General features: G+C 67.9%; 48 protein-coding genes and 1 pseudogene (1 of these 49 running past the window's edge). 36 read left to right on the plus strand and 13 right to left on the minus strand.

Going from position 1 to position 57,671, the window contains the following annotated elements:
• Nucleotides 1-1,239 carry the 5' portion of an NsdA family TPR-like regulatory protein gene (locus AC5WAM_RS37295; protein ID WP_495520278.1) on the minus strand. 93 nt of this gene lie to the left of the window's left edge, so the window shows 1,239 of its 1,332 coding nt (coding positions 1-1,239); the start codon lies at nucleotides 1,237-1,239; its stop codon lies off the left edge, out of view.
• Between the two features lie 742 nt (nucleotides 1,240-1,981).
• Between AC5WAM_RS37295 and AC5WAM_RS37300 the strand changes: the two genes are divergently transcribed.
• The 12 genes from AC5WAM_RS37300 (at nucleotide 1,982) to AC5WAM_RS37355 (ending at nucleotide 15,531) form a co-directional block, all read left to right on the plus strand.
• Complete coding sequence (locus tag AC5WAM_RS37300) at nucleotides 1,982-3,397, plus strand: NsdA family TPR-like regulatory protein (RefSeq protein ID WP_495520279.1); 1,416 nt, start codon at nucleotides 1,982-1,984, stop codon at nucleotides 3,395-3,397.
• Nucleotides 3,398-3,980: 583 nt separating this feature from the next.
• A complete protein-coding gene (locus AC5WAM_RS37305; RefSeq protein WP_495520280.1) occupies nucleotides 3,981-4,982 on the plus strand; it encodes a beta-ketoacyl-ACP synthase III in 1,002 nt (333 codons plus the stop codon).
• A gap of 111 nt (nucleotides 4,983-5,093) precedes the next feature.
• On the plus strand, nucleotides 5,094-5,354 hold the full coding sequence (locus AC5WAM_RS37310) for an acyl carrier protein (protein WP_495520281.1): 261 nt from the start codon (nucleotides 5,094-5,096) through the stop codon (nucleotides 5,352-5,354).
• Nucleotides 5,351-6,628: a beta-ketoacyl-[acyl-carrier-protein] synthase family protein gene (locus tag AC5WAM_RS37315; protein ID WP_495520282.1), complete on the plus strand. Its 1,278-nt coding sequence runs from the start codon at nucleotides 5,351-5,353 to the stop codon at nucleotides 6,626-6,628. Before AC5WAM_RS37310 ends, AC5WAM_RS37315 begins: the two co-directional genes overlap by 4 nt.
• On the plus strand, nucleotides 6,625-7,491 hold the full coding sequence (gene fabI, locus AC5WAM_RS37320; RefSeq protein WP_495520283.1) for an enoyl-ACP reductase FabI: 867 nt from the start codon (nucleotides 6,625-6,627) through the stop codon (nucleotides 7,489-7,491). Before AC5WAM_RS37315 ends, fabI begins: the two co-directional genes overlap by 4 nt.
• Nucleotides 7,488-8,603: an AfsA-related hotdog domain-containing protein gene (locus AC5WAM_RS37325; protein WP_495520284.1), complete on the plus strand. Its 1,116-nt coding sequence runs from the start codon at nucleotides 7,488-7,490 to the stop codon at nucleotides 8,601-8,603. The genes fabI and AC5WAM_RS37325 overlap by 4 nt, the downstream gene beginning before the upstream one ends.
• A gap of 150 nt (nucleotides 8,604-8,753) precedes the next feature.
• The gene (locus tag AC5WAM_RS37330; protein WP_495520285.1) at nucleotides 8,754-10,265 is read left to right on the plus strand and encodes a coproporphyrinogen-III oxidase family protein; all 1,512 of its coding nucleotides are present in this window, start codon (nucleotides 8,754-8,756) and stop codon (nucleotides 10,263-10,265) included.
• A 105-nt stretch (nucleotides 10,266-10,370) separates the two neighbouring features.
• Entirely contained in the window at nucleotides 10,371-11,342 is a 972-nt protein-coding gene (locus tag AC5WAM_RS37335) for an alpha/beta hydrolase family protein (protein WP_495520286.1), read from the plus strand.
• Nucleotides 11,342-12,709 carry a protoporphyrinogen/coproporphyrinogen oxidase gene (locus tag AC5WAM_RS37340; RefSeq protein ID WP_495520287.1) on the plus strand — a complete coding sequence of 456 codons (1,368 nt, stop codon included), beginning with the start codon at nucleotides 11,342-11,344 and terminating at the stop codon, nucleotides 12,707-12,709. The genes AC5WAM_RS37335 and AC5WAM_RS37340 overlap by 1 nt, the downstream gene beginning before the upstream one ends.
• Before the next feature lie 193 nt (nucleotides 12,710-12,902).
• Entirely contained in the window at nucleotides 12,903-13,172 is a 270-nt protein-coding gene (gene fdxA, locus AC5WAM_RS37345; RefSeq protein ID WP_495523731.1) for a ferredoxin, read from the plus strand.
• Between the two features lie 443 nt (nucleotides 13,173-13,615).
• Complete coding sequence (locus tag AC5WAM_RS37350; RefSeq protein WP_495520288.1) at nucleotides 13,616-14,719, plus strand: fatty acid desaturase family protein; 1,104 nt, start codon at nucleotides 13,616-13,618, stop codon at nucleotides 14,717-14,719.
• Between the two features lie 101 nt (nucleotides 14,720-14,820).
• Nucleotides 14,821-15,531, plus strand: a complete 711-nt coding sequence (locus tag AC5WAM_RS37355) for a transposase family protein (RefSeq protein WP_495520289.1) — start codon at nucleotides 14,821-14,823, stop codon at nucleotides 15,529-15,531.
• A 154-nt stretch (nucleotides 15,532-15,685) separates the two neighbouring features.
• On the opposite strand, the pseudogene AC5WAM_RS37360 reads toward AC5WAM_RS37355, so the two are convergent.
• From AC5WAM_RS37360 to AC5WAM_RS37385, 6 genes and pseudogenes are all read right to left on the minus strand, one after another.
• Nucleotides 15,686-16,531, minus strand: a pseudogene (locus AC5WAM_RS37360) (IS5 family transposase).
• 69 nt (nucleotides 16,532-16,600) lie between these two features.
• Nucleotides 16,601-17,254: a lytic polysaccharide monooxygenase gene (locus AC5WAM_RS37365; protein WP_495520290.1), complete on the minus strand. Its 654-nt coding sequence runs from the start codon at nucleotides 17,252-17,254 to the stop codon at nucleotides 16,601-16,603.
• 419 nt (nucleotides 17,255-17,673) lie between these two features.
• Nucleotides 17,674-18,303, minus strand: coding sequence for a response regulator transcription factor (locus AC5WAM_RS37370; protein WP_495520291.1), 630 nt, complete (start codon nucleotides 18,301-18,303; stop codon nucleotides 17,674-17,676).
• Between the two features lie 72 nt (nucleotides 18,304-18,375).
• Nucleotides 18,376-19,578 carry a sensor histidine kinase gene (locus AC5WAM_RS37375; protein ID WP_495520292.1) on the minus strand — a complete coding sequence of 401 codons (1,203 nt, stop codon included), beginning with the start codon at nucleotides 19,576-19,578 and terminating at the stop codon, nucleotides 18,376-18,378.
• 583 nt (nucleotides 19,579-20,161) lie between these two features.
• Nucleotides 20,162-20,827 (minus strand): C40 family peptidase, encoded by a 666-nt coding sequence (locus AC5WAM_RS37380; RefSeq protein WP_495520293.1) that lies wholly within the window; start codon nucleotides 20,825-20,827, stop codon nucleotides 20,162-20,164.
• A gap of 165 nt (nucleotides 20,828-20,992) precedes the next feature.
• A complete protein-coding gene (locus tag AC5WAM_RS37385) occupies nucleotides 20,993-22,156 on the minus strand; it encodes an SPFH domain-containing protein (RefSeq protein ID WP_495520294.1) in 1,164 nt (387 codons plus the stop codon).
• A 590-nt stretch (nucleotides 22,157-22,746) separates the two neighbouring features.
• Here AC5WAM_RS37385 and AC5WAM_RS37390 point away from each other — a divergent pair.
• Nucleotides 22,747-23,229: a hypothetical protein gene (locus AC5WAM_RS37390; RefSeq protein WP_495520295.1), complete on the plus strand. Its 483-nt coding sequence runs from the start codon at nucleotides 22,747-22,749 to the stop codon at nucleotides 23,227-23,229.
• Here AC5WAM_RS37390 and AC5WAM_RS37395 read toward each other — a convergent pair.
• Nucleotides 23,195-23,977, minus strand: coding sequence for an IS5 family transposase (locus tag AC5WAM_RS37395; RefSeq protein ID WP_495520296.1), 783 nt, complete (start codon nucleotides 23,975-23,977; stop codon nucleotides 23,195-23,197). The two genes, AC5WAM_RS37390 and AC5WAM_RS37395, sit on opposite strands and share 35 nt — an antisense overlap.
• Nucleotides 23,978-24,378: 401 nt before the next feature.
• Between AC5WAM_RS37395 and AC5WAM_RS37400 the strand changes: the two genes are divergently transcribed.
• From AC5WAM_RS37400 to istB, 4 genes are all read left to right on the plus strand, one after another.
• On the plus strand, nucleotides 24,379-25,071 hold the full coding sequence (locus tag AC5WAM_RS37400) for a S1 family peptidase (protein WP_495520297.1): 693 nt from the start codon (nucleotides 24,379-24,381) through the stop codon (nucleotides 25,069-25,071).
• Between the two features lie 1,222 nt (nucleotides 25,072-26,293).
• Nucleotides 26,294-26,428 (plus strand): hypothetical protein, encoded by a 135-nt coding sequence (locus AC5WAM_RS37405; RefSeq protein WP_495520298.1) that lies wholly within the window; start codon nucleotides 26,294-26,296, stop codon nucleotides 26,426-26,428.
• A 405-nt stretch (nucleotides 26,429-26,833) separates the two neighbouring features.
• Nucleotides 26,834-28,486, plus strand: a complete 1,653-nt coding sequence (gene istA / locus AC5WAM_RS37410) for an IS21 family transposase (protein ID WP_495520299.1) — start codon at nucleotides 26,834-26,836, stop codon at nucleotides 28,484-28,486.
• The gene (istB, locus tag AC5WAM_RS37415; RefSeq protein WP_495523732.1) at nucleotides 28,480-29,271 is read left to right on the plus strand and encodes an IS21-like element helper ATPase IstB; all 792 of its coding nucleotides are present in this window, start codon (nucleotides 28,480-28,482) and stop codon (nucleotides 29,269-29,271) included. The genes istA and istB overlap by 7 nt, the downstream gene beginning before the upstream one ends.
• Nucleotides 29,272-30,232: 961 nt before the next feature.
• On the opposite strand, the gene AC5WAM_RS37420 is transcribed toward istB, so the two are convergent.
• From AC5WAM_RS37420 to AC5WAM_RS37430, 3 genes are all read right to left on the minus strand, one after another.
• Nucleotides 30,233-31,765, minus strand: coding sequence for an amino acid permease (locus AC5WAM_RS37420; RefSeq protein ID WP_495520300.1), 1,533 nt, complete (start codon nucleotides 31,763-31,765; stop codon nucleotides 30,233-30,235).
• 45 nt (nucleotides 31,766-31,810) lie between these two features.
• On the minus strand, nucleotides 31,811-32,734 hold the full coding sequence (locus AC5WAM_RS37425) for a hypothetical protein (protein ID WP_495520301.1): 924 nt from the start codon (nucleotides 32,732-32,734) through the stop codon (nucleotides 31,811-31,813).
• 339 nt (nucleotides 32,735-33,073) lie between these two features.
• A complete protein-coding gene (locus tag AC5WAM_RS37430; protein ID WP_495520302.1) occupies nucleotides 33,074-33,577 on the minus strand; it encodes a winged helix-turn-helix transcriptional regulator in 504 nt (167 codons plus the stop codon).
• Nucleotides 33,578-34,074: 497 nt separating this feature from the next.
• Between AC5WAM_RS37430 and AC5WAM_RS37435 the strand changes: the two genes are divergently transcribed.
• The 13 genes from AC5WAM_RS37435 (at nucleotide 34,075) to AC5WAM_RS37495 (ending at nucleotide 48,149) form a co-directional block, all read left to right on the plus strand.
• Complete coding sequence (locus AC5WAM_RS37435) at nucleotides 34,075-34,971, plus strand: winged helix-turn-helix transcriptional regulator (protein ID WP_495520303.1); 897 nt, start codon at nucleotides 34,075-34,077, stop codon at nucleotides 34,969-34,971.
• A 28-nt stretch (nucleotides 34,972-34,999) separates the two neighbouring features.
• Nucleotides 35,000-36,214 carry a cytochrome P450 gene (locus AC5WAM_RS37440; protein ID WP_495520304.1) on the plus strand — a complete coding sequence of 405 codons (1,215 nt, stop codon included), beginning with the start codon at nucleotides 35,000-35,002 and terminating at the stop codon, nucleotides 36,212-36,214.
• 1,607 nt (nucleotides 36,215-37,821) lie between these two features.
• Entirely contained in the window at nucleotides 37,822-38,151 is a 330-nt protein-coding gene (locus AC5WAM_RS37445; RefSeq protein ID WP_495520305.1) for a hypothetical protein, read from the plus strand.
• Between the two features lie 193 nt (nucleotides 38,152-38,344).
• Nucleotides 38,345-38,905, plus strand: a complete 561-nt coding sequence (locus tag AC5WAM_RS37450) for an SAF domain-containing protein (RefSeq protein ID WP_495523733.1) — start codon at nucleotides 38,345-38,347, stop codon at nucleotides 38,903-38,905.
• On the plus strand, nucleotides 38,905-39,750 hold the full coding sequence (locus tag AC5WAM_RS37455; protein WP_495520306.1) for a hypothetical protein: 846 nt from the start codon (nucleotides 38,905-38,907) through the stop codon (nucleotides 39,748-39,750). Before AC5WAM_RS37450 ends, AC5WAM_RS37455 begins: the two co-directional genes overlap by 1 nt.
• Before the next feature lie 134 nt (nucleotides 39,751-39,884).
• A complete protein-coding gene (locus AC5WAM_RS37460; protein WP_495520307.1) occupies nucleotides 39,885-41,219 on the plus strand; it encodes a TadA family conjugal transfer-associated ATPase in 1,335 nt (444 codons plus the stop codon).
• A complete protein-coding gene (locus AC5WAM_RS37465) occupies nucleotides 41,216-42,106 on the plus strand; it encodes a type II secretion system F family protein (protein ID WP_495520308.1) in 891 nt (296 codons plus the stop codon). Before AC5WAM_RS37460 ends, AC5WAM_RS37465 begins: the two co-directional genes overlap by 4 nt.
• Nucleotides 42,103-42,999 (plus strand): type II secretion system F family protein, encoded by an 897-nt coding sequence (locus tag AC5WAM_RS37470; RefSeq protein WP_495520309.1) that lies wholly within the window; start codon nucleotides 42,103-42,105, stop codon nucleotides 42,997-42,999. Before AC5WAM_RS37465 ends, AC5WAM_RS37470 begins: the two co-directional genes overlap by 4 nt.
• Nucleotides 43,000-43,217: 218 nt before the next feature.
• Nucleotides 43,218-43,607 carry a TadE family protein gene (locus AC5WAM_RS37475; protein ID WP_495523734.1) on the plus strand — a complete coding sequence of 130 codons (390 nt, stop codon included), beginning with the start codon at nucleotides 43,218-43,220 and terminating at the stop codon, nucleotides 43,605-43,607.
• Nucleotides 43,604-44,050 carry a TadE/TadG family type IV pilus assembly protein gene (locus tag AC5WAM_RS37480; RefSeq protein WP_495520310.1) on the plus strand — a complete coding sequence of 149 codons (447 nt, stop codon included), beginning with the start codon at nucleotides 43,604-43,606 and terminating at the stop codon, nucleotides 44,048-44,050. The genes AC5WAM_RS37475 and AC5WAM_RS37480 overlap by 4 nt, the downstream gene beginning before the upstream one ends.
• On the plus strand, nucleotides 44,047-44,487 hold the full coding sequence (locus AC5WAM_RS37485) for a pilus assembly protein TadG-related protein (protein ID WP_495520311.1): 441 nt from the start codon (nucleotides 44,047-44,049) through the stop codon (nucleotides 44,485-44,487). The genes AC5WAM_RS37480 and AC5WAM_RS37485 overlap by 4 nt, the downstream gene beginning before the upstream one ends.
• 876 nt (nucleotides 44,488-45,363) lie before the next feature.
• Nucleotides 45,364-47,241: an AfsR/SARP family transcriptional regulator gene (locus AC5WAM_RS37490; protein ID WP_495520312.1), complete on the plus strand. Its 1,878-nt coding sequence runs from the start codon at nucleotides 45,364-45,366 to the stop codon at nucleotides 47,239-47,241.
• 128 nt (nucleotides 47,242-47,369) lie between these two features.
• Nucleotides 47,370-48,149, plus strand: coding sequence for a phosphotransferase (locus AC5WAM_RS37495; protein WP_495520313.1), 780 nt, complete (start codon nucleotides 47,370-47,372; stop codon nucleotides 48,147-48,149).
• A 21-nt stretch (nucleotides 48,150-48,170) separates the two neighbouring features.
• On the opposite strand, the gene AC5WAM_RS37500 is transcribed toward AC5WAM_RS37495, so the two are convergent.
• Both AC5WAM_RS37500 and AC5WAM_RS37505 read right to left on the minus strand, forming a co-directional pair.
• Nucleotides 48,171-48,728 (minus strand): GNAT family N-acetyltransferase, encoded by a 558-nt coding sequence (locus AC5WAM_RS37500; RefSeq protein ID WP_495520314.1) that lies wholly within the window; start codon nucleotides 48,726-48,728, stop codon nucleotides 48,171-48,173.
• 21 nt (nucleotides 48,729-48,749) lie between these two features.
• Nucleotides 48,750-50,099, minus strand: a complete 1,350-nt coding sequence (locus tag AC5WAM_RS37505) for an NsdA family TPR-like regulatory protein (RefSeq protein ID WP_495520315.1) — start codon at nucleotides 50,097-50,099, stop codon at nucleotides 48,750-48,752.
• A 359-nt stretch (nucleotides 50,100-50,458) separates the two neighbouring features.
• Here AC5WAM_RS37505 and AC5WAM_RS37510 point away from each other — a divergent pair, with 359 nt between their 5' ends.
• The 6 genes from AC5WAM_RS37510 (at nucleotide 50,459) to AC5WAM_RS37535 (ending at nucleotide 57,658) form a co-directional block, all read left to right on the plus strand.
• Entirely contained in the window at nucleotides 50,459-50,950 is a 492-nt protein-coding gene (locus tag AC5WAM_RS37510; RefSeq protein ID WP_495520316.1) for an ATP-binding protein, read from the plus strand.
• 170 nt (nucleotides 50,951-51,120) lie between these two features.
• The gene (locus tag AC5WAM_RS37515) at nucleotides 51,121-52,041 is read left to right on the plus strand and encodes a TauD/TfdA family dioxygenase (protein WP_495520317.1); all 921 of its coding nucleotides are present in this window, start codon (nucleotides 51,121-51,123) and stop codon (nucleotides 52,039-52,041) included.
• Complete coding sequence (locus tag AC5WAM_RS37520; protein WP_495520318.1) at nucleotides 52,038-54,215, plus strand: B12-binding domain-containing radical SAM protein; 2,178 nt, start codon at nucleotides 52,038-52,040, stop codon at nucleotides 54,213-54,215. The genes AC5WAM_RS37515 and AC5WAM_RS37520 overlap by 4 nt, the downstream gene beginning before the upstream one ends.
• A complete protein-coding gene (locus tag AC5WAM_RS37525; RefSeq protein ID WP_495520319.1) occupies nucleotides 54,212-55,414 on the plus strand; it encodes a UDP-N-acetylglucosamine--N-acetylmuramyl-(pentapeptide) pyrophosphoryl-undecaprenol N-acetylglucosamine transferase in 1,203 nt (400 codons plus the stop codon). Before AC5WAM_RS37520 ends, AC5WAM_RS37525 begins: the two co-directional genes overlap by 4 nt.
• A gap of 638 nt (nucleotides 55,415-56,052) precedes the next feature.
• Entirely contained in the window at nucleotides 56,053-56,805 is a 753-nt protein-coding gene (locus AC5WAM_RS37530; RefSeq protein ID WP_495520320.1) for a hypothetical protein, read from the plus strand.
• 448 nt (nucleotides 56,806-57,253) lie between these two features.
• The gene (locus AC5WAM_RS37535) at nucleotides 57,254-57,658 is read left to right on the plus strand and encodes a hypothetical protein (RefSeq protein WP_495520321.1); all 405 of its coding nucleotides are present in this window, start codon (nucleotides 57,254-57,256) and stop codon (nucleotides 57,656-57,658) included.
• The last annotated feature ends 13 nt before the right edge of the window (nucleotides 57,659-57,671 follow it).

Here is a 57,671-nt window from a genome sequence, read left to right on the forward strand (position 1 = left end):
TGAAGCGCATCTGTGCAGCGCGAGTATCCGGCGGGCGGTGTCAGCGGCGGCCTCGACCTGGCCGAGTGCGAGGTGGGCGTCGACGACGTATATGAGCTCGGGGATTGCCATGGGGTGCCACTGTGCGAGGGTGAGCCTGTTGAGTAGTGGGGTGAAGTGCTGCAAGGCCTTGCGCGGGCGGCCCAGGTGGACCTCGGTGATCCCGGCGCATGCGGTCAGCCAGTCCTCACCGGTAGAGGGAGGCAGGAACCTGGACTCCCCGGGTTCGGTACGGGAGATCAGGAGGTCGGCCTGGTGTAGTGCCCAGGCGCTGGCGGGGCCGTCCCCGAGCATGGCGTGCGCGCGGGCGGCAACCAGGTGCAGCAGCAGCGCGAGCGTCTGACGAGGGTGTGGCAGTGTGCTGAGGATTGTCTCGACTAGAACGAGGACGCTCGCAGGTGCCTTGTCGAGCAGGTGGCTGTAGGCAACGCCATTGAGACCAGCGGCGGAAATCTGGGGCTGTCCGGCTACCGCTGCTGCCCGGCTAGCGCTCAGGAAGTAGCGTTCTGCGGCGGCGTTCCTCCCCAGGCTGATGCTGGCCCTTCCACACACGAGAGCTGTGCGGCTTGCGAGCAGGAGAAGGCGGGCCGGGGGGCTGTGGCCGTTTGTCGTGTGGGAGAGAAACGCTGTGAGGAGGGCGAGGTCGTTGCGGGCGGCTGTGGACAGCATCGCCGGCCGCGCTTTCGAGGACATGGCCTCCAGCGCGCTCATGCGCGCATGAAGTTCTGCGAGGACGTTGGGCGGGACCTCGCGGGCCTGGGGAAGGGGCAGCGGGGGAGGGCTGGTCACGGCCGCGCGCCAGCTCTGGGCCAACGCGGACACGAGAGGACCGGTGACGGCGAGGTAGGAGCGTTCCTGGACGTCACCGGTCTGCAGATTTTCGTCCTGCAGTGAGGCAAGAGCGCTGTCGTATGTCCACGGGCGGTCTACCAGAGCGGCGTCCCCGGTGGCCAGGTGCAGCCAGTGCGGCCAGCCAAGGCGGAACACCGCGCTGGGGGAGACCCCGTGGATGTGTGCGATGGCCAGCTGCGCCGACTGCTCCGGTACCGTCCTGCCGGATTCCCAGCGTGAGACCTTTTCCCGGCGAGCTGCCATAGCCCCGAAGCCCAGCTTCGCGTGGGTTTCGGCGACCAGGCGGGCGTAGGCGGGGTGGGAGAGGCTGAGCAAGGAACGTGCCTGCGCTAAGGGATGCTGTGCCATCAGGGTATGTCTCGCCTTCTGGGAACAAGCCTCGATGGGGCAGCTTGGGGCGCGTAGGCCCCAAAGCTGTCGTAGGCCCTCGGCAGCAAGAGCTGCGTCGGTCGGTACCCGGTCGAGCCGGGCCGGGTGGGGTCTCCCGTGCGCCCCAGGGGGAGCACGGTCTCGTTGCGCTGCTGGTCCATCGCTAGGGGCCTGGGGCCCGCCGGCGTCCGGTCTATGCCGCGGCAGGCTGAGGGAGCATCAGCGGCTGGCCTTCTGTGGCCAGGAGTGGGCACCTCGGAGGAACCCGTGATCGCTCCGGGGTCTTTTCGCCCCTCGAGAGCCGTCAGTCATGACCGCTGCGGGATTTGATGCCCCTTTGGCCGTGAGAGGAGGGCGGTCCGGGATCCGGTATCGGCGGTTCTACCGTGGTGCTGCCTCCTTGTCTGCTCGCCCGTCGGCGTTCCGAATCACATTTGCCTCATGAAGGTGCGCTTCTCCGCGGTCCAGAGCCGGTCTCCAGGAGGGGAGGCGCCCCCGGCTCGGCGAGGCCTTGGCGGGTGAGGTCCGGTAGGTGTGCCCTGCGGCGGCCTGCCCCCTGGAGGTGCGGCGCGGGCCGCACGCTCGCCTGCCCGGCCTGGGAAGCGTCCGTCGAGGCAACGATTCCCCTTCACCTGCTGGTCCTCAAGGGGCGAGGGTGTGACTTAGGTGTGCCTCACTTCCCGTCAGCAGGTGACTTACGAAGGAAGGTTGAGTTATATGAATGCACCACTACTATGGAGTAACGTCGGTGTACGAACATCCAGACTCGACCCAGCATCCGCTGAAGGCTGCACGCAAGTCCCTGGGGCTCTCCCAGCTCGCCTACGCCCGGCTCATCGCACAGGAGCTCACGGCGGAGCTCGGCTTCACCCCTCCAGTCAAGGACCACCACCAGGTGCTGCGCTGGGAGTTGGGAAGGGTCCCGCGGGGCATTGTCCAGCGGGCCATCGCCCGCATCCACGCCATACCCGCGGAGGCCGTGCAACGGCACGGCTGGCCGGACTTCCTCCATCTCGCCCTCAGCGATCGCAGTCTGCTCGACGAGCCGTGGACTCCCTGCGGTGCCATCAACACCCTCAGAAGCACTGCGTGGCGAATCAGCATCCCGCACATGCTGGCCGAGGTGCCCGGAGCCGCTCTTCGGCGCCACGTCCGGGCCGCGCTCACTGCTCTGCGCCACCCGCAGCCGATACCTGCCCGCAGCCAGGGCCCTCTCATCAACCTCGAAATGCTGCCGCACATCGAGACTCGGATCGAAGCACTGGAACTCCAGGAAGCCCTGTCCCCCTCGACCCCGGCGGCCCTGTACTACGAAGCCGCCACCGAGCACCAACTGGTCACCCACCACCTCACACGCAGCGCATACGACAATAAGACCGCGGTCTGGCTCCTCAGGCTGGCGGCGCGCACGGCCGCCCTGTGCGGATGGCTGAGCATCTGCGTAGGTGAGTACGCCGCCGCGGCGAACCACTACCTCGCCGCCCTCCGGGCCGCCGCAGCTGCGGGGGCCCGGAGGCAGGCCGTGAGCTGCATGGCCGAACTGGCCTTCATCCAAACCGAAGTGGGTGACCCCAAGGATGCGCTGCTCCTGGTCCGCGCCGCGCGCTCGGCCGGGGCACGCCTCTCGCCGCGCCGCCGAGCGGTGTTGTATGCACGTGAGGCTGATGCCCTGGCCCGCCTCAGGGAGCGTGACGCGCTCCACGCTTTGGAAAGGGCCGAGCGGACCCTGGCCGCAGCGTCCTTTGACGAGTTGGAAGTAACCCTTCTCAACATCGATGCCGACTGGCTGACGCAGCGCGCGGGACGTACGCGCCTTCACTTGGGCCAGTACAAACGCGCCCTGCGGCACTTCGCCGCGTCCCTCGAAGCAGGCTCCCTGGCGAGCATGAACACCATGCACTCCCCTAAGACGAGTGCGCGGCTGCTGCACCCTGTCGACGCGCAACTGGCCCTCGGAGAGGTCGACTGTGCCGTTCAGACCGCGCATAGAGCCATCGCCATCGCCGGCGCCTTGCCACCGGCTCTTGCGCACCAGTATCACCAACGCTTCGCCGCGCACCGCACCCAGCCGGCGGCAAGAGATCTCCTCGGTCTCCTTCGGGATCACCAAACCTGGAAATCCGCTGGTAGCCACTGATCTGCGCAAGGCAGGTCCGGACCTGTCTGGCGGGTCGGTCCTGAATCCCGCCGCCCGAAACTTCACGAATGCGGATACCAGGACTTCCTGTCTGGCCCGCAGAGACCATCGGGCACTCCCGAGGCACGCGCTCACGCCTTGAACTCCCTGGCGTCTGACGGTTTCATCATTACTGCTTCCCCGGAAGGCGAGAGACCGGAAAGGAGGGCACGGCGAACGGTCGGCAGTACACACCTCAAACCCGCCTGCAGGGCTGGAAATCCATGCCTCTGTGATGCCCTGAAGGCGCAGGGTGCCGCATGGTCTGCCCCATGCCTCCCGTATGAATGCCGGAGGTGAATCTGAGCGTCTGCAGACCTGCCCCTGGGAGCCGCCTCCTCTACCCAAGGGCAGGTCGTGCGCACCCTTGTTGTCGAGTTCCCGTGTGATAGCCAGGACGTGTTGTCATTATCGCCGCAATTCAATCGTGCTGGCACTGCCGCCGAGGCGGCAGCCTCCTCAAGAGGGAGTGAACCATGACGCCAAACCCAGTTGTCAGGCTCGGAGCCGCAGGCGCGGCAGCCGGGCAGAAGGAAGCGACCACGTGACGCCCTCCGCGGTGATCGCCGGGCTCGGCGCCTGGCTGCCGCCTCGCATTGTGACCAACGCCGAGCTGGCCGCTGAACTGGAGACCAGCAATGAATGGATCCACAGCCGCACCGGCATCGTGCAGCGTTGTGTGGCCCTGGACGGACAGGCCACGTCAGACCTGGCGGTCCAGGCTGGCCAGAGGGCGCTCGCCTCGGCCTGCCGCTCTGCTGTAGACGCCGTTATCGTTGCCACGACCACAGGGGACCAGCGGTGCCCTGCCACAGCGCCGCTGGTAGCTGACCGCCTGGGGCTGGGGACGGTGGCAGCCTTTGATGTGGCGGCCGTGTGCACGGGGTTCTTGTACGGGCTCGGCGTGGGGGCCGGAATGATTGCCTCCCGCACCGCACGCAGTGTCCTGGTCATCGGTGCTGAGAAGTTCTCGAGCATGCTCGACCTGAAGGACCGCACGACACGGCCGATCTTCGGTGACGGTGCGGGAGCCGTCGTCCTCACGTCGGGGCTGCCGATGGACCCCGGAGCTCTCGGGCCGGTGGGTCTCTTCAGCGACGGGTCGCGAAGTCATCTGATCCGGGTGCCCTCGGGTGGTTCACGCGATCCCTTCCAGCCCGTTCTTCATGAGGGATTCGACCCCTACTTCCGGATGTCAGGCCCCGCCGTCTTCCAGGAAGCAATCGAAAGAATGACAGAATGCGCGCTCGCGGCGGCGCGGCAGATGGGCTGGAACCTTAAGGACGTTGATCTGCTGGTTCCCCATCAGGCCAACCTGCGCATCCTCCATGCCGTGACAGCTCGGATGGGGCTGGCACAGGAACGCTGCGTCGTTCACGTGGACCGGGCGGGAAACACCGCTGCCGCATCGATCCCGCTCGCCCTGGCGGATGCAGTCGGTAGAGGAATCCTGAAGGAAGGCCACCGCGTCGTGATGACTGCGTTCGGCGGAGGGCTGACTTGGGGAGCGTGCGCCGTCCGCTGGCCTTCGCTGACACCTGGATAGCGAGCCGCACATCCTCGTCTGCAGAACCCGTACGGCCCGTCCATCTCGCGCGGAATCGCCTCGGGCTGCCATCGAGCCGAGCGTATTCCCTCACCCGCAGGGAGCCCCCTCTTGGTATCGATCATTCCTCCCGCCCGCAACGACGTGTCTGCCCTTTTGACGCAGACGCTTGTGGAAGTCGGCGTGGACAGAGAAGCAATCACGGAATCAGCCACCTTTGACGACCTGGAACTGGACTCGCTCGACCGGGTCGAAATCGGTATACGCATCAAGCAGCACCTGGGAGTGGACCTCAAACCCAAAGAGATGTCGGACATCCGGTCCGTCGGCGAGATCCTCGCAGTCATCTACCGCAAAATGGCGCTCGGATGAACCGGCGGGTCGTGATCACAGGGGTGGGTGCGGTAACCGCGCTCGGCGTAGGAGCAGACGTCCTGCACGCACGGGCCGTCCAGGGTGAGAGCGCGCTGCACAAGGGGCTGGGCCGGTGCCTGGAATTCGATCCTGTCCGCACCCTGTCGCGCCGTGAGGTAAAACGCATGGACCGCTTCTGCCAGTTCGCGGTCGCTGCTGCCCAGGAGGCCCTTGAGCAAGCAGGCTGGACATATTCCCTGCCCTGCGCGGCCGAGCGGATCGCTTGCGTGGTGGGCTGCGGCGTGGGGGGCATGACGACGCTTGAGTCACAGGCCGATCTCTCCCGCAGGTACGACTCCTCTGTCGTCTCCCCCCTCCTCGTCCCGATGGTCATGGCAAATGCTGCGGCGGCCCAGGTGTCAATCCGCTTCGGCTTCCTAGGCGAGTCCTACAGCATCACCTCGGCCTGCGCATCGGGGGCCCAAGCTATCGGTTCAGGCCTGCGGTTGATCCGCTCTGGCGAGGCCGATGCCGCGGTGGTCGGTGGCACGGAGGCCGCAGCGGTCCCGCTCATCCAGGCGGCGTTCCTGAATGCCGGCGCCTTGTCACCCAGCGGCACGTCCGTGCCGTTCGACCGAGACCGAGACGGCTTCCTCCTCGGGGAAGGCGGCGCGATCCTGGTCCTGGAAGAGGCGGCGGTCGCCGCCGACCGCGGTGCCGGGGTCCTTGCTGAACTCCTGGGATATGGCGGGACCAGCGACGCCTTCCACATCACGGCACCGGAACCGGCGGGCAACCGGGCGGCAACGGCGACCGCGCGTGCACTGGCCGACGCAGCCGTGGCTCCCGAGGAGATCGACTACGTCAACGCCCATGGGACCGGCACCCTGATCAACGACAGTACCGAAGCCGCAGGCCTGCACCAGGTTCTGGGCGACCAGCTCTACGACGTCCCGATCTCCTCGACGAAGTCCTCGGTCGGCCATCTGCTGGGCGCGGCCGGGGCCGTGGAAGCAGTCGCCACTGTCCAGGCGCTGCGGCACCGCCTGGCTCCCCCCACCGTCGGTCTGCGCCACCCCGATCCCCAGCTGGGGCCGCTGGATCACGTCAGGACTGCCCGCCGCCTCACCGGACGACGCGGCCACGACCAGGGCCTGACCGCCCTCTCCACGTCCTTCGGCTTCGGCGGGCACAACGCGGTCCTGGTCCTGGGCACCCAGCGGCCCGGCCCCGCACCAGCGGGCCGAGCGCCCTATCCCGCCACTGCTCCCGAGGTGGGGGAGGCCCGGTGAACCTGCACGGGCGCAGATATCTGGTCACCGGAGTCCTCAGCGAGGCCTCGATCGCCTGGCATGTCGCCGTGGCCCTCCAGAAGGCCGGGGCCGACATCCTCCTCACCGGGTTCGGCCGCGCCCGGCGGCTGACCGAACTGGCGGCCGCCGCGCTGCCCGTCCCCTGCGACGTCCTGGAACTGGACGCCGCCCAGGAGAGCCACTTCGCGGAACTCGCCGCCGAAGTGGACCGGCGATGGCCCGCACTGGACGGGGTCGTGCACGCCATAGCCAGCGCCCCCACCGACGCCCTAGACGGGCACTTCCTGGCCACCTCCGCCGCCAGCGCGGAATCGGCACTCCGCATCAGCGCACTGTCCCTGCACGCGCTCACCACCGCGTTCGTCCCGATGATGCGCCGCAGCACCACTGGAGGGAGTGTCGTGGGCATCGACTTCGATGCCTCGGTCAGCTGGCCGGGGTACGACTGGATGGGCGTAGCCAAGGCCGCCCTGGAGTCCATCTGCCGGTACCTGGCCCTCTATCTCGGACCCGCAGGGATCCGGGCCAACCTGGTGGCAGCCGGGCCGGTGGACACCGTCTCAGGCCGCAGGGTCAGTGCCTTCTCCGCACTCGACCAGCGATGGAGCCAGGAGGCACCGCTCGGGTGGGACAGCTCGTCAGCGGACGCGGTGACGGGGCCCGTTCTCTTCCTGCTCTCCGATCTCGCCCGCGGCGTCACCGGAGAGGTTCTCCACGCCGACGGCGGCTTCCACTCCACCCGGATTGGCGTGCCTGACGACGTGCGCCGGACTGCCGAAATGCCCAGGCCCACCGATGAACCAACCGCCCCCCTACGGGCAGCGGAAGGAGAGCTGACATGACAAACACCGGAGCACGGACCACGACGGCCAACGCCCGGCCAAAGCCGCCGAAATCTGCCGACGTGCCTCTCGCGCCCTCTGCACTGGACCTCAGCCGGCTGACCACGGCAACCACCATCGCACGCCATCTGACGCACAAAATGGCTCTGGAGAACGTCTTCACCACATCGACGACCGTGTCCCGGGGACGCTACTTCGGTAGAGCCCAACTGCCCCGCCTGCACAGGTACTACAACGACACCGGAACCAACCACTACGACATGCTGCTCCTGGGCGAGGCAGCACGCCAGACCATCGAGGCCATGGCCCATCAGCTGCTGTACGTCCCAGAGCGCAGCCAATTCGTCATCACCGAGCTGAACCTGCAGTTGCTCTCGCCTGAGGCCTGCCGGATAGGCGCTGCCCCGGCCGATCTCGTGGTGGAGCTCAACCCCGGGCGGATCCGACGCCGCAGCGACGGAACGGTCCGTGCCGTCGAAGGAGAGGCGTGGTGCTGGATCGACGGCACCGCAACGGCGCATCTGACCGGCGGACTGTCCTGTTGGGATGCCGAGGCCTACCAGACACTGCGCCAGAACAGCCACCACCGCATGCAACAAGAGCCTGAGCGCACCGGAGAGCGACCGTCGGCAGCCGACCCCGCGGATGTAGGACGCCGTGACGCCCGCAACGTGGTGGTGGGCCAGAAGCACACCACCAGGTTCGGCCTCATCGCTCCCGTCCTCGCAGACACCAGCCACCCCGTCTTCTTCGACCACCCAGTCGACCATCTTCCCGGCATGCTCCTGCTCGAGGCGTGCCGCCAGAGCGCTTTGATCGCTTTGGCCGAGCGCCTGGACACCCCCGCACGGGACCTGGTCACCACCTCCTGCCGCGCGCGCTTCCAGGCGTTCGCCGAACTGGATGCCGCAGTGGTCTGCCGCGCACTGCCCGGGGCGGGCACCACTGTCCACCTGGTCGTGGAAGCGCAGCGCCCTGCACATTCCCAGCACGAGCACAGCAAACCGACGGTACTGGCCGAGATCTCGGTCCAAGCACAGCACTACTCCACGCTCGCGCGCCGCACCGCAACCCCCTCCGACCAGTGCGTGGATCCGGCGACAGGCACATAGCCCCGCCACCGCAGCAGCCTCGCGCAACGCCTGCTGCGGCCGCGCCAGCCCGATACGTCCCGCGGTCGACCGGCCCCGGAAGCCGGACCGCTTCCGCAGGCCGCCTCCCCTCCTGCCCCTCCCTCACACCGGCTCATCCAAGGAGCAGCCATGAATGCACCAGCCCTCCAGTCCTCCGGAATGCCCTACTACCTCGGAGAGACCGCATCCCGTCCTCTGCCCTTTGACGGGGTGATGACCCTCTCGCACTACATCATGCCCAACTTCGCAACCATGGACTGGCACCAGGTCCCGCGGCAGGACGTCGTCAAAAACATCAAGAGCCTCCAGGAGCCGGGAGGAAACCTGAACGACCAGCTCATGATGTACATCCACGTGCCCTACTGCAAGTCGTTCTGCCACTACTGCAACTTCAACCGGTTCCACTACCCCAAGCAGGACTCAGAACGCCTGGAGAAGTACACCGACTACCTCATCAAGGAAATCGACTGGTACATGCAGCAACCGTACGTGCAGGAGCGGGACTTCACGGCCATCTACATCGGAGGCGGAAGTCCCTCAACGCTGCCGGTCGGCGCGGTAGAAAGGCTCAGCGGTCACCTGCGCAGCGTCATTCCCAACTTCGAATCCATCGAGAAGAGCTTCACCGGAGAGCCGCGCACACTCCGGCGGCCAGGGCTATTGGAGACGCTCCAGGAACGCGGCTGGAACCGCGTCACGTTCGGTATTGAGACACTCAACCCCGACATTCACCGGAAGATCGGCCGCATGGACACCCGCGACGACGTCGACGCGGTCTTCGACCGCATGAGGGACCTCGGCTACCGGGCGGACACCTGCGTTGACATGATGTTCGACCTGCCAGGGCAGACCCTCGAGGGATTCCAGGACGAGCTGACCGAGCTGACGGACAGCTACGACCCCACAGAAATCGATCTCTTCACCACGGTCTACCTGCCCTACCGGCCCCTGCACAAACTCATCCTCGACGGCCGGGTCGAGCAGCCGGGAAGCCCGTGGCAACTGCTGGCCATGCGCGAGCACCTGTACGACTTCCTCAGCGCGCGGGGATACCACAACACCATCGCCGAAACGTGGTCGAAACACGAATCGCGGTCGCACTATCAGAGCGCGCACTGCGCCCGCCAGGACATCATCGGCATCGGCTGCGCGGCTCGCGGAAACCTAAAGGACATGGTCTCCATCAACCCGGAAAAGGTGGATGATTGGCAGCGGAACGTCGATGAGTACGGCTGCTCATCGGAAACACTGCAGTCCATCGGGCTAGAGGGTGCACTGGACCGCATCATGGTGATGTTCCCCCGGTACAAGGAACTCTCCAAAGACCTGCTGGCCCGGTATGCCCAAGAAATTCCCGAGCAGTCCTTCCAGCGCGTACGTGATGTCCTCGACGGCCACTTGGCCGCAGGTGTCATCGAGGACGAGGGTGACCGCTTCACCGTCAACAAGCTCGGGGTCATCTGGCACGGAAACCTTCAGACCGACTACCTGCGCCACACCATGAACAGCCAAGGGGAGGCGCTCATGGAACACCTGCGGGAGAAGTCCGATGACTTCGACAAAGAAGACCGCTTCGCCGTCAACGACACGACCGTGTACATCAAGGAACACGACGCCGAATACCCGCGACTGATGAAGTAGCCAGCACGCAGCACCACGCTGACACACCTCCCCGCATCGGCAGCGGAGAGAGCCCCTCTGCCCAGACATCGCGCGGCCCGGCCGACAAGACGAGAGAGACGATCAATGCTCACAGTGCTGGAACACGTCTCCACGACGGATGGCGCCACTTTCGTCCTCAGAGGACTCTTCCAGGGAAACGCAACAGCCCCCGTTGTGGTACTGCTCCCGGCGATGGGCACCAGGGCGCACTACTACCTTCCGTTTGTCCACCAGCTGCACGCGGAAGGACTGGCCGTCGTGACCACAGACCTGCGCGGGCACGGCGAGAGCCGGCCCGTGCCCGGGCGCCGCATCCGTTTCGGGTACCGGGAGATGCTGGAAGACCTGAGCGCGGTGATGACAGCCGTGACAGCCGCCGTCCCCCACACGCCCGTCCTCCTTCTCGGGCACAGTCTGGGCGGCCAGCTCGCCCTGCTGTACGCGGCAGCCCACGCCCCCCGGCCAACAGCGGTGATCACGGTGGCGACAGGATCAGTCTGGTACCGAGCGTTCGGGCGCCGACGGGGCCTGCGCAACCTCGCCCTCACCCAACTCTCTGCGGCCGTGTCCACCGCGATGGGCTACTGGCCGGGGAGCCGCCTTGGGTTCGCCGGCACCGAAGCCGCCGGAGTGATGCGGGACTGGGCCCGGCAGGGCCGCACCGGAGCCTACCGACTGGCCGGCAGCACCGTGGACTACGAGCAGTGCCTGGCCAGGCTCCGCCTACCTGTCCTGGCCGTGAGTACCGACGACGACGACCTCGCCCCCCCTGGTGCCTACGACCATCTACTGAGCAAGCTGCCGCAGGCCCACCTGACCCGCTGGCACTACACCGCCAAGGCCGCCGGATCCACCCGGCTCGGCCACTTCGGCTGGGTCCGCAGCAGCGCAGCTCTCTCCGCAAAGATCTCCGCCTGGGCGTACGAAATCCCGCCCACAGGCACCAGCACGCCCGACCTCTTCCCCGGTCCTCCCAGCCCCCCCACACAGCAGCACACCCCCAATGACCCCACGCACACCGCAGCGCCCGACGAGTGCTCAGCGCAGGAGAGCTGATGCCCAACTGGAATGCCCCAGCACCCGGCCCCGCACCCTGTGGCAACAGCACCCCGCAGCCCGACAGGCCTTCTGTGATCGTGGTCGGAGGCGGCTGGTCCGGCCTGGCTTCCGCCTGGTACCTGCACCGCGCCGGCGCCCATGTCGTCCTGCTCGACCAGCAAGATCGCCTCGGAGGCCGCAGCAGGAGTGATCAACTCGGACCGCGCACCATCACCCTGGGCGGCAAGAACATCGGACGACGCTACACCGAATTCCGCGCCTTCGCCGCAGCGTTCGGATCCACCGACTTCGAACCCTTCGGTATCAACTCGACCCGCATCGACCGCAAGCGCGGCACCACAGCAGACGGCACACACCCGATCAGAAGCATGTACCGCACGCTGCGCGGTGTGCCTGGACGTGATGTCGGGAGACTGCTCGCGCTGGCCTGGCAGGTGCGACGTCATCCGGACAACCGCTTCTGCGGCGGCCCGGATTTCACAGGCCTGGCAGACCGCACCGGCGACGCCCAGCTGGACCAGTACTTCGGCGCCCAACTGGGCAGCTCCGTCATCCGCCCTGCCACCGTACGCATGAACGGCGCCGAACCGGACGAGGTGTACATCGGCTCCTTCGGCACCAACCTCGGCATGCTGCTCGACACATTCGACCAACTCAGCAGCGGGTTCAGCCCCCTCTTCAACACGTTCGCCAGCCATATCGAGACCCTGCTCGGGGCACGCGTCATCGGCCTGACCACGGCAGCAGGAACGAAGCGGATCAACGGAGTAACCGCGGTCCACACAGACGGACAAACCAGACAGCACGTCGCAGACGCCGTAGTGATCGCCCTGCCGGCCCCCGCGGCCCGGATCCTGCTGGAGCCCGTGGACGCCTCTCTCGCCGAAGAGCTCGAGGCGATCCGCTATTTTCCCGCCGCGGTGGTCGTGGCCGAGTACACCCGGCCAGTATTCAACCAGCAGGTGAGAGCCTTCACCTTTCCTGACTCCTCCGCTCTCAGCAACGCCGGGGCTTATGGTGCAGAGGACCGCCACATAGTGCGGTACACCTTCAGCGGCCGGGCAGCACGCACGCGGATGACCGATCTCGAAAGCCTGCCAGCCCTCGCCGAGGCCCAGTTAGGCACCCGACTGCCGACCACTGCCGTCCGCACCGACGCCATCACACGGTATTGGGAACACGCCTACTGCGGGTACAGCAGATTTCACACCGACCGCCTCGTCCGAATCGACAGAGCCACCCAGGCCTGCCCCGGCCTGAGCCTGGCAGGCGACTACCTGCGCGGAACTTCCATCGAAGCCTGTTTCCGAGCCGCCCGGGACGGCGCATCCCGGCTCATCCATCAGCTGGGCCTGTCACTGTGAATCGCGTACGCCCCCAGAGATCGCCGAGAATCAGCCCGACGCGCGGTTGCCAGAGAGGAACGCGGCCTGAAGCACAACACTGCGCGACAGGGGCAGACCTCACCTGCATCCGATTCCAAGCAGACGCAGGAGAAGGAAAGTCATCAGAAATAAGTCGATGTAGCATCCGTCACATACCGCGGAGGTGAACACCGTGACATTTGTAATCGCGGCGCCCTGTGTCGACGTCAAGGACAAAGCCTGCCTCGAGGCTTGCCCCGTAAGCTGCATCTACGAGGGCTCCCGCATGTTGTACATAAACCCAGAGGAATGCATCGACTGCGGAGCCTGCGAACCCGTCTGCCCGGTGGAGGCCATCTTCCACGAAGACTATCTCCCACCCGAATGGTCAGAATACAAGGCGGCCAACGCGGAATTCTTCACCGCCGCTGCGGCGCCGGACGATAGCGGCCAGAACTCCTAGCGCCCTGGCGTAGAACCCGCCCGCGTACGGGCCGACCACCCTACTCTCGGCCCGTACAGGCTCGCCAGCAGCCCGCACCGGACCGGCCTCAGCCTCCTAACCAGGCCGGTCCACCTTGACCATCGCCCCTTCCGGCCCCGTCCGCGAGCACTGGGCGCTGCAAGTCGAGCTGACAACCCGTGCTAGCGAACCGAGGTTGCCCTTACCGAAGCCGAGGCGCGCTGCGGCATCAACATCCTTGCTAGCTTCCAGTGCCGAGGAAAACCTCTCACAGCCCCCCCGCCGACACATCCCCTCCGTGTCCAGGGCAGAAAGTCGGCCACGGTCCGATCAGTGCCAGCTCGCCGACAGACACTGACTGCGAGATCCATGCGGTGATGCGCGTTAAGAAGGGAGAACTTACAATGTCGTCAAAGAGAATCAACGAGACCCCGTCAGGCTTCATGGAAACAGTCGACCCCGGTCTCGCGATCGCGATGGGAGAGGCAAGCAGCCAGGGAGCGTCGACCTCCTTCGCCGAGCTCCTCAAGCGCGTCAAAGCCCAGGGCCTGTTGGAGCTCGACCCGCGCTACGACTACTTCAGGCTCACACTGAATCTGGCCCTCATCACCGCCGGCCTGGCTGCATTCCTTCTCATCGGCGCCTCCTGGTGGCAGATGCCGGTGGCGGTGTGGATGGGCTTCTGCGGCGTGCAGAGTGCCTTCATATGGCACGAGGTCGGCCACAAGGCGATGTTCCGTGACCGGCGGATCGGCAGGCTCGTGGCCTACTTCCACGCCACGCTCTTCAGCGGCGTGAGCTATGCCTGGTGGATCAACCATCACAACCATCATCACAGCCACCCCAACCACCTCAGCCTGGACCCGGACATCGCCCGCCGCACTGCAATCTTCGACATCACGCAGTACGCCTCCCGTACCCGGGCGCAACGCTTCATCGTCCGTCACCAGCGTGTCCTCTTCTTCGCCCTCCTGGTGTTCGAGGGCTACAAGATCGAGAAGATCACCGTCAAGGTGCTCGCCAAGTCCCGCGGCAAAAACCGAGCCCTGGAAATCACCCTGGTGCTGCTACGTGCTGCGATCTACCTGGCCGCAGTCTCCTGGTTCCTTACCCCTGTGCAGGCTGCGGCCTTCATCCTGGTCCAGCACGCCGCTCTCGGCGTGTACTTCGGTTTGACGTTCGCACCCAACCACAAGGGCATGGAGGTACGCGACGGCGAGGAAAGCCTCGACTGGCTCGAGCGGCAGATCCTCACTGCCCGCAACATCCGCCCCCAACGGATGGTCAACTTCCTGTATGGGGGGCTGAATTACCAGATCGAGCACCACCTTTTCCCGGCTATGCCACAGAAGAACCTGGCACGTGCCCGTGAACTGACCCGCGTGTACTGCGCGGAGCGAGGCATCCCCTACCACGAAGTTGGCTTCTGGGAGTCTTATCGCCAAGTGGCAGCCTTCCTGCACGACGTGAGCGCACCAGCCCGCGCAGGCAGGCATCTCGACACTGAGCTTCTTCGGTGTGGCCACCGATCGGGTGACGGTCCGTGAAGCGCAACGAGCGAGGTCCCCGGGCTGTTGATCGAGATGTCTTACGTCTCAATCACGTTGCTCGGGGGCCTCGTTGGTTGTCCATCCTGCCGCATGCACTCATGGAGTGGGTCACCATGCTGATCGTCACCCGTGAGGGCGACCGACGCTGCAAGCTCCGTCCGTCCCAGCGCGCGATGCGCGAGCACACCACTCTGGCGAAGATCGCCGCCGGGTTTGGGATCAGCGAGTCCACCGCCCACGCCTACACCAGCGCGGTCGTCGACCTGCTCGCCGCGGGTGCGCCGGGTTTGCTGAAGACGCTGCGCGAGCATGATCCCGACTTCGTCCTGCTCGACGGCACACTCTCCGAGTGCGACCGGGTCGGCGACGGCCGGGCCGACTACTCCCACAAGCACCGCCGCCACGGCGTGAACGTGCAGGTCGTCACCGATACCGGCGGCCGGCTGCTGTGGCTCTCGCCCGTCCTGCCGGGCCGCACCCACGACCTGACCGCCGCCCGCACCCACCGGATCATCCGCATCTGCGAGCGCCAGGGCGTTCCCATCGTGGCCGATCTCGCCTACCAGGGCGCCGGTCCGTGGCTGACCACGGGCATCAAACGCAGGCCCCTGCAAGAACTGACCCCCACCGAGAAGACCCGCAACCGTGCCCTGGCCGCCACACGGACACCCGTCGAACGTGGCGTTGCCCGCCTGAAGTCCTGGCGGATCTTCCGCAGGTCCCGATGCAGCCCCAACCGCATGACGTCAATCGCCAAGGCCGGTGTGGTACCGGACTCTCTTTCTTTGTATTTTTTCTATGCGTTCTAAAAAAGTGGTGTAAACCGTCACTCCACCACCACCCTTCACCCCGCTGTCGAGCCGCCCCGAGCCGGGGGAGGGCGGGCAGCAGAAAGCCCCGGCAGTCACGGGGACCGACCGGGGCTCCCACGGCTAGGGCGCGTCCCGTGGATCATGTCGTAGCCTAGATGAAGAACGCGGCGATGTGGACGGCCGCCTCGTAGTGTGTGGCGAGCTTGTCGGTGCGCATAGCGATGCCGCGCCATTGTTTGAGCCGACCAATACATCGTTCAACCGTGTTCCGGATCTTGTACGTACCGGGGTCGAAGGCTGGCGGACGTCCCCCACTGGCCCCGCGGCGCTTTCGGTTGGCGATCTGGCTGGAGGGCTCGGGGATGACGGCTTTGATTCCGCGGCGGCGGAGGTAGACGCGAATGGCGCGCGAGGACTAGGCACGGTCGGCGCTTGCCTGCACGGGGCGGCTTCGTGGGCGGCCGGGACCACTGCGGGGAACGCGGATGCCGTTCATGACGGACTCGAAGTACAGCGAGTCGTGCCGGTGCCCTGCCGAGACCAGGAGTGACAAGGGGCGGCAGTTCCCGTCCACCACCAGGTGGATCTTCGTGGTAAGTCCTCCGCGGGAGCGGCCCAGGGCGTGATCGGACGGCTCCCTGGGCGCTCCTGCCGAAGGCCGGGCGCCGGCGGCGTGCTGGTGGGCGCGGACGATGGTGGAGTCGACACTGACCAGCCAGTCAATGTCCTGTACGGCGTCGGCTTGGGTTTGGAGGCGGGTCAGGAGCCGTGCCCAGGTCCCGTCCTGTGCCCAGAGCCGGAAGCGGTTGTAGCAGGTCTGCCAAGGTCCGAACGGCTTGGGCAGGTCCCGCCAGGGAGCGCCAGTGCGGTACTTCCAGATCACGGCCTCGATCATCGTGCGGTGGTCGCGCCACCGGCCGCCCTGTACGGGGTGGTGTGGGAGTAGATCCTTGATCTGCTCCCACACACGGTCGGTCACGTTCCGGTGCCGTTCCATGACCCAACAACGACGATGTGTTGCCCGCAGGCCCTGCCACCGCGTACTTCAGCAGAGCGTCACGAGTGGCTAGCCGATGTATTCGAGGTCGAAGACCTGATAGATGGCGTCCGCACTGTCGGGGTGGTCGATCTCCAGCAGCAGGACGTGGTGGCCCACCGGGCGCGACGGAAGGTTGAACGTGAATACCAGCGGGTTGGGGGCGACCAGGCCGTCCGGGATTGGGTTATCGGCGGCATAGTAAGGTGCGGCGCGGTAGAGCTGGATATAGATGGGGTTGGCGAGGTCGAGCTGGGCGCGGGTCAGCGCCTGCGTGGGAGACCAGTTCGCCTTGGTGATGTAGACGGTGACCCGGCGCACCTTGACCGTGCCTTCGGACGCGGCCCGGACCTCGAGCGCATCGCCGCTCCGGACGGGATGGGATCGCCACGCGTTCCCGAACTCGTCCACCAGCCCGTCGAGCTTGGCCGCGAAGGGGTTGCCGGCGCTGGCGATCTGGCCGTCAGCCGGTGGGGGGCGGTTGACGATGTCGCTGGGGACGTCCCGGTCCGACTGGCCGCCGAGGGTCGTCTGGATGAACTTGCCGCCCACGACGGCTGCCGCCTGACTCGCCGAGAGATAGATCCCCTGGCGGGACAGCAGGTCAGAGCCGCTGGTGAGGTTACTGCCGGTGATGTTAGGGCTGGGCATGTTCATACCGAAGGTGATGTCAAGCTCGTGCATGCTCGCTCCGCTTCAGTTGTTGATCATCCAGCGCAGTCTGCCACCAGCGGGTTGGCGGCCATACCTGAAGCCGAGCGATTGGCCTGAAGTGGCCTTTTGGCGGCGTGTACCGATACCGGCTCCGACCTGCCGATACGTCTCGTTCTTCCGCAGATGTGCCAGTGCGGGGAGGGTCTGTTGAAGCAGCCGAGTCTCCGCCAGGGCGAGTTGATCTCCTGGCGCCGTGCGTACAGTAGCCAGGTGACATGCTCAACGAGCTCGTACGGGACATCGAGACTGGCAGAATACAGAACCAACGAAGCCTCCGTTGTCGGCGTGATGCGTGAGAACACCACACCAACGACGGAGGCTACGCCATGTCACCAACAATCGCGCTGACCAGCCGTTTCACCCTTCAAGTACCGGGGTGTGAAAGAGGTTCAGTAGGGGGCCTGGGGGGAAAGGATTCCTCGACTCATCGCCGCGGCGACGGCCGCGGCCCGGTCGGACACCCCCAGTTTGGTGTAGCCGCGCTGCAGGTAGGTCTTGACCGTCGATTCGCTCACGTGCAGCCTCCTGCTGATCTGAGCGTTGGTCATGCCCGCCGCGACCTGGCGCAGCACCTCAATCTCCTGGTGGCTCAGCTCGCTCGATGACGGCCTGGGCGCGGACATGCGGTGCAGCACACGGGCCGCGACCTTGGCGGCGAGCGGGGTCTCGCCGCGGGTCACAGCGTGCAACCCGGCCGCGATCTCGGCGGGGTGGGCGTCCTTGAGCAGGTAACCACCGGCTCCCGCGTCGAGGGCCTGGAAGATGTCGGCGTCCGAACCGTACGTGGTCAGGACCAGGATGGGCGGCGGGTCGGGCTGTCGGCGGATGCGGCGGATCGCGTCGAGGCCGCTGCCGGGCATGCGCAGATCCATCAGGATCACGTCCGGGCCCCGCAGCGCCGCCTGCCTGACCGCCTCGTCAGCGTCGGCGGCCTCACTGACGACCCGCAGGCCGTCGCGCTCGTTCAGCACGGCGCGCAGTCCTTCACGGACCACCGCGTGGTCGTCTGCCAGGAGCACGCGAAGGGCTCCGTCCGTTCGTGCGGCTTCGGCATGGTGTCGCGCCGACCCACGTACTTGGTTGCTTGCCACCTACAGTTCCGCCTTCAGTGTCGTGCCCCTGCCCGGTTCGCTCCGTGTGTCCAGCCGCCCGTCGAGCCGTTCCAGTCGCGAGCGCAGCCCGGCGAGACCAAATCCGGGCCGTACGTGCTCCGCGGCGAAGCCCACGCCGTCGTCAGCTACCGCCAGGGAGCCTCTCCCGCGGTAGTCCAGGCGCACGCACACTGTCGAGGCTCGCGCGTGCTTGCGTACGTTGGCTAGCGCTTCCTGGAGGCAGCGCAGCAACAGCACCTCGGCCGCGGGCTCCAAGGAGCGGGTCTCTCCCTCGATCGCGCAGCGCGTGACGATGTCGAGTTCCCGGCCGAAGGCGGCTGTGATCGCCCCGACCGCCTGGGGCAGCGTGGCTCGGCGCAGGTCCACCGGGCCCAGAGCGGCCACCAGTGACCGCGCCTCCTCTAGGGTGTGCTGGCCGATGCGGTCGGCCCTCCGGAGCCGGTCGGCTGCCTGGTCGCGGTCGCCTGCTGCCAGCTCCTCGCCTGCGCGGCGGATCAGCATCAGTGTGGCCGCGATCCCCTGGGCGACGCTGTCGTGGATTTCGTGCGCCACACGTTCTCGTTCGGCCAGCACTCCTGTTTCGTGGTGCAGGACGGCCAGCCTGTCCTGAGTGGCCTGGAGCTCGGTGATGAGCCGGGCACGCTCGGTGCTCTGGCCGATGACGCGGCTCATCCACATTCCGGCTGCCGTGCCGACGCCGCACAAGCAGGCGCAAAGCAGACCGGCGCTGATCACGGCATCCTGGTCCCATCCCACGTGGACGGCGACGGCCAGTGAGGACGCGAGTGACGCCGTGGCGCACACCAGCACCGCCGTGCGCGGCGCGAGCAGCCGGAAGCACTGAGGGATGAGGACGAGCAGCAGGAGGCAAGCCGCTGCGCCGGTGGTCAGGAGCAGGCCGAGGAGCACCATCGCACCGGTGAGATAGGTCCTCGCCCAGACGGCGCTCAGGACGGAGTGCTCGCCGATCACCATGTGCCAGGCCAGCAGGGCCATCGACCCGGTGACCACGACGGCTGTCTTGGTGGGGCCATCACTGCGGGTCAGCAGGTCAGCGACCGCCGCAGCGAAGACCGCAGCGAGCCAGATGATCCAGTTCCGGTGACTTTCGTAGCCGTCGTCGACGGTATCGAGTGTCTGCTCGTCCCGGACCCGGTCATGCGTCTGGGGCGGCCGGCTCACGACGTGCCGACCGGGTAGCCCCGGCGCAGGAGATGCTCGGATGGAGCGATGGCGCCGGGCTCGACGGTCCCTCGAGCGCAAGACCGGGGCGCCCGTGCGCGTCGGCGGGGAACGCCCGGCCGCCGGGCGCCTGGCTCCGTGCCGGTGGCGACTCCCCGCCATGGGCCAAGCCACCGGCCCCGATTCACCTGGGCCAGGGGAAGAGCCGTCTCGCCGCCCGGGTCAGCGGGCGTCGGCTGCGGTCCTGGGGTGTCGATTGGGGGTGATACAGCGGACGGCTGGCTCTGCTGACGGCCCTCACGGCCGCTCCTTCGGCGGCGTGAAGCGGTGGGCCGCCACTGGGCCTGTGCTGCCCCAGGTGCTCCGGGAACGATGCCTTGCACCAATTGGCCCTGATCGGCCGCCCTCACTCAAGTCTCCCCAAAGCCGTGATCGCTGCATTATGATTATTGCTATCATAATGCATAAAATTCCACCAATGTCTGTTTCTGGCTGGAATGATCGCCCGCTCGGGTCCTGCGGCGGGAAGTGACCCGTGCAGGACCCAATTCCTTTCTGCAGAAGGCGCTTTGACTCGCAGGCCCTACCGGATCCGGCCGTAGAGATTGGGGGTGTAGGAGCGGAAGGAGGAGATGCGGACGTTCTTGCCGGTTCTGGGCGCCTCGAGATACTGCTGACCGCCCAGGTAGATGGCGACGTGATGGATGCCTGAGGTGCGGCCGTTGGACGTCCAGAAGACCAGGTCTCCGCGGCGCAGTTCACTGCGGGAGAGGAGGGTGACGGCGCGGTACTGGTCCGCGGCGACCCGTGGCAGGGTGACGCCAGCGCTCTGGAAGGCCGCCTTGACGAGGCCGGAGCAGTCCCACGCGTGGGGGCCGTTGCCGCCCCAGACGTAGGGGTCGCCGAGGTGCTTCATCGCATAGTTGATAGCGGTCTCGGTCCGGCCGCTCTTCGGATTGCTCGAACTGCCGGGGGCGGACGGCTTCGACGTCGAATCGGTGCTGTGGCTGGGTGGCGTCTGCAAGTGGCGTTCGTAGACGGCCCGGTGGCTGGTCCACCGCCAGGAGCCGTTCTCCTGGAACCAGTACACTTGGTGCGCGGCGTCCCAGCCTTGCCGTCCACAGAAGGTGGGCTGAGTGGCACCGCTCGGTCCTTGGGCTTCGCGTATCCCGCCTGCGGGATTGGGTGCGGCGGCCGCACCCACGGCCGCCGCACCCACGAGGACCGCGCCACCGGCGATCGAGACCATCGCCCTGCGCCACGTGCACCGCTGTCCGGGAGAACCTGTGTCCGGTGCCGCAGCGCAGGCGGGGCAACCGCAGTCCTGGGGCCTGTCGTCAGTGAACGCGGGCAAAGTCATGGGGAGTTCCTTTCATCGGCAGGGGTGTTCGCGCCGGGCGAGGGCAGACGGAGGTCAGTGATCCGCTGGTGCGGCATCGCGGCGGGCGGTGTAGAAGGCCACCGTCAGGTCCTTGACCAGCGTGGTTCGTTGCTGGTCGGTGAGCCGTACCAGTCCGCGCTCGGCCATCCGCCGCACGGTGTCGTCGACGGTGTCGATGACGGAGGTCAGGACGGCGTCGCGGTGGCGTGCGTCAATGGCCGCGATCCGACGGCGCTGCATCGCCTCGGCAATTTCGGGCGCGTAGTCGATGTGCAGGGGGCGGGCCGAAAAGATCTCGATGCCGACAGCCCGGCACTCGGCCGTGAGCAGTCCGGTCAGCTCCTCTGCCACGGTGTCGGTGTCGCGCAGCGTGCCCGGCCGGTGCTCCTCGTCGAAGGAGTCGGCGGGCATACCGGCCAGAACTCGTGCGGTGCAGACCTCCACCTGATCGTGCAGATAGGCCACGTGGTCCCGCACACTGAGCAGGGCTCGTGCGGTGTCCTTGATCCGCCACACGACCATGACCACCGCGTGCAGCGGCGTGCCGTCGGCATCCGTAGCCCGCAGGGCCTCACTGCGCTGGTGACGCAGCCTGACGTCCACGCGCAGGTAGCGGGGCAGTGGGTTGGCCCACAGCAGGCCGGTCCGACGGATCGAGCCGCGATACGAGCCGAAGAGCGTGCAGACCCAGATCTGGCCGTCCCGGCCCCGCCGCAACCCGGCCAACGCCACCAGGAGGACCAGCGCGCAGCCTGTAGAAGTCAGGACGGCCCCGGCATCGGCGTGCGGGCCGGTGACGGACGGCTGATCGCGGATCACTTCGCAGGCGCCCGCGAGAGCGAGGGCAGCCGCGGCCAGGGCCCACCATCCCGAGACGCTCTTCGCTGGACGCTCCGCGAGCGCGTGGGCCAGAAGCGGCCGGGATGCCCGCTGCTGCGGCGGGGCAGGCGGCACATCCGGCCCACGTATACCCGCGGTGTCATGGAGGCGGACGAGCGGCGGCTGCTTGGCGGCCGCGTGGAGCGGGGTGACGCCGGCGACGGGGCCTGGTGGTCGCACGGCGGCGTCTGTTCGGCGGAAGGCAGCGAAGGCGACCGCGTTCTTCTGTTGCTGTCCGGCATTCTGACGCAGGCGCAGCGATAAGGCGGTCGGTGCCCCGGGCTTCTCGGGCGGCCGAGGCTCGGCGGTTTTGGTCATGACGGCCTCCAAGCCGTTGTACACGGTGACGGTGCGGGCACCAGGGACGCCGACCGGGGGATGGACGGTTGGGCGTCCCTGGTGCCCTGCTCAGGGGTGCGTGGTGGTCAACGTTCGCGCGGACCGGGCATCGGGCTGGCACCGGCTGGGTGTGGCGCCGTGCCCCAGGGGGCATTTCCGAATGAACGTCGCACGCTCGGCAAGGCAGATCCCGACAGCTCTGACCTTTGACTGCAGATGCAGGGGCCGCCAGAAGGGAAGTGGCCGGGCCTCGTGGGCTCAAAAGCGATGCTCGTAGTTCTGCTTCTCACAGTGAAGATCTTTCTCGCTACGGACACTGCACGCGCCCACCAGTCCGGTAGATCCGTGTCGGCTGATCGGCCGACACTCACGAGACACCCCAAGAGCCGGCCGCCGCTTCCAGAGCCCGTACGGCAACCATGCGCGCGCTGAGGGCTCATCCCAGATCAGCGGCTTAGAAGCCGTTGTCTTTCCGACAGTGACGGGTGCGGTTCCGCTGGTCAGGCATAGTGCCAGCGCCTCGGTGGCAGAGACGGGATGTCGTGTCGTCTCTTCGGTGGAGGTGCCGGATGCCGTCGGTGATGGGGCTGCTGGAGGAGCGCGAGCGTGCTGCCCGCCGGCGAGTGGAGGTCCTGCAAGCCGAGCTGCAGGAGGCGGAAGCCGCGTGGGAGCGGTTCGTGATGGCCCGTCAGACAGTGGCCGAAGTCCTGGCGGGAACCCCTGCAGGCAAGGAGGCGCCGTCGGCCGGGGCGGCCGGTGAGCGGCCTGCGCGGGTCGCCGGGGCGGTGCCCGGATCGGTGGTCCCCGTCTGGAGGGAAGGTCTCGATCCGAGTGCGCTGGCGCCGGACTACCAGCGGCTCGTGGAGGTCCTGGCGGAGAGCGGGGAGGAGATGGACTGTCGGCAGCTCGCGGCGGCCCTGGGTCTGAAGGAGGTCGCGGCGAAGGTGGAGGGCGTGCGGTCGAAGGTGAAGCGGCTGGCCGCGCGGGGCTGGCTGTCCGAGGAACGGCCGGGGATGTTCAGCGTGGTCGCCGGGCGAGCCGGCGGCTCATGACCATACTCATTGACCACCGGATCATCGCCTCGGAGGTGTCGGTGCGGGTCTCGTAGCCGCGGGCCAGGCGGCGTGAGTGCATCAGCCAAGCGAACGTCCGTTCCACCAGCCACCGTTTCGGCAGCACTACGAAGCCCGTGGTGTCGTCGGTGCGTCTGACCACGGTCAGTGCGATCCGCAGCACGTCGCCGGCGAGGTCGACCAGGCGGCCGACGTAGGCGCCGTCGGCCCACACCAGCGAGATGCGCCAGTGCCGCTCACGAAGCCGCTCCAGCAGGGTACGGCCGGCCTCGCGGTCGGTGACGGATGCGGCGGTGACCAGGACTGTCAGCAGCAGCCCGAGGGTGTCCACGACGATGTGCCTCTTGCGGCCGTTCACCTTCTTCCCGCCGTCGAACCCCCGGCTCGTGGCCGGCACCGACGCGGCCCCTTTCACCGACTGCGCGTCGACGATCCCGGCGGTCGGCTCCGGATCACGGCCCGCTGCCTCGCGGACCCGGTCGCGCAGCCGGTCGTGGAACTCGCCGACCAGGCCCTTGTCCCGCCAGCGCCGGAAGAAGGCGTAGACGCGGTCCCAGGCGGGGAAGTCCGCGGGCACCGCCCTCCAGGCGATGCCGCCCGCGACCAGGTAGCGCACCGCGTCGACCAGCTGCCGGTGGCAGTAGCCCTCCGGCTGTCCACCCCTTCCCTCCAGCCAGGCGGGCACGGGCATCGCATCGCGCACGACCGCCCACTTCGCGTCGGTCATGTCCGAGGGGTACCTCGGACGCCTGTACGGCCGGTCCCCGGCATTCCCTAACCGGTGAGCGAGGCAATCACAGGACAGGGGGAACGAGTCGAACGGCAACGTCACGGAGACGGAAGACTGCGGCACCAGGGGCCTCCTGTCGCTCGGCTGGATTCGACACCCACGAGCTGTTCGGGAGGCCGCACTTTCATGCCCAACCGATCAGAAGATCACCCGACCGGGTCGGCAGGCTCGAACTCACGGTCACCAAGATCGAGGAGCAACGTCCAGTTACTCCAAACGGGGCCATTTGGAGCAGGATCGGCCATGCTGTCGGTTCGGCATGCGGTATATGTCCGTGCACGTTCAAGAAGCTTCTTGCCCTCGCGGGCGCCGCCCTTCTCCTGGGCGCCACGCCCGCCATGGCAACTCCGAGAATCGTCGGCGGCAGCGTCGAAACCACCAGCCGTCCGTGGATCGCCGCCCTCTTCGAAGGCAGCAGTCAGTTCTGCGCCGCCCAGGTCGTCGCGCCGCAGTGGCTGCTCACTTCCGCGACGTGCGCCACCGCGGTCGTGGAGCACCCCAACGACGTGACTGCCCGCATCGGCTCGCTGAACCGGACCAGAGGCGGCACCGTGATCGCCGCCCAGAGCGCCGTCATCAACCCCGGCTTCAACCCGGACCGATCCTACGACAACGACATCGCCCTGATCCGGCTGGCCCAGCCCGTGACGAACGCGCCGGTCACCCTGGCAACCGGGACCAACTGGACGGACCACCTGCTGCACCTGGACGGCTGGGGCCAGACCTGCGAGGCCATCGGCTGCAACAACGGCAGCGACCGGCTGCGCGGCATCGATCTGCTGGTCGCCGCGCCCCAGCTCTGCAACCCCCCGGCAGGGGGCGGTTTCGACCAGAACAACGAGCTGTGCCTGGTCTCCACCCCGGTCTCGACCGTCTGTCTCGGGGACGCGGGCGGCCCCGCCCTGGACAAACCTGATGGAGCCCTGGTTGGGGTGATCAGCCGCTCCAGTAAGCCGCATTGTGGAACTGCGGACACCATCGTCACCCGGGTGCAGCCCTACACGTCCTGGATCAAACAAACCATCGGATAGCGCCGCCAGCACGAGTACGGCCTGCGGGAACCGGTTGCCCGACGTCTCGGGTCCCCGCCCCGCAGGCCCGCTGAACCATCCCGACCGCTTCTCGCTCAACTTCTTCCCGGCGGGTGCCCTCGCCGCCGTCGCCGGCCCCGACTTGTCCGGACATCAGCAACCCCGAGCCGAGCAGGAGGCCCCATCGCTGTGCGCGCCCTGACGCAGGATCACTCGTCCGGGTGGCCACATTTCGAACCGATGCTCACCGTGATCGGTACGACAACGGCTTCTTAGGCGTACGCGGGGCCTTGTGGCCGCTGGGCTGCCCCGCCCGACGGAGTGCTCACCGGGAGCGCCGGTGTGATCTTCGTCGTCCTCGGCGGAGGGATCTGATGTCCCTGGCCCGGGCAGCCCTGGCTGTGGTGTCTGGGAACGGTGGCTGCACACCGGTGTGTGGTTGGGCGCCCCCCCTGATAGGGGCGAGTTGGCGTGGCCTGGCCGATCTGGGACTGCTGGAGCCGATAGCGTTCCAGGTCGTGACGGAGACGAGGACAAATCGGCCGACGAGGGACTGTTTCTGCGGGTGTGGCAATGAGGCGGAGGCCGACGGGTGGTTCGCGCAGGGCCATGCCGTCACCGCGCTCGCAGCCCTGCGCGCTGTGGAGACACTGCGGCTGCCGCACCGGCTGGTGGAGGCAGGCTTCGGCCCGCAGCGCTCGGTGGTCGAGGCGGCTGTCCAGGAGGCAGGCTGGGTGCGCTGCCCCGGGTGCGTACGTCGGACCGGCGGCAGCCCACACCTGCACCGCCGACGCCCCAGATGGAGATCAGTCCCCCGCCGCAGCTTCGCGGGCCGAGTCGGGAGCCGCCCAGGGTCGGCTGCTGCCGGGGGAAGCCGACCCGATCTGGGAGGCGGTGCCGCTGCATCTGCGCCAGCGGCTGAGAGGGCCCGCGTACGAGCTGGTGTCAGCTGCGCAAGGGCCGCTGAAGAAGCCGGAGCGTCGGCATCTGCTGAGCGCGGTACGGGCGGCCAGCCAGATGCGGATGACTGGGGCGCACTGGATTGTGCTGCTCACCGCACCCCGGGACGCATTCGGTAGCCCGCGCAGCCAGCGGGCCCGCGCCCTTTATGAGGCGCTGGAGCAGGTGGCGGCTGAGCACGCGGGGCCCGCCGGGGACCAGCTGATGGAACCAGCCATGGGCGGGGTCGCTGAAGTGGCCGGCGCGCAGAGGGCCGAGGCCGGTGAGCCGGTGGGGCGAGGAGGAGCGCGCCCAGGAGGGACTGCTCGGCGTAGTGCACGGGTTCTGGTGGCGGCGGGCCGTCCAGGCCGTCGTGCTCGTCGCGGGGGCGGGGTGGGGCATCAGGCAGCCAGGGTGAAGTCGTCGGCCCATGGTCCGGCCGTCCGCTCCGCGCCCGCGGAGGTGTCCGCCGATCACGAACGTCGTGACGGGGCGAGAGGGGTCCGCTCCGCATCCGCGGAGGTGTTCCGCACGGCCTCGTCTCCGTCCTCGGCTGCAGGCGTTGGTCGACCTGATGGTGGCGCTGGAGCAGTCCGTGGAGCGGACCTGCGCCTCCTGTGGTGAAGCCGATGTGCACGAGCTCTAGCCGAGACGCGCCGCGAAGAAGACCACTGTTGGGATGACTTTGTAACCGGGGTGGGGAGGCGTTTCGACATGACTGTGGGAGTCGTGTCCTGACCGAGTTTGCGATGTCTGCTTGTTTTGACGTCACCCGGGGGCTTGCGGTGGGACGGTGGGGTGTGCTTCTGCCGCTGGGGGCCCGATGGGGAAGTCGGATTCCAAGGTCGATCTGTATGCCGCGATACGCCGTGACCATCATCAACTCGGCCTGTCCCAGAGGTCGTTGCAGCGCAAGTACAACGTCACCTGGCGCACGGTGCGGCGGGCTCTGGACGGGCAGTGGCCCGAGCCGCGCAAGACGCCGCGGCGGCGGGAGTCGCGACTGGATGCGTACGTCCCGCTGATCGACGAGATGCTGCGGGCGGATGTGGATGCGCCGGCCAAGCAGCAGCACACCGTCCAGCGCATCTTCGACCGCCTGGTCGACGAGCACGCCGCCCTGGACATCTCGTATCCGATGGTGCGCCGGTACGTGAAGGTGCGCCGGCCCGAGATCCGGCGGGAGGCCGGGCTGGGACCACAGGCGGTGTTCGTGCCGCAGACGCATCTGCCCGGCGCTGAGGCCGAGGTCGACTTCGGAGAGGCGCACGTCCGCCTGGCAGGCCAGGACAGGCGGCTGTATCTGTTCTCGCTCAGGTTGTCGTTCTCCGGCAAGGCGGTGCACCGGGTGTTCGCCACCTGCGGGCAGGAGGCGTTCTTCGAGGGGCACGTGCACGCCTTTCGCACCCTGGGCGGCGTCCCGCGCCACCGGATCCGCTACGACAACCTGCGGGCCGCGGTCGAGCGAATACTGGGCCGATCGCGGGATCGCAACGAGTCGGAGCGGTGGACGGCGTTTCGCTCGCACTGGGGTATCGAGCCGTTCTACTGCATGCCCGGTATCGAGGGCGCCCACGAGAAGGGCGGGGTGGAGGGGCAGATCGGCTACTTCCGACGCAACCACTTCGTGCCCGTCCCCGAGGTCGACACGCTCGCCGAACTGAACGCGCTGGTCGACGGATGGGACGCGGCCGATGACGGACGCCGGATCCGCTCACGCACCCGCACGATTGGCGAGTACTTCGCCCAGGAACAGGGCCTTCTCAAGCCGCTGCCCCTGGAGGTGTTCGAGACGGGGCGGTGGCTGAGCCCGCGAGTCAACCGGTTCAGCCAGATCGGGGTGCGCGGCAACGCCTACTCGGTGCCGGTGCGCTTCATCGGCCGTCAGCTGCGGGTGCTGCTGCACGCCAACGAGCTGATCGTGTTCGACGGCCGCACCGAGGTCGCCCGGCACGAGCGGCTCGGCAAGGTCGGCGAGACCTCGCTGCTGCTGGACCACTACCTGGAGGCGCTGATGCGCAAGCCGGGCGCCTTCCCCGGCTCGACCGCGCTGGAACAGGCCCGCTCCGCGGGCCGGTTCACCCCGGTCCACGACCGATGGTGGACGGCGGCCAAGGCCGCCCACGGCGAGGCCGCCGGGACCCGGGCCCTGATCGAGGTGCTGCTGCTGGCCCGACACATGGACCACGAGCAGGTCGTGGCCGGGCTCGCCGCCGCGTTCCGGGCCGGCGCGCTGACCGCGGACGCGGTCGCCCTGGAGGCCCGCAAGGTCGCCGAGAGCGACACCGAGCCCGTCCGGCCCCGCACGAGGCCGGACCGGACCAAGACAGGCGATGAGAGCGCGTCGGTGACGTTCTTGTCGGACTGGAAGCTGTCCCATCTGCCGCCGGATGAGCGGCCGTTGCCGTCGGTGGCCCACTACGACCAGCTCCTCAAACGGCCCGCCCGACCGGCGGGCAGGAAAGAAGGATCATGAGTCCACGCAAGCGCGGGCTGACCGAGGAAGCCGCGACCGCCTCCATCGACCAGGCATGCCGCATGCTGCGACTGCCCTCCATCCGCCAGCAGTTCAAGGACATGGCCGACGCGGCCGCCCGCGACCAGATGTCGTATCGCGCGTTCCTGGCCGAGCTGCTGATGGCCGAGTGCGACGACCGGGCCCGGCGCCGCTCCGAGCGCCGCATCCGGGCCGCCGCCTTCCCCAGGGAGAAGTCGCTGCGGGCCTTCGACTTCGACGCCAACCTCAACGTCGATGCGGCCACCGTCAACACGCTGGCGACCTGCGAGTGGGTCAAGAAGGGCGAGCCGCTCTGCCTGATCGGCGACTCGGGTACCGGCAAGTCCCACCTGCTGATCGCGCTTGGCACGGAGGCCGCCATGCAGGGCTTTAGGGTCCGCTACGTGCTGGCCACCAAGCTGGTCAACGAGCTGGTCGAGGCTGCTGACGACAAGCAGCTGACGAAGACCATCGCCCGCTACGGCCGCGTCGATCTCTTATGTATCGACGAGCTCGGCTACATGGAACTCGACCGGCACGGCGCCGAGTTGCTCTTCCAGGTTTTGACCGAGCGCGAGGAGAAGAACAGCGTCGCGATCGCCTCCAACGAGTCGTTCTCGGGGTGGACGAAGACGTTCACCGACCCGCGGCTCTGCGCCGCGATTGTTGACCGGCTCACCTTCAACGGCGCGATCATCCAGACCGGCACGGATTCTTACCGACTGGCCCACACCAAGGCACAAACCCAGGAAAATACTGGCTGAACCCCTCGGCCCCGGACAGTCTCCCGGGCGGAGTCGGCGCCGCTGCGGGGCGGCGGCCACCGTCAGACAGCCGGCGGTGGCCGCATGCGCCCAGCGCATCAGGGCCAGGACGCGATCCCCTCAAAGCTGCTCACACACCAGTCCGTCAGGCCCAGGCGCCGCGGGAGAAGCACCTGATCGGCGAGCCAACGGAGCGGACGCGCCAGGAAGCCGCGCGATACCGCTCCCCACGGCACCCGGTCCTGGCTCACAGAGGTACAGGAAGACTCCGACTGCCGCCGCACGGCAGTGACCATCGAGGCGGGGACGTTACCCAAGACCTCCAACCGCCGACCAGATCAGCCTCTTTCGGGCCGACCACCGGCATGCACCAGCCTAGCCCCTTACAGCAGCCGGTGGCCCCGCGCACTCCAGCCGGTCCGCAATTCCGCCGGGTGTACTACGCCAGCCAACAGGTCATGCCGGGCACTACGGGACAACTGTGACGTTGGTGTCCGCGACCGGTGAACCGCCCACGGACACCAACGCCTCCCAGGACTGTTCTCCCAATCCCGAAACTCGGCCCGTCGCACGACGAACCGCGATCCCGCGAGTGCCCCGCTTCTCACACCCCACACCACTGCCGGGCAGCCGAGAGTGACATCAATTCCCGTGCACATCGATCACCTGTCGACGCGCACAACGACTCGCACAGTCATGTCGAAACGACATCCATGGAAAGTGACAAAACCAGTTGGGAAGACCGCGGCGAGGAAGGCCACAACGGGGAAGGAGAGCGCGTCCCGGAAGCCGCCCCGGAGCGCCTGACCGGGCTGGCTGGTACTGCTGCCCGGGCGCGGTCGGGCAGCGGATCCGCTCCTGGAGCAGCGCCCGGAAACGCTGAAGGCCCTCTCAAACGAGGGGGCCTTCGTGTGGAGCGCCTGGCAGGCCTTGCACAGGGCGACCAGTACCTGCCTTGGGCCTACGGGTTGGGCGCTTGTTGCTGCCCGGCTACCTGTGCACTGTGCGGTGCAATGTTGCGGGGGTCCGAGGGGTTGAGGAACCACTTGCGGGCGGAGGTCAGCCACCAGGTGGTGCAGAAGGCGATGACGACGCCGACGGCGAGGGGGGCGTAGTTGAAGGTCTTGGCGGTGACGGGGGAGGCCTGGGGGAGCATGAAGAGCACGGTGATCACCGCGACCCAGGCGACGGCGATGGTGCCGATGATGGTGGACCAGGAGCCGAGGTGCCAGGGGCCGCGTTCGAAGCGGTCGCCTTGTCGCAGGCGGAGGTAGGTGGGGATGACGTAGGCGATGTACAGGCCGATCGTCGCGATCGACGTCACTGCCGCGTACGCGGTGGAGTTCCACAGGTAGGGCAGGCCCAGGCAGAAGGCGCCGCCGGTGGCGAGCCAGACGGCGTTGGTCGGGGTGCGGGTGCCGGGGTGGAGCTTGTGCCACACCTGGGAGAAGGGCAGGGCGCCGTCGCGGGAGAAGGCGTAGATCATGCGGGAGTTGGCGGTCACGGAGGCCATGCCGCAGAAGAGTTGCGCGACGATGATGACGACGAGGAGCCACTTGCCGGTGGCTGTGCCGAGGGCGTCCATGAGGATCTGGGCGGGGGGTACGCCGGTGTCGGAGTCGAGGGCGCCGTTGTAGGACTGGATGGCGTAGGTGAAGCCGAAGAGCAGGACGAATCCGGCGGCCAGGGAGACGAGGATGGAGCGGACGATGCCTTTGGGGCCTGCGGTGGCGGCGTCGATGGTCTCTTCGGTCATGTGGGCGGAGGCGTCGTAGCCGGTGAAGGTGTACTGGGCCATGAGCAGGCCGATGGCTACCACGTAGAGGCTGGAGGTGAAGCCGGTGTTGTTGACGAACTCGCCGAAGACGAAGCGGGTGGACTGGTGGTGGTCGGGGACGAGGACCAGGGCGCCGCAGATGAGCAGGACGCCGCCGATGTGCCACCAGATGGAGACCTCGTTGAGGAGGGCGACGATGCGTACGCCGAAGGTGTTGAGGATGCCGTGCAGGACGAGGATGGCGCCGAAGAGGGTGATGGTGTGGCCGGGGGTGGCGTCGTAGCCGAATTGGAGGTCGAGGAGGGCGTTGAGGAAGGTGGCGGCGCCGAAGTCGATGCCCGCGGTGACCGCGATCTGGCCGAGGGTGTTGAACCAGCCGGTGAACCACGCCCAGGCGGCGGCGGTGCGGGGCGGGCCCATGCGGTGGGCCCAGAAGTACAGGCCGGCGCTGGTGGGGTAGGAGGAGCAGACTTCTGCCATGGACAGGCCGACGAACAGGGTCATCAGGCCGACGAAGAGCCAGCCCCACATGATGACGGCGGGGCCGCCGGTGTTCATGCCGTAGCCGTAGAGCGTCATGCAGCCGGAGAGGATGGAGATGATGGTGAAGCTGACGCCGAAGTTGGCGCGGCCGGACATGGAGCGCGACAGCGTCTGGCGGTAGCCGAGCTGCTTGAGGCGCTCCTCGTCGGAGACGCGGGATACATCAAGGGGCACGGTCTTTCCGTCCTTCCTGCTACGGGATTCGGAGACGGCGAGCCGTCAGCGGTACCGGCGCCGTGGAGGGCTGTAGGACCAGGCCCGGTGTCGCAGGAACAGCCGGCGGGCATCGCCGCAGTAGGCCCAGGGCACATGGGTGGCGTACGGGCCGATCGCGTCGAAGACCTCCTGGGCCTCGGAGTGGCGGTTCGCGAACGACAGGGCGTGTGCCAGGTAGTTGGCGTCGTCGGCGAAGCAGGCGTGCGGATGCGGTGCGCGGTAGCGCCACCATCGCTCCAGCACCAGGTCGATCTGAGGGCACTCGACCCAGGGGTGGATCATGAGGCCGTACGAGTCCTGGTTCTGCGCCTGACGGCAGCGGTGGGCCTCGGCGAGCACGACCAAGGGCAGGACCGCGAGGGGCAGGCCCTTCGGGGCCGTGGAGACTTGCTCCTCGGCCCACCACATCGCCTCGCCGGGCTCGCCGTGATGACGGACGAAGAGGTAGGTGACCAGCTCGTGGTGGGCCTCGCGATTCCAGGGATCACGTTGCTTGATCTCTGACCACACATGGTTCAGCGTGCTGCGGTCAGGGGCGTGGGTGCGCAGCAGCGCGAGCATGACGACCAGGGGCGCCACGTCCTGGGGCCACACGTCCAGCGCGGCACAGCACGTTGCCCATGCCTCTTCCATCAGGACTTGGCCCTTGACGCGACCAGCGATCATCGCGCGCAGGGCCTGCACGTTCCCGAGCAGGGCAAGGGCGTGCGGGGAGTGCGGCTCGGCCTCGGCCCAGGTGTCGGCGAACCTGAGGCGGGCTCCCGCCTCGGCCAGGACCTGGAGGCGGAAGATCCGCCGGTCCCAGTCCGGCCCGGTGGCGATGAGCATGTCCCGCGGCCCTTCCCAGCGGCCCATCGAGGCGTCTTCGAGCACATGCCGTAGCGCTTCGTCGTTTCTGGCGGGATGCGTGTCAAGAGTGATCAACATGGGTTGGCCTCTTGGGTGGCAAGAGGGCCCCTGCTCCGGTGTGCACAGCCTCAGCGCGGGGGGAGTCGGACGCGTCTTCGGCTGGGACACCGGAGCAGGGAGCTCGGAGGTGTGGGAAAAGCAAGTACTCCTGCCGGGGTGCCCGACCGCAAGATGCGCGGGCGAACCAACTTCGACGTGAGTACGGGCGCACTGCTGGATCCCCGAAGCCGACCTGGGTGGATGCCCCACCAGGTACCAGGTGGACACGCGAGCAGCGGCCGCTGCAGAGGCGCGATGACGGCACCGCGGGCCCTCGCCGCGGACGGGAGGATGCCGGCAGCGAACAGGCTGTGGCCATTACTCGGCTAGTGCCTTATGCCCTCGTTGCGCGCGAACGAGGAGTGCCGCATGTGCTTCCGCCCATGTGGCAGCCGGTGCCATCGCGGTCAGGAGCTCCTGCGACGGGGGCGTCAGTCGATATGTAGTGGGGAATGGGAAACGCGCTGCTCTTTCGCGGTTGATCAGCTCAGTCTGCGTCAAACGTTGCAGGGTGCGGCACAACATACCTTCCTGAAGGTTGCGATGAGCACGCCCCGGCCAGTTGTTGGTGGGAATCTGTGCGCGCATTGTGGCTAGGAGGTCCGTGTACTGCAGCGGCCCATCGTTGAGAGCGACAAAGACATCCCAATACCATTCGCCGTTCAGCAGGCGAAGGAAGTCGTGGACCCTCCGAAGGTATTGCTCATCGTTTGGTGTTACCCCGGCAGGAGCGGGGTGCCGGGGGAGCGGTAGGCGGGAGGTGAGGCGGAGATGCCATTTCCCGGTAGGTGAGGTGCTTGAGCCACCAGAGTTCTTAGGCATGGCTTTCCCTGACCAGCTTCATCTGCGCGGTTCTGCAAGCCGGTGAGTGCGCCTGTATGAGCCTGTGCCACACCGGGGTGCCGGTGCTGTTGCGACGTAGCCAGCTTGGTCTTCTTCGGGGCGAGGGGCTTGACGTGCTCCCTCTGCCAACTTCCGTACCCTCGAGGGCGAGGGATTCTTCCTTCTCTTGATCCGTCCTGACTTCCTCTCGCTATGGAGGCAGTGACGTTCCCCATCCGCTGTCATGCATAGCGCTACTTTCTTTCGATCTTTGGACGTGGCCGAGGCTGGCACGGCCATCTCGGCCACGTCCAAGTGCTACACCGCCGGAGCACTCTAACTTCAAAGCCAGTGCCGCCAGTTCGGCGAATTCAAGCCAGCGGCGCTGGCGCAACTCGCGGGTGTGGGGGACATCGGGATTTCTCGCCGCGCTCCTATGCTTCCTGTAGCTGGCGTAGCAGGATGCGCGGGCACAGCCCGCTCAAGGGGGTAGGTCATTGCTCAACGACGAGCTCCGTCACCTGCGCGGAATCGGCATGGCTATCGAGCTCATACGCAACAAGTGGACGTACGCGGTGCTCGTCGCCCTCCTGGACGGGCCGATGAGCCCGACGGAACTTCTAGCACACATAAACAGGGGAAATGTGCGCAATGCGGACTTGTTGAATGAATGGGTCCTGCACGAGAAGACCCTGCTCGAAACGCTGCGGCGACTGGAGCGTGACGGGCTGATCGTGCGACAGCAGCTGGTTGAGCCGCAGGTGAAGAGTGCGGCTCGAGCGCTGACGCCCATGTCGGAGGAACTGCTGGAGGCGCTTCATGAGCCGGCGGCATGGGCGACGAGGCACGCAGGCCTTCTGCTGGCGAATCTGCGGGATCGCCGGGGTGTGAGCTCCGCGGGTCCTGCGCCCGCGCGCCGACTGAAGTTCGAGGGCGGCAAGCGCACGCCTAGTCAGGAGCGTTGGCGCAATCTCGGCGTAGCCCTCACGATGCTCCGCCTGCGCTGGAGTTTCTCGGTTATCGCAGCCCTGCGTAACGGCCCCTTGCGCCCCACGGAGCTTGCCTTGGCGATCAATGAGGACGTCGATCGCAATCGTCACATCATCGGTCGTCGTCACCTGTCGGACAAGGTGCTGTGGGGCACCCTGCGTCGATTGTCCACCGACGGCGTGGTTGCGCATGAAGGGAGGGGGCGAGGGTTCGCTTCTGCCGCCAGCTGCTCGCTGACCGGCTCGGGCCGCGACCTGTTGGTGGCTCTCTCGCCCTTGGGGTCGTGGGCGGTGCGCTATGAGGCCCAACTCGTCGACGTCATGCGCGGCCGCTTTCGGCGCCCCGAGAACCCCTCGACTCACCAGCAGCAGTCTGACGGGTCATCAGGTACCGTGTCGTGGTGAACTCGGCTGCTGCGGTGAGGGGGTGACCATGAGCGAGAAGATTGGGCCTCACGCAGAGTTTCCGTTCGCGCCGCGGGCGCACGGCGGCCCTCCAGAGGCGTACGCCCAAAGGCGCAGCGGTTGCCCGCTTGAGCCAGTCGTACTGCCGAGCGGTGACGAGGTGCTCCTGGCCACGACGTACGAAGACGTGAGGGAAGTACACGCCGATACGCGCTTCTCACGGAACCTTCGCTACCCGGGTGCTCCTCGCCTGCTCGCCGGTCGTGACATCCCTGATGATCCGCACGCTCTCGTCAACATGGACCCTCCGGAACATACGCGACTCCGGCGCATCGTGCAGTCGGCCTTCACACCGCGGCGTGCGGAGCAGTGGCGACCGAGGATTCAGGAGGTGGCCAACAGCCTCATCGACGCCATGACGTCGGACTCCCCGCCGGTCGACTTGCTTGACTCCTACGCCCTTCCTCTCCCGATCCACATCATCTGCCGGATGCTGGGCGTCCCTGAAGAGGACAGTCCGCAGTTTCGGACGTGGTCGGACGTGTTCCTGTCGACCAGCGTGGCCACCGCTGACGAGCGCGCGAGGGCCGGCGCGGAATTCACCGCGTACACCGACCGGCTCATAGCTGACCGCCGCAAGAGCCCCGGAACGGATCTCCTCGACGAACTCATCAACGCCCACGACGCGGAAGACCGGCTCAGCGAGGGAGAACTAGCCCGCATGGTCCGGGGGTTGATCATCGCGGGCCACGAAACCACAGGGCACGTCATCGGCCGGGGCGTTCTCACGCTACTCCGGCACCCTGACCAACTGGCCGAGCTGCGCCAGCAGCCGGAACTGCTTCCTGGGGTCGTCGAGGAGATCCTCCGCACGGAGGTGCCCGGGCACGGAGGCCTGCTGCGCGTGGCCACCGAGGACCTGCCCCTCCCGTCCGGTGGCACAGTGCGGAAGGGGCAAGCTGTCCTGGCGCCGGTGGTGGCCGCCAACTACGACCCGCGGCACTTCGCCGACCCGGACGAGTTCGACATCCACCGGGCCGCTGAGAGTAGGCACCTCGCCTTCGGGCACGGCCCCCACTTCTGTCTAGGGGCCAACCTTGCGCGCGTGGAACTCCAAGTGGCGATCGGCTCGCTCGTCGAGCGCCTTCCCGGGCTTGCTCTGGCAGTCGCACCCCGAGACCTGAAATGGACGACTGGCAGTCGCATCTGCAGCCTGGTCGACCTCCCCGTCGCCTGGAAGTGACGGCGGCCGCGGCCGCGACTCCATCGAGCGCGCTTTCCCCGGGACCGCGGCTGCCTGAAGCGCCGGTCACGAGTCGTGGCCGTGACGCCCCGCCGTAGCTGGACTCTGTCCGCCAGCCGCCCCCCTAGGCGGCATTTATCACATTCCGTGCGTGATTCCTCCATCCAGGGCTCCGTACTCACTTTGAAGTCGGTCCGCAGTCCCACCTTGCGCCCAGGGGGTGCAGCCGGAGTACAGGTGGATGCGTCGGCGTACGCATGTGCGTCCGGCATGAACCTGGGTCGTCCATGAGGTGGTGTGGCCATGGTTGGAGGGAGTTGCCGACGCGGCGAACGGCGCCTCGCGTGTGCTGGGTTGAGCGCTGCGGTCCTGCTCGGCCTCGGTGCGTGTAGCAGTTCGTCCGCCACACAAGCGCCTGAGAGTGCCGAGCCAGGTGGCGCTGAGACTCCGAGAAGGCAGCAGTCGAGAGCCTCGCGATCAGCCTCAACCGTAGACACGGCACGGGAGCACGCGATCGCGGCCTACTTGGGCATGTGGCGCGACATGGCTGAAGCGGCAAGAACCTCGGACTGGAGATCTCCTCGGCTCGCGCGAAACGCGACAGGCGAAGCGCTCAAGGCGATCACGCGTGGAATGTACGCCGACCATCGGAACGGCCTGGTCACGAAAGGAATGCCGGAGAACTCTCCGAGGGCCACGAAACTCACCCCCGCGAACGGCCCCACCACAGCCCTGATTTCGGACTGCGGCGATTCCTCGCGCTGGCTGAAGTACCGCAAGCAGACAGGTGAGTTGGTAGATGACGAGCCTGGCGGTCGCCAGTCCATATCGGCCGAGGTGAAGAAGCAAAAGGGTGGGTGGAAGGTCACGCGGTTCGCTGTCTGGGAGGTCGGATCGTGTTGAGGCGGACCGGAGCCGTGGTCGTCATAGCCGCCACCGCGACACTGACGAGTGCTGCACCCGCGCTGGCCGATCCAGGGTGGACGAACGTCGACTGCTCGCAGAATCCGCACCCCGGGTGCGAGCTGGACGCCGGAAAGGGTGGAAGGAGCGGGCGGAAGACTCCTGAGCCGGAGAGGCGTGGATCAGGACCGCACCTCCGTGGCGGCGGGAGCACCGGCCGCGAGGGTACCGGCGAACGTGATCCGAATTTGGCCCGGTGTGCCTACGAGCGCAGTGACTACAAAGCCCCCCGCGCCGAGGCCAAGGCATCGTTCCAGGAGTCCGCTGGCAACGGCGGACAGGGCGCCGCACCCGCCGTGTGGGCACGGGGAGCCGGGTCCAGCCCGACGAGGCAAGTAGCCGATCCAGGGGCGAAGAAGGAGGGCGCCTGGTACGTCTACAAGTGCTCGTCGAACGGTTTCCGGGATGCCTTCTACCGGCCGCCGGTGTGGATTCCCGACGCGGTGCAGGACGACGATGGTGGGCCTCCCACGCCGTCGCCCGCACAGGTGGCGCAGCGGGCGCGGAGCCAGTTACGGCTTCTCGATCCTCGGATCGAGACGAACCCGCCGACTGAGCAGCTGGTGAATCTGCCGACCTGGTTGTGGGTGGCTCGCGGAGGTTGGCACCGGGTATCGGCAACTGCCTCAGTACCCGGGGTCTCGGTGACGGCGGTGGCCCGGCCGCGCAAGGTCATCTGGAAGCTCGGCGACGGCAGGTCGGTGACGTGCAAGGGGCCAGGGACTCCGTACGCCCGCAGTGGCCACGGGAAGAAGCGCGCTTTCAGGCCCAGCCACCCTTCGCCGGACTGCGGGCACACGTATCGCTCCTCCTCGGCTGGCCAGCCAAGGAAGGCGTACGCGGTCTCCGCGACGATCCACTGGACCGTCAGCTGGGCCGGAGCGGGGGAGAGCGGCACGTTCCCCGGCATGACCACCACGGCGAACGCCTGGTTCCGCGTCGCGGAGAGCCAGGCACTGAACACCGAGGACTGACGGCATCACGACCGTTCGGACACACGACGCATTGGCAGGAGGACAGCTGATGAACACCCGGGTACGCGCACCTGGGGGTCCCCGCTCCGTGAGCCGGGACCCCCTGAGGAGGGGAGGGCCCGACGCCGATCGGGCCCCGGCGCGGGTGGCCGGGACCTCCCGGCGGCGGAGTGTTCCGTACTTCTTGGTCGGGGTGCTGCTGGTCCTCGGCTGCGCGACCGGAGGGGCGCTGCTCACCATGCGGTTGGGGGACCGCGAGGTCGTACTGGTTCTCAAACGGCCTGTGGCCGTGGGGCAGGAGCTGCGTGCCTCGGATCTGAGGGAGGCGAGCATCGCGCGGGACAGCGGGCTCGACGCGGTGGCGGCCGACTCGCGTGACGCGGTGATGGGACGCCCGGTGGCGTACAGCCTCCCCTCCGGGTCGCTGCTGACGAAGAGCGCGCTCGGCAGCTCCAAGGTGCCGCCCACAGGCCAGGCCGTCGCTGCGGTCGGTCTGAAGCTGGGGCAGTTCCCTACTGGCCTCCAGCCCGGCCATCGCGTCGTGGTCGTTGCGACCGCGGACGAGGAGGAGTCCGGTGAGGTCTCCACCACGAGTAGGAAGTCGTGGCGGGCGGTGGTCACCGGGGTCCGGGCCCATCAGGGCGACCAGGTGACGGTGGTGACCTTGCAGCTGGCCGAGGACGACGCCCGCCAAATGGCCGCTGCTCCGGAGGGCGCGCTCCGCGTGGTCGTGGTGCGGGGAGGCGAAGACTGATGACCTTGGTGGCACTGTGCAGCCTGAAGGGCTCGCCCTGGGTGACGACCACCGCCCTCGGGCTCGCCACCTGCTGGCCTGGGGAGGAAGCACCAGTTCTCGTCGAGTGCGATCCGGCGGGTGGTGATCTGCTGGCCCGCTTCCGGCTCAGCCTCTCTCCTGGCCTTGTCAGCTTGGCGGCTGCCGCGCGGCGGTCAGCGGAGCCCGGCCTGCTGTGGCAGCACACCCAACGGCTGCCCGGCGGGCTGAGCGTGGTCGTCGCACCACCCGGTGCGGACCAGGCGCGGGCCGCGTTGGAGCAGCTGACGTACGAAGGCGACATCATGCTGCGGGGCCCGGCGGACCGTTCGGGAGTGGTCGTCCTGGCGGACTGCGGTCGGATCGAGGCGGAGTCGCCGGTGACGCCGGTACTGCGTCACGCCGACCTCGTGCTCCTGCTCTCACGAGCTCGGGACGACGCCTTGGCACATGTGGCGATGAAGGCGGACGCGCTCACGAGGTGGTCGCGCGCCTTGGGCTTCGTACTGGTGGGGGAGGGCTACGCAGCGGATGAGGTGACGCGGGAGCTCGGCATCCAGGTGATGGCCCGGCTTCCGAAAGATCCCAAGGGCGCGGCGTGGCTGCGCGGGGCGGCCGGGCGACGAGCTGCCCCGGCGCGCACAACGCTGGGGAAGGCCCTGGAGTCCCTGGCGGGGAGGGTGGCCGACCGCATGGGGGCAGCCTGCGAGCCCGCCGGTGTGCAGGTCACGTCGACGGAGCTCACGGCTCCCTCCATCCACTTCATCTTCCCTGCTCAAGGGCGATCCACGAGTCCTGCACCATCCAGCAACGGAGCGGTGGGATGAGTGGGTTCGAGGAAGAAGCAGCACCGCCTTCGGAGACCCGGGCCACCCCGACCCCTGCCCCGGCCGGGGCGAACAACGGAGTGCCCCGGTTCGACCGGAGGGCGGGCGTGCGCGATCCCTCCGCCGTAGCCGGCATGAGCCTGTACGAGGACGCGTCCACCGAGCAGCTCCGCCAACGGCTCCGTCACCAGCTGTCCACGCGGCTCTCCGAGCGCATCCGAACTCATGAGGCCTCCGGGCGCCCGGAGTGGCTGGAGACCGAGCGACGTGCCGCGGCCGAAGAGATCCTGGCCGATGCCGCAGAGGAGTTCGCACAGCACCAGTTGACCGGCGGCCGCCATGCCGTCCCACGCGATGTCGAGCAACGGGTCGTCCAGGCGGTGCTGAACGAGGTCTTCGGCCTGGCCGGCCTTGAGCCTCTCCTCCGCAACCAGGACATCGAGAACATCAACATCAACGGCGACCGCGTCTTCGTACGCTACGCCGACGGCCGCCGTGAGCAGCTACCGCCGGTGGTGGGCTCGGACGCTGAACTGGTCCAGCTCATCCGAGACCTCGCCGCCCGCTCCGGAGTGGAGGAGCGCCGCTTCGACCGCGGGAGCCCTGGCGTGAGTTTCCAGCTTCCAGGTGGCGAGCGGGCCTTCGCCGTCATGGCGGTCACCGCCCGGCCGTCGGTGTCGATCCGCCGCCACCGCTACAAGACCGTGTCCCTCGGCAAGCTGCGCCGTCTCGGCACCATCGACCGGGACCTGGAGGCCTTCCTCGGCGCCGCGGTCAGGGCCCGGAAGAACCTCCTGGTCACCGGGGGCACCACGATCGGCAAGACCACGCTCCTGCGCGCTCTGGCCGCGGAGATCCCACCGTGGGAGCGGTTGATCACCGTGGAGGACGTCTTCGAACTCGGCCTGGACACGGACGCCGTCGCTCACCCCGACGTGGTCGCGATGCAGTCCCGCGAGGCGAACATCGAGGGACACGGCGCCATCAGCCAGGCCGAGTTGGTGCGCTGGGCGCTGCGCATGTCTCCGGACCGTGTCATCGTCGGCGAGGTCCGCGGCCCTGAGGTCATCCCGATGTGCAACGCCATGAGCCAGGGCAACGACGGCTCCATGGCCACGTTGCACGCCTCCACCAGCCGCGGCGCGTTCACCCGGCTCGCCGCGTACGCCGTCCAAGGGCCCGAACGCCTGCCGCTGGAAGCCACCAACCTCCTCGTCGCCTCCGCCCTGGACTTCGTCGTCCACCTCGAACGGCCACGCGGTGAGCCCGGCAAGCGCGTCGTCTCCTCCGTCCGCGAGGTGATCGACGCCGACGGCCAGCAGATCGTCTCCAACGAGGTCTTCCGACCGGGCCCCGATCTCTGCGCCGAGCCGGGCGTGCCCGTGCGCGCGGAGACACTGGACGACCTGGTGGCCGCGGGTCTGGACCTCGACGGGCTCCAGCACTTGGGCCAGTGGTGGTCGCCATGAGCGCGTACGTGCCCCTGGCGGCGCTGCTCGGGCTGGGGATCGGTAGTGGAGTGTTCCTCGTCGTCCGCGGATGGCGCGAGCCACCGACACCCGTCTTCCCCGCAGCTCTACGCCGGCACGGACCGCGAGACCGCGCCGGGCGCTGGATCGCCGCCTCCATGGCCATGGGGCTCCTTGTCGGAGCGTTCACCGGTTGGGCGGCGGGCGTACTGCTTGCCGCCATGGCGACCTGGAGCCTGCCGCGGCTGCTGGCTGTGGGCGTGGTCGACAGAGAGCAGCTGGCCCTGATCGAGGGCGTAGCCGGCTGGACCGAGATGCTGCGTGACACCCTCGCTGCGGCTGCCGGTCTGGAGCAGGCCATCATGTCCACCGCCCGCGCCGCGCCGAAGGCCATACGTCCGCAGATCCTTGAGCTGTCCGGCCGCCTGGAGCGGGGCGAGCGCCTGGCCCCGGCGCTGCGTCGCCTCGCCGATGACCTGGACGACCCGACCGCCGATCTCGTACTCGCGGCCCTCGTGCTCGCCGCACAGCACCAGGCTCGCCAGCTCACCTCGCTCCTTGGAGAACTCGCGGCCACGGCCCGGGCCCAGGTCGCCATGTGCCAGCGCGTGGACGCCGCTCGAGCGCGGACGCGTACGACCTTGCGCGTCGTCGTCACGACCACGCTCTCCTTCGCCGGAGGCCTGATCGTGCTCAATCCCGCGTTCCTCAGCCCGTACGACTCGGTTGAAGGACAGTTGGTGCTGATGTTGATCGGCATGGTGTTCACCACCGCCTTCTGCTGGCTGCGCCGACTGGCCCGGGTCGAGGGCCCCGAACGCTTCCTGATCTCTGGCTTCGCCACGGCCGAGGAGGGGCAGGGCACTCGGCTGGAGGTGTCGCCGTGACCGCCACGTTCGCTGTGCTGGGCATGGGCGCCGGCCTGGGGCTGTGGTCGCTCCTGGTCTGGCTCCTCCCACCCCGACCGACGCTGTCCGACCTCCTTGTCCGGTTGCGCCCCGAGCCTCAGCAGCAGCCCCTCCTGCTTTTGCAGGCCGGAGGCTGGGCGGTACGCGTCGGCGCTCCCTTCACCGCCTTCCTGCGCTCGCTCGGGCTGCCGCACCAAGAGACTGGGAAGGACCTGGCCATCACTGAGCGCTCGGCGGACGCCCACCTCGCGGAGAAGGCCACGCTCGGCCTGACGGGCCTGGTGCTGCCCGCCACTGTTGATCTCGTGCTTGTCGCTGGGGGCAGGGCGCTGCCGTGGCCCGTACCGGCTTCGGTGGCCCTCGCCCTGGCGGTGTGCGGCTTCCTGCTCCCCGACCTCACCGTGCGAGCCGAAGCCAAGCGACGCAGAGAGGCCTTCCGCCACGCGTTGAGCTCCTACCTGAACCTGATCCACATCCTGCTCGCCGGAGGAGCAGGCGTCGACGCCGCCCTGCACGACGCCGCCCAGACGGGCCACGGGTGGGCGTTCCAGCAGCTGCGCCGCGCGCTGAACACCGCGCGCCTCACACGCAGTTCGCCCTGGACCGCCTTGGGACAGCTCGGGGAGGAACTAGAGGTCGCCGAGCTGACGGAACTCGCCGCGTCGCTCTCCCTCGCCGGGTCCGAAGGCGCGAAGATCCGAGCTTCCCTGGCCGCGAAGGCTGCCGCGATGCGCAGCCAGGACGGCGCCGCCGCCGAAGGGCAGGCCAACGCGGCCACCGAGCGCATGGCTCTGCCCGGGATGCTCATGGCCTTCGGCTTCGTCCTCTTCGTCTTCTATCCGGCCCTCACCCAGATCACCGCCTCGCTATGACACCGCGACGACAGCGAAAGGAGACCGGCCGTGCCCTCACAACCTTCTCGGACCCGCCGGAACCGACTCCGCAGGGTCCTGCGCGCCTTGGGTCAGGACGACCGAGGCATGACGACCGAACACGTCATTTGGATCGCCTTCGCCGCCGCGCTCGCCCTCGCGGTGACAGGGCTGTTCGGCCCCGACATCATGGCCGCGGCACGCAGTGTCCGCTTCCGCTGAGATGGTGCGACGACGGCGGCACCGCCACCACGGAGATGGTGATCATCATGCCGCTGGTCCTCACCTTCGTCCTCCTCCTCGCCCAGACCGCCCTGTACCTCCACGCCGCGCACATCGCCCAGACCACCGCCTCCCACGCCCTGGCGGTCACCCGCGTCCAGAGTGGCAGCGAGGCCGCCGGACAGAACGAGGCAGACCGGGTCCTGCACCGGTTGGGACGCGGCCCGCTGCGCGGCATCCGGGTCACGGTGGCCCGCGGCACCGACCACGCCGAGGTGCGGGTCCGCGGCACCGCCACCAGCGTCCTCCCCTTCCTGGACCTGCCGGTCCGGGCCCGTGCCGACGGCCCGATCGAGGCCTTCATACCCGGGCTGGAGCTGCGATGAGGTACCGACGCCCCGATGTCGGCTCGGCGACGGTCGAACTCGTCCTCGTCATCCCTGTGTTGGTACTGATGCTGTGGTTGCTCGTCTTCTGCGGGCGCATGACCGACTCCCGCCTGCGCATCGAGGACGCCGCCCACCAAGCAGCCCGCGCCGCGAGCCTACAAAGGACGGCCTCGGCCGCCACCACGCACGCCCGCGCCACCGCCGCCTCGGCACTGAGCGAGGCGGGCATCACTTGCCAGCCCCTCAAGGTCGACACGCACGGCAGCATGCGGCCCGGCGGCACCCTCACCGCCACGGTCACCTGCCGCGTCGACCTGCACGACCTGGCACTCCTGCAGGTGCCGGGCGTACGGACGCTGAATGCCACCTTTGCCGCGCCGGTCGACACGTTCAGGGGTGCCTTGGGAACCGCTGCCGCTCTGGGAGGCGAGGCTCCGTGACATCACCAGGCCCTCTGGTGCGCTGCGCGCGCCGCGACGACGGACAAGTCACCGTCTTCGTCGTCCTGATCACCGTGGCCGTAGTGATGTTCGCCGGTCTCGTGGTCGACGGCGGACTTGCCCTGGCCGCCAAGGTCCGCGCCATCGGTGAAGCACAGGAAGCCGCTCGCTCAGGCGCCCAGGCCATCGACCTCGCCGCCTATCGGAACGACGGCTCCGTGCGGCTGCTCCCTACCGAAGCCCACCGCCGGGCCCACGCGTACCTGGCCTCCACCAGCGACACCGGGGCGGTGAAGACGACCTCCACCACGGTCTCCGTCACGGTCACCGTCCACCAGCGCACGCAGTTCCTCGGCCTCCTCGGCGTGGACACTCTCACCGTCACCGCGACGGGGACCGCCCATCCCGTCCACGGCGTCGAAGCCCCGGAACGCTGAGCTGGTGCAGCTATGGCCGCACGTCCCTCTCCTCGGGCCGGACACCACCAGCACAGGTGCCCGGCGGCGCTCCTGATACGAGGCGTGTTGGCCGGGTCTCTCCTGGTGCTGCTGATCGGAGGCATCCCCTGGGCACTGTGGCGGTACGTGGGCTGGCCACTGCCGGCTCACGCACCCACGGTCGAGGCGATCGCGACCGTGCTCACTTCCCCGATGAGCACGACATTCCTGCTGAACACGCTGGCATGCCTCCTGTGGACTACGTGGACCTTCTTCGTCGCCGACGTCCTGCGCACGGCGGGCGAGGCCGTACGGACACTCACCTGGTCACCTCACCGACCTGCCAAGGGACCCGTGCACGGAACGGCTGCGGCTCTGGTCGGAGCCGTTGTCCTGGCTCTCCTGCCCTACCGGGACCCGCAGCTCGCGGCCGCGTCGCAACGGCGCCCCGCAGCCGTCAGCATGCCCGTCGGCGACGTCCGCACGGCGTCACCGACGAAGGACACACACGAGGGCAGCAGGCGCCCGGCCGACGGTGGGAGGGAAGTCATCGTCGTCCGCGCCCCGCGCGATGGCGTGTACGACAGCCTCTGGCGCATCGCCGAACGCCACCTGGGAGACGGCAACCGGTGGCCCGAGATCTACGCCCTCAACCGAGGCCGTCCCCAGCCGGACGGCAGCTCCCTCACCCACCCCAGCCTCATTCGACCTGGCTGGGCCCTCCGCCTCCCCGAGCCCCCGGCCGATCCGGACGAGGACCGGCGTCCTGCCCCGGTGCCCCCGAAGCCTCCGCCTCCGCCGCCTTCGGACAGCGGGTCGCCGACGCCCACACCGAACGGCACCCCACCAGTACCTCCGCGCCAACCGCCCACCCACGTGCGCGACGACGAGGGAACCCCTCCCGGCCTTGATCTGCCCAGCGGGGCATTCGTCGGCGCCGGGCTGGCCCTGGCCGTGGCCGCCGCCACGGCAGTCGTTCTCCGCCGCCGCAGAATCCGTTACCGCCCGGGCAGCGGCGAACGGCGCGACGTACACCTCGCACCAGTCGTACGCGCCCTCCGGGCGGCAAGCACCGAGATGAAGCCGGACCAGGACGACACGGACGATGTCTACGGCACCGCTGCGCTGCACGCTGACCACGGTGAGGGCGACGACGGTGCGAAAGACCCGAAGCAGCACCCTGAAGAGCAACGGGACCGACGAGTCCTCGGCGTGAAGGAAGGACAGGCCCTCGCCTGGGACCTCGCCCGGAGCCACGGCGTGGGGCTCACTGGCCCGGGCGCACTCGACGCCGCCCGCGCACTGCTGATCAACCTCCTGGCCGAGCAGCACACGACAGCCCAGCGCGGAGCGGAACTCGTCATCCCGATGCGGGACGCACAGCAGCTCCTCCAGATGGGCGCCGTGGACGGCGCCCGGTTCCCGCGGCTGCACCTCATGGCGACCATGGGCGAGGCGCTTCAGATGCTCGAGGCTGAACTCGTCTCACGTACGCGCATGGGCGAAGACGCCGATCGCCCCAGCACTGAGCAGCCGGACGAGCTCGTGCTGCTCGGCACTCCCTCGCCCGCGGAGCAGCGCCGTCTGCAAGCGGCCCTGGACAACGGCTCGGCGCTCGGAGTGTGCGGAATCCTCCTCGGCCCATGGCGAGCCGGAACAACGCTTCGTATCGGGACCAACGGAGACGTCGCGGCTGCCACCCCGCCGGACACGGCTACCTTCACCGGCGCGCGACTGTTCACCTTGCCGACCGCCGACGCTCAGGACCTCTTCGCCCTCCTGGCCGAAGCAGCGGCAGCTCAACCCGCGCTCAAGAACGCCGACCTGGCGCAGGCCGCCGAACGCTCGCTCACGCATGCTTCAGGGGGCCCAGGAGCGCGGCTTCGTCCGCTTCCAGAACCACCCGCACCTGCGGAGCCAACCCCGGCATGGCCGCGACACGGGCGGAGCGGCCGACCGAGGCACGCCAGCCCCTGCGAGCCACGGGCCCTGCGGCTCGTCGTACTCGGACACGTACGCATTGCCTATCAACCGCCAGGTACCTCGCGCAGGGTGGAGGTCACCCACGCGTTGGCGCCGAAGCAACGAGAAGTGCTCGCCTACCTCGCCCTGCACAAAGAAGGGGCGCGACGCGAGGCCCTGACAGCGACGATCTGGCCCGACGCACCTCGGGAACGCCCGTACAACAGCCTCCACGCGACGCTGAGCCAGCTGCGTCGCGCACTTCGCCTGGCCACGCACGACGAGATCACCGATATGACCGAGTACGCCGACAGCCACTACGTGCTCGGCAGCGGGCAAGTCGCGGTCGACCTCTGGGAGTTCGAGCAGGCAGTGCGGGCGGCACGGGAGGCCGGATCGGCTGAAGACATGCGAGAGGAGAACCTGCGCCGAGCGACGGGCCTCTACGTCGGGGACTTCGCGGCGGAGCTCACGGCGGAATGGCTGGAGGCCCCGCGTGAGGCCCTGAGGCGGGACTACCTGGACGCTGTGAGCGCTCTCGTGCGGATGAGGAGCAGAACCGACCCCCGTGAGGCGCTCGATCTGCTCGAACAGGCCCGCGGCCTTGACCCATACAACGAGGCCATCTACCGGGACATCGCGCGGATGCAGGCGCGGCTGGGGCTGTCCGACGCCGTCTCACGAACGTTCGAGCTCCTCCGGCGAGCCCTGGCAGAGTTGGGCGAGTCGCCGAGTCAGAAGACGGCCGTCCTCTACGAAGCGCTGCGGTTCGGGCAGCCCGACGGCCCCTGAGTAGGTTGTGCAAGGGCAGGTGCTGGTTCTTTAGGTTGCGAAGGTTCCGGCCCCGGAGGCAACACTGCCGCACGAGAGGAGCAGGGAATTCGGCTGCACGGGCATTCAGGCTGCGGTAGAACCGGTTCATGGACGAGCAGCGTTTGCCCGGCGGCAGGACGGGCGGGGCGGTACGCCGAGGCGGCGCGGTTCATCGGGCCGTGCAGCCGTGGACTCCTGCGGTGCACGCGGTGCTGCGCCACCTGGAAGCGGTGGGGATGGACGGTGTGCCCAGGGTCCTGGGCACGGACGGGCAAGGGCGTGAGGTCCTGACCCATCTCGAAGGTGAGACAGCGGGGGAGGAACTTCCCTGGCCTGCCTGGGTGTACTCGCCGCCTGCGCTGGAAGCCGTGGGGAGGTGGGCCCGGCAGCTGCACGATGCGACGGAGTCCTTTGTCCCGCCGCCGGACGCGCGCTGGCTCGCCGGGCAGCGGTGGCGGCCTGGGCTCGTCATCGGCCACCACGATGCCGCTCCTTGGAACGCGGTGTGGCGTGACGGGGGCTTGGTGGGCTTCTTCGACTGGGACACCGCGGGTCCCTCGACGCGCGAGTTCGACCTGGCCTTCATGGCTTTGACATGGGTCCCGTTGCACGCGCGCAGTTTCGCCGAGCGGACCGGATTCACCGCGTTCGAGGACCGGTCCCGGCGCCTGCACCAATTCCTCGACGCCTATGGGTACGAAGGCGACCGGTCGGGGTTCGGAACAGTGGTGTCCACTCGGGCCCGGACCAACGCGGACGTCATCCGCCGCATGGCCGCCGACGGTGACCCCATCTATACGGCGCTGGAGCCGGTTGCGGCAGAGCTGCACCAGGCCGCCCGCGAAGTCGAGGCGTTGCCCGCCTCCTTCTGGCACCCGACCCGGTAAGCGGCCCTGCGCGTTCCTGGACTACACGGGGCACTGCTCCCGCCACTCGCGCTCGAGGATCGTGTGGACGACGGAGTCCCGCCACTTGCCGCCCTTCTGGATGTGCTCGCGGATCGTGTAGTCCTCGGTCATCCCTGCCTTGGCCATGGTCTTGGCGGAGGCGGTGTTCAGCGGGGAGCGGGCACCCCAGACGCGGTGGAGGTCGAGCTCTTCGAAGCCGAGGCCGAGCAGCAGGCGTACGGTCTCGACGCCGTACCCGGCACCCCAGGCCTCGGGGCGCAGCGCGAACCCCATGGTGGCGGCGCGTTCTTGGTGGGGGTCCATGGCTAGGCGCGCGAATCCGATCAGGTCGTCGCTGCGTTGTTCCACCACCGCCAGGCTGTACTCCACACGCGGGGCCGCGGCGGCCAGCGCGATGGACCGGTCGACGATGGCGCCCACCTGATCGCGGGAGCGCGGCTCGAAGGACAGGTGCTCTGTCGCCTTGGCGTTGCCGTAGATCGCCAGGACGGCTTCGACGTCGTCGGGAGTGAGCTCGCGGAGTTCCAGGCGGGAGCTGCGACGGCTGACCGGGTACATGCGTGGACTCTACCTGCCGCTCTAGCGGGGCAGGGCGGGACGAGAAGGCTGGTACATCGTGATCTCCTCACGCAGGTCGCGCGCCAGAACCGCATTGCGGACGGACTGCCGGGTGAGGGCCGCTCGTACGCGCGCGGCGGAGACGACGATGCCGTTGTTGCGGTGGCTGGGCGGGAGATCGAGTACGGGGCGTATGGCCTCCGCGGCGCCGTCGAGGTCCCCGGCGTGGAGATGGACCAGGGCGAGGTTGCACTGGGAGCCGGCCATGTCTCCGAAGGCCCAGTCCGGGTCGTCCCGGTTGCTGTAGCCGCGTACCGCGTCCTCGGCTTGGGCGGCTATTGCCGCGTCGCCCTGGCCGAGGAGCACCGCGGCCTCGACCGTGTAGTACGTCTGCTTGATCACCGGGTAGGTGAGCAGACCTCCGAGAGCGTCGAGGTCGTCGGGGACGACCCGCTCGCGCAGCTCGTCGGAGCGGCGGTTCGCCCTCTGGACCGCGTCCTCGTTGCCGAGCACGGCTGCCGCACGTGCCTCGAGGCCGGCGAGCCAAACGGTCACCGTGCCGCGGAGGCTGGCGGACTCCTCGGCGCCCTTGCGGGCGTAGTGCAGTGCGTCCTCGGGCTTGTCCGACCAGTACGCGATGAGCGACTTCAGCCCGTCGACGAGGGCGATGAGCCCCGGGTGCTCGGCCTGCCGGGCGCAGAAGCCCGCGGCGCGGGCCTGCATCATGGCCGTCTTGGGGTCACCCATGTCGTGAGACCCCTTGGCCATGAGGAAGGACAGCACGCTCGCCATGAAGTGGAGCTCCCGGGCCTGAGACGGTCGGGTCCGGCCGCTCTCCATCAGCCGGAACGCTTCTTCTTGAGCTGTCGCCAGATCCGCCCAGACCTTCGACAGCGGTACCCGCGGATACAGTTCGGTGAGCCGTTTCACCTCGTCACCAAGGTAGCCCAGGGTTTCGTCGCCGACCTGTTGCCGTTCGGCTCCGAGGGCGAATTCCATTGCGCGCCGTGCGGCCATTGTGCCCGTCCTTCTCATCGAGTGCAGATCCATGTCGGTGCCGACAGGGATTCGGGACTGTGACGTGCAGGTGGGGGTGGCGTGACCGAGGGCCTGGCCGTCGTTGGCCATACTCCACAGCTCTTCGACGGTGTGGCCGAACAGGTGGACCAATACCCTGCGGGAGTCGACCTGCGGGCGCCGCTTTCCGTAGTACCAGGCCTGGTACGTCTTGCGCTGCGGCACGACGCACGCCAGGTCCAACGGCCCCTCGGTACCTGCCAGTTCCTGAGCCGCCTTCCTGAAGTGGCTCAGGAAGGCCTCGTACTCCTTCCAGCCCCGCTGGTCGATCAGGTACCGGAGCAGCGTGATCATGGGCACCTCCAGCCATTACGTCCAGCACGTCTGTCCCCGACGGTAAGACGTCATCACTATCAACGTGCCCCCTACAGGCGGAAGTTAGCGAAGTCGAGGAAAGTCCGAGGAAGGTCCGAGGGAAGTCCGAGGTTTCCACCCGGTCCTCGTCGAGGAATTCCGAGGGTGGAATGGGGATAGCTCTGCCGCACCCACCTTGCCACCGTAAGGGGGCGCTTCCGCTGCGGAACCACTCATTCAGCGAAGCGCCTGACGTCGCCTCGCGGCGATGTCCCCGCGTGTGGCCTGCGCTACATCCATGCCTCGCTGCCCAGGCCACACGCACCCGGGACGCAACGTGTACGGAGAGGGTGCGGATGATGCCCAGGGCGGTCAGTCCTGTCGAGCAGACCACGGACAGCAGGACGGCCCCGGCGCCGTACGGCGGCGGAGTCGAGATCATCCACCGGCGTACGTCTGTGCCGCACGGCGACGTGCCTGCGGACGAGGACCGTCGATGGGTGGGGGAGCTCCGTGCCGGCGTCAGCAAGGCCCTGGAATGGCAGGGCTGGACCGCTGCGGACAACTTGGACGCGGCGCTGTTGGTCCTGTCCGAGCTCGTCACCAACGAGCTCGTGCACGGTACCGGGCCCGGCATCAACGTGCGCGTCACGTGTGCCTCGGACAGTGTGCGATTCGCCGTGCAGAACAGCGTTCCGGCAGAGGCCGCTGCGGGCCATGAAGCCGACCCGTACGCCGAGCACGGTCGTGGCCTGGTGCTCGTCTCGGCACTCGCGGACACGTGGCGTACGGACAACGGCTGGTCGTGCTGCAGCGTTTCGGCCCGCAGGGCCGGGCGCGACAGGAGATGACCGAGCCGCGGCCGCACACGCGGCCCGGCAACTCGTCCGACGAGGCCCTCCCGGGCGCGTACGTCGGAAGCCTCCCGCCTTCGCCGAACCGGCACCCGCCTCCGTGGCATCAGCCCGCCGTTTTCGGCGCCGCCTCACATCGAGAGTTCCTACGGCATTGGAGAACAGCGATGGGCATCCTCGACACCATTCCCAAGGTCCCGCTCGGTGCACCGCTGGTGGACCGGCTCACCAAGGCCCTCCAGGACCTGCCCGCTCCCGTGCTCGACGCAACGGGTCACCTGGGGGAGGAGCCCGCCCGCGCGTACGACGCCGTGTTGGCTGGATCTCCCGAGGCGCAGTACTTCGTCGAGAGCTGCCGACCGATGCTCACCAACCGGTACGGGGAGGGCTGCGTCGTCATCAGCGCCGCCTCGCTCCTTGACGGCATGGCGATGGGCGACAGCAGCAAGGCCCTCACGGTCCTGATGTCGTGGCTCGGCACCCCGTTGAGGGCCTTCGGCCGATGGCCTCTGTGGAAGCCGCTGGGCACGAACCTCGCCATCGACCCGATGCGTGCGACAGGCACCGGCTACAACCCCTTCCACATCGACATGGTGAACGTCACCCGGCCTCCGGACTTCAGCGCGCTGCTGTGCCTCCGCCCCGACCCCCGCGGCGGAGGACGCAGCCTGGTCTCGCACCTGCGGCGGGCCGTGGCCCAGCTCAGCGCCGAGGAGCGCGACCTGCTCAGCGACGTCGTCTACCGCGACGGCACGTTCTACGACCTCAGTGGGGTCGGCGAGGAGTACGACCCCTTCCCCGTGCTGGACTCCGTGCGGCCCGAGGACGGCTTCGTGCGGTTCACCGCGAAGATGCTGCCCGAGATGGCTCCTGGGGCCCCGCACACGGTGGCGATGCGTGCTCTGGAGCGTCAGCTCGTCGCGGGGCAGCAGCGGTTCTTGCTGGAGCGCGGTGATCTACTCGTGGTGAACCAGCACTTGAGTGCGCACGGCCGCGAAGCCCTCGGCGAGGGCCAGGAGGATGTGGCCGAGGGGCAGAGCAGATTGCTGTGGCAGATGTTCCTGCGCGTGGGGCGGGGCGTCTCGTGACTGCGGTCGACCTCGGCTGGCCGCAGGCGGCTGCGGCCACTCTTCACTCGGTCCATGAGCCGAAACCGGTGCTGCGCCTTTCGGTCTGGCTGGCCGACCTGACGTACACCCAGCAGGCCATCTCCGCCGAGACGATGCCCCAGGCCGTCGCCGGGCTGGCGACCTACGCGGCGGCCCGCATGCGGTTCGGTACGCCTCCGAGGATCTTCAAGTTGCCCGAGGCCCTGGCCGACGCCCTGGAGCACCACGGTGCACCGGACGTGATCGGGTTCTCCCACTACATCTGGAACAGCCAGCTCACGCTCAACTTCGCCACAGCGATCAAGCGGTCCTTCCCTCGCACGACCATCGTGCTGGGCGGCCCGCACTATCCCTTGCTGGCCCGGGACCAGATCGCGTTCTGGCACCAGCGGCTGGCGGGGGCCGCCGACTTCTACGTCGACGGCGAGGGCGAGGCCGCCTTCGCCGAGCTGCTGACCTACCTCAACACTCAGCCGGGCCGCCCCCTCCGTGACGGCATCGCTGGGGTGCACAGCATCTCGCCCGACCGGCGGGAGGCGTTCCTGCCCAAGGCGCGTGCACGCCTGTCGGACCTGTCCGAGGCACCCTCCCCGTACGTCGAGGGTTTACTGGACGAGTTCTTTGCATGCGGACTTGTCCCCACCGTGCAGACCAACCGCGGTTGCCCGTTCGGCTGCACCTTCTGCCAGGAAGGCACCCAGTACTTCTCCAGGGTGACGAAGAAGCGACGCGACCAGGTGACGGCCGAACTGCACTACATCGGACGGAAGATGGCCCCGTTGGTCGCCTCCGGGTCGGCGCGCAACGAGCTGATGATCACCGACAGCAACTTCGGCATGTTCGCCGAGGACAAGCACACGTGCCAGGTGATCGCCGACTGCCAGCAGGCCTACGGTTGGCCGCGGGTCGTCAACGTCACCACCGGCAAGAACCAGCGCAAGCGGGTCCTGGAGGCCGTGGCCCAAGTGCCGGGAACCATCAGCCTGTCCGGCGCCGTGCAGAGCCTGGACACCGAGGTGCTGGCGGCGGTGCAGCGCAAGAACATCAACCCCGACAAGATGATCGAGATCGCGCTGGCCTCCGCCGAAGCGGGCGCCGGATCGTACAGCGAAGTCATCCTCGCCCTTCCTGGGGACTCCAAGCAGAAGCACCTGGAGAGCCTGCGCACCTTGATGGACGCGCGCTTCGACCGGCTGAACATGTTCCAGCTCACGCTGCTACCGGGCAGCGAAATGAATGCCCAGGCATACCGTCATCAGTGGGGCCTGAGGACGAAGTGGCGAGTCATGCCCCGCTGCTTCGGCCGCTACCGCGTACTCGGCGTCGACGTGCGTGCGGCTGAGCTGGACGAGGTGTGCGTGTCCCTGCCCGGCCTGCCCCACGAGGACTACCGCGCATGCCGGCTGATGGACCTGCTGGTGTCGGCGCTCTACAACAACGGCACGTTCGCCACCGTCCTGGCGCTGCTGCGCGCTCACGACGTCTCGCCGATGCGCTGGCTGGAGCTGTGCCGGGACATGCGACACGGTCCCGTCCTCGACCGTGTGCTCGCGGAGTTCCTGCGCGAGACCGACGAGCAGCTGTGGGATTCCCGTGAGGAGCTGCTGTCGTACGCGACGACGAACGTGGACCGATACATCGATGGGGAGCTGGGCAACAACCTGCTCTACACCTACCGCATGAGGCTGATCTCCGAAGCCCTGGACGACCTGGCGGACCTGGCCGCCCGTGCGGGCCTGGCCTGCCTGGGCGAAGTCGGCGCGAGCGGGGAGCTGATCGCGAAGTTGGTCCACGAAGGAGTGGCGTACCACCGGCTGACACTCTCAGAAGTGTTCACCCAAGACCCTCCGGCCGAGTTGACGCAGACCGCCTGGTTCGACATCGACGCACTCCTCGCGCGGGCCCGAACCGACCAGGATCTCGGTGGCCTGGACCGTTACGTGCTGCCCCGGCCGGGGCAGCGCCGCTTCGTGCTGACCGAGCGGCAGCGCGCCACGCTGGCCACCTACACGAGCAGGTTGGGCAGCTCCACGGCCGGGTTCGGATGGCTGCTCACCAAGGTGAGAATGCCTGATATCGTCCGGGAACCTCGCATGCACGTCGGCTCCGGGGCGGGCCCGGAGTCCTCAGGATCGGATGCCGTCACCCCGTGACCGTCGACGAACACGCCGCTGCCCTCGCCTCCCTGAACCGGCCCTTCCGGCTCATCGTGACGGGAGGCGGGACAGGCGGACACACCTACCCGGCCCTCACCGCCATCCGCGAACTCCAGACACGTCTCATCGGACTCGGCTCGGCGGTGGATGTGCTGTGGGTCGGCACCAGCGAGGGCCTGGAGGCGCGCGTCGCCCCGGCCGAGCAGATCCCCTTCGCCACGGTCCCCACCGGCAAGATCAGGCGGTCCTCCAACCCGCTGGCGATGATCAACCGTGAGAACATCCGCGACATGGGCCGCGTCGTCAAGGGCGTTCCCGAGGCCCGCAAGATCGTCTCCGCTCACCAACCGGACGTCGTGCTCTCCACCGGCGGCTACGTCTCCGTACCCGTCGGCCTGGCTGCCAAGACCACCAAGTCGCCGCTGGTCGTGCACGAGCAGACCGTCCGCCTCGGACTGGCCAACCGCGCGCTCGCCCGCTTCGCCGACGCGATCGCCGTGTCCTCCGAGTCCACCCTCCCCCTGCTCAAGGACGGCAAGGCCAAAGCGATCGTCACCGGCAACCCCGTCCGCCCCGCCGTCTTCGCCGGCCAGGCCGACAGGGCGGTGGCCGCGCTCGCACTGCCCGGCTACGACACCGCCCTGCCCACCGTCTACATCACCGGCGGCGCCCAGGGCAGCGCACAGATCAACGCCATGGTCCGCGACATCCTGCCCTGGCTCCTCGCCGCGGCCAACGTCGTCCACCAGTGCGGGGCCGCCTCCCTGGAGTCCTCCCGCCAGCACGCCGACACGCTGCCGCCCGCCCTGCGCAGCCGCTACTGGCTGAGCGACTTCGTAGGCCCCGAGCTCCCCGACGTCCTGGCCCTGGCCGACGTCGTCGTCTCCCGCAGCGGCGCCGGAACCATCGCCGAACTCACCGCCCTCGGCAAACCCTCCGTCCTGATCCCGCTCGCCACCTCGGCCGGGAACGAGCAGGAGCACAACGCCCTGCACCTCCAGCAGGCCGACGCCGCGATCGCGTTGGTCAAAGACCGGGCCAACGCTGACGAACTCCGGCGCGCCCTGGAACCGATCCTCACCTCGCGCGATCGACGCCAGGAGATGGCCCGCAACGCCGCCACCCTCGGGCGCCCGGATGCCGCGGCACGACTTGTCGACGTACTGCTGAACGTAGGCCTGCGAAACGCGTTGTGAGGAGCACGCTGGTATAGCTGCCGCTTCTCTCCCCTCGCCTTCCCGGGCCGGAGGGTGCAGGGTGGCGGGCTGCGTAAGGGCGATTCCGTCGGTGCTCTGCGGATCTTTAGCTCATGCGAGCCGGTGTTCCTATTGCCTTGCCATCACGGCTTCCTATCGGGCTTCTCATTAGAGGGGAAGCCCCACTTAAATCCCTGACTCGCTGCTCTGAGGCCTCGGGGACCCTGCTCGCGCGGCCTGCAACTGGACCACCTGTGGGTGGTGTCGCAGTCGCGGGGGTAAATGGGACTGGCGAAGGCGGCTCTAGTAGATTTTCCTTGAGTATGGCTCACTTTGAATTCCCCCTTTTCTCTTTACTCGGGCTGGTGCTCTCTCCGCGGCCGATGTGGATTTCCTATGATTGCGATTCTTTCCTGGCTTGTGGTGGCGCATGAATTGCGGGTGCGAGGACTAGGCATGCCGAATGCGGCTGAAACTAGAGTGAATTAGAAAACCTGCCTCGCCCCCCTTGCTTTAATCGCGAATGGCGAGAGAATTGAATTACGAGGCATAGCGCATAAGGCGCGTGTCACGGACGATCGGAGACGATCGTGGTCGATTCTGGTAATCGTCGGACGCGGGACGTTACGGCGGAAGACATGAAGTACGTGACAGCGGACGATTTCGCCGAGCTGCGGAGGATCGCGCGTGGGTACTGCCGCACCGTCGACTCGACGCGTTCGCGGAAGCGGATGGACGGAAGCGCGAGTGTTCTTCGGAATGGCATCGCGCCGTACGGTACGGACGACGTAAGTGATGACGTCACGCAGGACGCGGTGCTGATATTCGCGAAGCGTCTGGCGAAAATCATCGCCACGAGCGAGGTCTCTGCCGTCTGGGTGGAAACTCGTGAACCGTGTGCATGGCAGTACGTTCGACGCGATGGTGAGACGATCGTCGTCACTCGCACCACAATCCAGTACTGGGCCGTAAGGGATTCGGCCGCGCGGAACGGATACCGGCTCGATGTCCGGCCCGATGAACTGGACGCCACGCCGGGCAAACAAGGAATGCGTGGAATTCCTCACGCGGATAAGCTGCCCACGCTCGCGGTCGCCCCCTACCTCTCGGGGAACAGTGAAGCGATCTTCCGCTTCGCCTGGGGCGACGGAAAAGACTACCCGACCCTAAGTCGCATGCTTCGGCACGCGAGCAGCGCGGATGACCTCGGACGCGCCGGTGTCATAGGCAAGACGGCGCGTGAAATGTATGGGGGCCCGCTCAACTCGTCGTCCAAGGTGCAGCGCACGCGAGACGCCGGGGTCAGGGAATGGCGCGCGTTATCAACCGCGCTTGATGCCGCGCGGGGCGAGCTGATCTACCGCAGCGCTCAATCACAGAATGGCGACTAGCGGCAGAGGTGTGGGCAGGGTGCGGACTGCTGATTCCGTACCCTGCCCAGTCGTGCGCCAAAGACTGCACGGTCCTTCCTCCGCCTGACGGGCAAGAGTAAGTCGATGCGAGCCAAGAGGAGACCTTTATGAATTTCTCCAAGGTCGGTAATGGGGGGCCTTTGGTGGCCGTATCTTAGTGAGAGCGCGAGTGGGCGTCGCCTTGAAGGTGGGCTGCCTTTCTGTGCGCTCCTCTATGCAAAGAGCTTCTCGTGAATTCTCCGGAGATCGGTAACTGGCCGGTTTCGGGAGACGTATTTATGTGAGGGGAAGCGCGGCTTACGTAAACGAATCCCCTGCATGGCTTAGGTCGGTCATCTGGCTGAGCCCCACTTCAGGTTGCGTCCAGTACGCACGCTGACTGGGGGTGCTCATACCGGAGTGCCCGTGATCCCTTGAAGGGGGACTCATGGAGACCGCAAGTGCGATCAAGCTTGTCGACGAGGTGATCTATAAGCCTGGTTGGGAGTTCGCAGCTCGTGATCACTCGCAGCGGTTTGAGGGTGCCATCGTGCTGCACGTAGATTACCCGGCCCGCAACAGCAACAGGGATCAAGCGGATACGGGGTACCCGAGCGAAGTCACTGCCTATGCAGAATTCCCACTGGTGGTCAAGGATTTCGCCGATGAGGATCTGTACGCCGCTCTCCTGTGGGTGATCACGCAGATCGAAGAGCACGAGGCGCGGGAATTCCTCCGTGTGCGGCCGACCGGTTGGGCGCCGTTCCACCCGCACCGAGCAGCTGGGATGCGGCGGTGGGCCTTCCGTACGGGAAAGGGCCTGCTCGCCGATCTCCAGTTCGGTATCGCGTGACACGTAACCGGGC

Source organism: Streptomyces sp. JLYT201, from assembly GCF_059448825.1.

Coding starts and splice junctions, on each gene's coding strand:
- AC5WAM_RS37380 (WP_495520293.1), bottom strand. CDS start 20,827: ATGGTCTCGATCGCCGGTGGCGCGGTCCTCGTGGGTGCGGCGGCCGTG.
- AC5WAM_RS37515 (WP_495520317.1), top strand. CDS start 51,121: ATGGGCATCCTCGACACCATTCCCAAGGTCCCGCTCGGTGCACCGCTG.
- AC5WAM_RS37465 (WP_495520308.1), top strand. CDS start 41,216: ATGAGCGCGTACGTGCCCCTGGCGGCGCTGCTCGGGCTGGGGATCGGT.
- AC5WAM_RS37510 (WP_495520316.1), top strand. CDS start 50,459: ATGCCCAGGGCGGTCAGTCCTGTCGAGCAGACCACGGACAGCAGGACG.
- AC5WAM_RS37365 (WP_495520290.1), bottom strand. CDS start 17,254: ATGCACGAGCTTGACATCACCTTCGGTATGAACATGCCCAGCCCTAAC.
- AC5WAM_RS37480 (WP_495520310.1), top strand. CDS start 43,604: ATGAGGTACCGACGCCCCGATGTCGGCTCGGCGACGGTCGAACTCGTC.
- AC5WAM_RS37395 (WP_495520296.1), bottom strand. CDS start 23,977: ATGACCGACGCGAAGTGGGCGGTCGTGCGCGATGCGATGCCCGTGCCC.
- AC5WAM_RS37385 (WP_495520294.1), bottom strand. CDS start 22,156: ATGACCAAAACCGCCGAGCCTCGGCCGCCCGAGAAGCCCGGGGCACCG.
- AC5WAM_RS37400 (WP_495520297.1), top strand. CDS start 24,379: ATGGCAACTCCGAGAATCGTCGGCGGCAGCGTCGAAACCACCAGCCGT.
- istA (WP_495520299.1), top strand. CDS start 26,834: ATGGGGAAGTCGGATTCCAAGGTCGATCTGTATGCCGCGATACGCCGT.
- AC5WAM_RS37325 (WP_495520284.1), top strand. CDS start 7,488: ATGACAAACACCGGAGCACGGACCACGACGGCCAACGCCCGGCCAAAG.
- AC5WAM_RS37500 (WP_495520314.1), bottom strand. CDS start 48,728: ATGTACCCGGTCAGCCGTCGCAGCTCCCGCCTGGAACTCCGCGAGCTC.
- AC5WAM_RS37335 (WP_495520286.1), top strand. CDS start 10,371: ATGCTCACAGTGCTGGAACACGTCTCCACGACGGATGGCGCCACTTTC.
- AC5WAM_RS37440 (WP_495520304.1), top strand. CDS start 35,000: ATGAGCGAGAAGATTGGGCCTCACGCAGAGTTTCCGTTCGCGCCGCGG.
- AC5WAM_RS37495 (WP_495520313.1), top strand. CDS start 47,370: ATGGACGAGCAGCGTTTGCCCGGCGGCAGGACGGGCGGGGCGGTACGC.
- AC5WAM_RS37355 (WP_495520289.1), top strand. CDS start 14,821: ATGGAGTGGGTCACCATGCTGATCGTCACCCGTGAGGGCGACCGACGC.
- AC5WAM_RS37505 (WP_495520315.1), bottom strand. CDS start 50,099: ATGATCACGCTGCTCCGGTACCTGATCGACCAGCGGGGCTGGAAGGAG.
- AC5WAM_RS37340 (WP_495520287.1), top strand. CDS start 11,342: ATGCCCAACTGGAATGCCCCAGCACCCGGCCCCGCACCCTGTGGCAAC.
- AC5WAM_RS37455 (WP_495520306.1), top strand. CDS start 38,905: ATGACCTTGGTGGCACTGTGCAGCCTGAAGGGCTCGCCCTGGGTGACG.
- AC5WAM_RS37430 (WP_495520302.1), bottom strand. CDS start 33,577: ATGCCTAAGAACTCTGGTGGCTCAAGCACCTCACCTACCGGGAAATGG.
- AC5WAM_RS37390 (WP_495520295.1), top strand. CDS start 22,747: ATGCCGTCGGTGATGGGGCTGCTGGAGGAGCGCGAGCGTGCTGCCCGC.
- AC5WAM_RS37535 (WP_495520321.1), top strand. CDS start 57,254: ATGGAGACCGCAAGTGCGATCAAGCTTGTCGACGAGGTGATCTATAAG.
- AC5WAM_RS37425 (WP_495520301.1), bottom strand. CDS start 32,734: ATGTTGATCACTCTTGACACGCATCCCGCCAGAAACGACGAAGCGCTA.
- AC5WAM_RS37350 (WP_495520288.1), top strand. CDS start 13,616: ATGGAAACAGTCGACCCCGGTCTCGCGATCGCGATGGGAGAGGCAAGC.
- AC5WAM_RS37300 (WP_495520279.1), top strand. CDS start 1,982: ATGCACCACTACTATGGAGTAACGTCGGTGTACGAACATCCAGACTCG.
- AC5WAM_RS37530 (WP_495520320.1), top strand. CDS start 56,053: ATGAAGTACGTGACAGCGGACGATTTCGCCGAGCTGCGGAGGATCGCG.
- AC5WAM_RS37315 (WP_495520282.1), top strand. CDS start 5,351: ATGAACCGGCGGGTCGTGATCACAGGGGTGGGTGCGGTAACCGCGCTC.
- AC5WAM_RS37460 (WP_495520307.1), top strand. CDS start 39,885: ATGAGCCTGTACGAGGACGCGTCCACCGAGCAGCTCCGCCAACGGCTC.
- AC5WAM_RS37330 (WP_495520285.1), top strand. CDS start 8,754: ATGAATGCACCAGCCCTCCAGTCCTCCGGAATGCCCTACTACCTCGGA.